Below are 57,671 nucleotides of genomic sequence, written 5' to 3'. Positions count from 1 at the left end.
TATTAACTGAATCGTATATTGCTCTTTCGAAATGAAATCGGAAATCAAGCTGACCCCCAAAAGCGTAATCAAAGCGTAGATAAGATCGGATAATACTGCCCCAAACCCGGTTATCAAGCCATGTAAATGCCCTCGATCGAGCGTACGTTGAACACACAACATATTCACGGGCCCCATCGGAGAGGATACCAATAACCCGATTATAAATCCTTTGGAAATTATTTCGAACATGAATCAAGTCTTGAGTGAACAAAAGCAGTTTGCGTGAAGACAAAGATAATACCTATCCCTTCAACCCGCAAAAACAATTTCTACCATTACCAATTTACATCCCTTTTCATTACCTTTGCGCTTCAAACGATAAATCGTTTTTTTGCTGTAACTCCTCACAATATAGATTATGATTGTTTTTTTCAGAACACAGTCGAAGAGCATTATTGGCGTTGAAACCAATGCTTTTTTCCCCGACGAAACGGTTCAAAAACTGATATGGCTTTTCGGCAACGCCGAAATGCTCGAAGCGACCGAAATTCCTTCGCCATTTATCGGCCCCCGACGCGAGATGATCACTCCGTGGAGCACTTGCGCGGTAGAAATCACGCAAAATATGGGAATCGAAGGAATTTCACGCATCGAGGAATTTTTTCCGGATGATCCAAATAAAGCCAATAGCGAAAACTTCGATCCGATGCTCCAACGAAAATATGAAAAATTAGATCAACAAATTTTTCATATCGACAAACAACCCGACGACATCATATATATTGAAGACATAGCGGCCTATAATAAGCAGGAAGGGCTGGCTTTGAGCGACGAAGAAATCGATTATTTAAAATCGGTCAGCGAAAAAATGGGACGAAACCTTACTGATAGCGAAGTTTTCGGTTTTTCGCAAGTCAACTCCGAACATTGTCGCCATAAAATATTCAACGGAAAATTCATCATCGATGGCGAAGAAAAAGAAAGTTCGCTTTTTCAACTTATTAAACTCACATCGAAAATTAATCCCAACAAACTCGTTTCGGCATACAAAGACAACGTAGCCTTCATAGAAGGGCCACGAGTCGAACAATTTGCCCCGATAAGCGGAGACAAACCCGATTTTTTCGAAACGAAAGAAATAGAGAGTGTGCTTTCTCTTAAAGCCGAAACACACAATTTCCCTACTACCGTCGAGCCGTTTAACGGTGCAGCTACCGGCACGGGCGGTGAAATTCGCGACAGACTTGCCGGTGGCAAGGGTTCGCTTCCGGTTGCCGGAACGGCAATCTACATGACTTCGTATCCCCGCACCGAAAAAGGTCGTGTTTGGGAAGAAAATATTGAACCCCGAAAGTGGCTGTACCAAACGCCCGAACAAATTCTGATTAAAGCTTCGAACGGCGCATCCGATTTTGGCAACAAATTCGGGCAACCGTTAATTTGTGGCTCGCTGCTCACATTCGAACATGTAGAAAACGGCAAAAAATTTGGATATGACAAAGTGATTATGCTCGCCGGAGGCGTGGGATATGCCAACAAACGCGATGCGCTGAAAGGCAAACCTGAAAGTGGCGAAAAAATCATCGTGCTCGGGGGCGACAATTACCGCATTGGTATGGGTGGAGGAGCCGTTTCATCCGTCAATACAGGCGAATATTCCTCCGGAATTGAGCTGAATGCAGTTCAGCGTGCCAATCCTGAGATGCAAAAACGTGTAGCGAATGTCATTCGTTCGCTTGCAGAATCGGACGAAAATCCGATTGTTTCTATCCACGATCATGGTGCCGGTGGTCACTTGAACTGCCTTTCGGAACTAGTGGAAGAAACAGGGGGAATCATCGAAATGGACAAATTGCCCATCGGCGATAAAACGCTTTCGGCCAAAGAAATTATCGGTAACGAGAGTCAAGAACGTATGGGACTGCTCTGTCAACAAAAAGATATCGAACGGATAGAACGCATCGCTTCGCGCGAACGATCGCCTATGTACGTGGTGGGTGAAACGACCGATGATTTGAAATTTACTTTCCGACAGGCAGACGGTCGTTGCCCCATAGATATGAATTTGGAAGATTTTTTCGGCAAACCACCGGTTACCATCATGAACGACCAAACGGTTGAAGAAATTTTTGCTTCTCCTGAATATTCCATCGAAAATCTGGGAACATACATCGAAAATGTACTCCAACTCGAAGCCGTGGCATGTAAGGACTGGCTTACCAATAAAGTCGATCGTTCCGTTACCGGGAAAGTTGCCCGACAACAATGTCAGGGCGAAATACAACTTCCGTTGAGCGATTTAGGTGCAATTGCACTTGATTATCGTGGATTCGAAGGCATGGCAACCTCTATAGGTCATGCGCCACAGGCAGCGATGATCGACCCGGCTGCCGGTTCAATTTTGGCCGTTGCCGAAGCGCTGACCAATATCGTTTTTGCGCCACTTGCCGAGGGGCTTAAAAGCGTTTCGCTAAGCGCCAATTGGATGTGGCCTTGCCGCAATCCGGGCGAAGATGCGCGTCTTTACAAGGCTGTGGAAGCATGTTCGGATTTCGTATGCGATTTGGGCATCAACATCCCAACCGGCAAGGATTCGCTTTCGATGACGCAGCAATATGGCAGCGACAAAGTACTTGCACCGGGCACCGTTATTATCTCGGCAGCAGCCGAAGTGAAGAATATTCGAAAAATCGTTTCTCCTAATCTGGCTTACATCAAGGGAACATATATTTATTATATCGATTTTTCATTCGACACATTCCGTCTTGGCGGTTCTGCTTTCGCTCAAACACTGAACAAAATCGGCGACGAAGCACCCACGGTTACTGATGCGGAATATTTCAAAAACGCTTTCGATGCCGTTCAGGAGCTTATCAACCGAGGGTTGGTACTTGCGGGACACGATATTTCGGCCGGAGGAATGATTACAACCATGCTCGAGATGTGCTTCTCCAATCCCGAGGGTGGATTGGAGGCCCGTTTGGACAAGATTCATCATTCCGATCTCATCAAAATACTTTTTTCCGAAAATCCCGGCATTCTCATTCAGGTGAAACATCATCATCTGGTGGAAAAAATTCTGGATGATTACGAAATCGGTTATGCTATCATTGCACGTCCGATACAGAATAGGAAACTGGTTATCGAAAAAGACAATTTCCGACAGGAATTCGATATAGATGCGCTACGCGATATTTGGTATCGACCCTCCTACCTGCTCGACCGCAAACAAAGCGGCGAAACATGCGCAGCAGCACGTCTCGAAAACTACAAAACTCAACCGTTACAATTCAGCTTTTTACCGCACTTCTCCGGTAAGTTCGAGTCACTTGGATTGGATCCGAAAAGAAAAGAAAAATCGGGGCTTACGGCTGCTATTATTCGCGAAAAAGGCACCAACGGCGAACGCGAAATGGCTTATGCACTTTATCTTGCAGGGTTTGACGTGAAAGATGTACACATGACCGATTTGATTTCGGGGCTCGAAACGCTTGAAGATGTACAGTTCGCGGTTTTTTGTGGCGGTTTTTCAAATTCGGATGTACTCGGATCGGCTAAAGGTTGGGCCGGTGGTTTTCTGTATAACGAGAAGGCAAACAAAGCGCTGAAAAATTTCTATGCGCGTCCCGATACATTGAGTTTGGGCATTTGCAACGGTTGTCAGCTGATGATGGAGCTCGGGCTGGTTTATCCCGAAATGGGGAACGAACATCCCAAAATGCGGCACAACACGTCGCACAAGTTTGAATCAACGTTCGTAAGCGTAGAAATTCCACAAAACAAATCGGTTATGTTCAAATCATTGAGTGGAACAAAACTCGGAATATGGGTTGCTCATGGCGAAGGTCGCTTCGAATTACCCAAGCCGGAATCGGAATATTGCATTACAGCAAAATATTGTTACGATGAATATCCCGGGAATCCAAACGGATCGGATTATGCCACTGCCGCCGTTTGTTCAAAAGATGGTCGACATCTGGCAATGATGCCACATTTGGAACGTACCATTTTCCCTTGGCAAAATGCTTATTATCCTTACGAATATCGTAAGCATGACGTTACACCCTGGATGGAAGCTTTCGCCAATGCACGAGAGTGGATTCTCGAAAAACGACAATAAAAATCGATCGAAATGAGCCAACATATTTTTGAATATGAAATGAAAGTACGTGACTATGAATGCGATACTCAGGGACATGTCAACAATGCCAACTATCAGCATTATTTCGAAGTTACTCGCCACGAACTACTTGAAAAAGTTGGCCTTAACTTCTGTCAATTGCACAAAAAAGGGATAGATGCAGTGGTTTCGCATGTCGAAATCAGATATAAAGTCCCGCTTATCGGAATGGATAGATTTATTTGTACGGTTTCAAAACTCGAACGAGAAAAATTAAAATATATTTTCCATCAACAAATCATCCGATTATCTGACAATGCCGTCTGTGCAAAAGGAAAAATAGAAGTAGTAACACTGATTAACGGCAAACTTTCGTATCCCGACATTTTCGACGAAGCTTTTAAGGATTACCTATAAAAAACATCACAATAGAAAACTATTTTTGGCAACAAACAACGGGTAAGGATATCATGTTGACAGAAAAATCGCTTTATCGCATCGCTCTCACACAAATCAAAGGAGTGGGCATTACGCTTGCCAAAAATCTGATGCAGGCTGTAGGCGACGAAAAAGCGATTTTTCGGGAAAGCGTTCGCAATCTCGAAAAAATTCCACGTATTTCGCGTCGTCTCATTGACGAAATTCGCAATCCTCAAGTTATTCGACGGGCTGAAGAAGAACTTGCATTTGTCGAAAAAAACAAACTTCGACTGCTCTTTTTTACCGACGAAGACTATCCGTCCCGACTCAATAATTGCATAGATGCTCCCATTCTGCTCTATGCAAAAGGAAATGCAGATTTTAATCGGCAAAAGATCGTGAGTATTGTCGGCACACGCAAGCTGACAGAATACGGGCAGGAATTTTGTAAAAAATTTGTCCATCAATTGTCCGAAAAAATTCCCGATTTGATGATTGTAAGCGGATTGGCTTATGGTGCCGATATTTGTGCTCATCGGGCATCGTTGAGTGCAAATTTATCCACAGTCGGTGTGCTGGCTCATGGTTTGGATCGAATTTATCCGGCAGTGCATCGGAAAACGGCGATCGAAATGCTCGAAAAAGGAGCATTGATAACCGAGTTTGCAAGTCAAACCAATCCCGACAAACACAATTTTGTGAAACGAAACCGAATTGTTGCCGGAATGTCTGACGCATTGGTGGTGATTGAATCGGCCGAAAAAGGAGGAGCACTCATAACCGCCGAGATCGCGAACTCATATTTCAGAGAAGTTTTTGCCGTCCCCGGTCGCAATACGGACGTCATGTCGGCAGGTTGCAACCGATTGATTGCCGATAATAAAGCCGTCTTGTTGCGCAACACTCAAACATTTCTCGAACAACTCGGATGGGAAACCTCAACAAAAGCTCAGCATCCAAGACAACGTGAAATATTTTTAAATCTCTCGGAAGACGAAGAGAAAGTGTGCAATGCTCTTAACGGAACCGATGGAATGCAGGTAAACCGCCTCGCCATCGAATTAAATATTCCTGTATCGGAGCTATTTATGACACTTCTCGAACTCGAAATGAAAAACGTTATTCAGGCCTCACCCGGCGGAATGTATAAATTACTTTAAAAAAATCATTAAGCGAGCCATTATAAGCTTGCAATTATTTTTTATATCTTTGGCAACCAAATTCGATAAAACATAAAAAGAAAAATGGCATTAAAAATTGGAGATAAAATACCTGAAATTTTAGGAACAGACCAAAACGGAAAAGAGTGGAAAGCAAGCGATTTTGCCGGCAAAAAACTGGCTTTGTATTTCTATCCGAAAGACAATACACCCGGATGTACTGCTGAAGCCTGTAGTCTTCGAGACGGCTATCAGGATTTGCTAAATGCCGGCTTTGCGATCGTTGGAGTAAGTGTTGATAGCGCCGCCTCACACCAGAAATTCATCGAAAAATTTTCTCTTCCTTTTCCGCTCATTGCAGATACCGACAAAAAACTCGTCGAGCAATTTGGGGTATGGCAAGAAAAAACGCTTGCAGGCAAAAAATACATGGGAACGGTTCGTACTACTTTCATTATCGATGAAAACGGCATTATCCGCCATATCATTGAAGGACGAAATGTTGACACAAAAAATCATGCCGATCAACTGTTGGAAATTACTTTATAGAAATTTTCGGACAATAGAATGGCTTCTTTATCAATTTATTCTTAAACAAACACATAACACACAAACAATATAAAACATGGCTGAAGAAAAAGAAAATGCTCCCAACAGTGAAAAGCTAAAAGCACTCCGTGCCGCAATGGACAAAATAGAAAAGACTTACGGTAAGGGTTCTATCATGAAAATGGGTGACGAAAAAGTGGAAGAAGTGGCAGTCATCCCATCCGGTTCCATTGGACTGAATGCCGCGTTAGGCGTAGGCGGATATCCTCGAGGAAGAATCATCGAAATATATGGACCCGAATCCTCCGGAAAAACTACACTTGCCATTCATGCGATCGCCGAAGCACAAAAAGCCGGAGGCGTTGCCGCCTTTATCGATGCCGAGCACGCTTTCGATCGATTCTATGCCGAAAAACTGGGCGTTAATATCGACGAACTGCTTATTTCGCAACCGGATAGCGGCGAACAAGCGCTCGAGATTGCGGAACAACTTATTCGATCTTCGGCTATCGATATTATTGTCATTGACTCGGTTGCCGCACTGGTGCCAAAAGCCGAACTCGAAGGGGAAATGGGCGATCAGAAAATGGGACTTCAAGCACGATTGATGTCGCAAGCGCTGCGAAAGCTCACTGCAACCATTAGCAAAACAAACACCACCTGCATATTTATCAATCAATTGCGTGAAAAGATTGGTGTAATGTTTGGCAATCCTGAGACCACTACCGGTGGAAATGCGCTCAAATTTTATGCATCCGTGCGACTCGATATTCGTCGAATCGGATCTCTCAAAGACGGTGACGAAGTTTCGGGCAACCAAGTCCGCGTTAAAGTGGTGAAAAACAAGGTTGCGCCTCCTTTCCGAAAAGCGGAATTCGATATCACCTACGGTGAGGGCATTTCGCGCGAAGGCGAAATTGTGGATTTGGGTGCCGAACTTGGTATTATCAAAAAAAGCGGTTCGTGGTACAGTTATGGCGACACCAAAATGGCTCAAGGCCGTGAAGGCGCAAAACAAGCCGTTAAAGATAATCCCGAACTCGCCGATGAGCTCGAAAAACTTATCTTTCAGGCTCTAAAAGAAAAAAAATAATTTTCTCAAACGAGAAGTGTCTCGCGACTTTCTCGTTTTTTTAATACCATCCTGCAATGAACGAATTACGGAAACTTACTCCGAAAGAAATTGAAACGTTGGAGACGCATCATTGCTCTCATCCCGATTGGTCGTTGGTTAAAGTAAAAGACGGATTCAAACCCGATTACATTTTCGATACGCAATTCTCCGGACAAATTACACTCGGGGTGCTGGAAAAAGAATTCGAATTGACGCCCGGTTTAAAAAAACACGCCTGTATCAATCGCGCCGTAATTCACAATTGCCGAATTGGCGATAATGTCGTCATCGAAAATATTCAAAATTACATTGCCAATTATGTTATCGGAGACGATTGCTTTATACAAAATGTTGATGTAATATTGGTAGAAGGGAAAACTACATTCGGCAATGGCGTGGAAGTGAATGTGCTCAACGAAACCGGAGGCCGTGAGGTGCACATCACCGATAAATTATCGGCTCATTTTGCCTATATTTACTCGCTGTATCGACATCGCCCTCAACTCATCGAACGCATGAAATCCATTATCGATTTTTATAGCGAAAAACATGCTTCGGACATGGGTGAAATCGGCTATGGAAGCATGATTGTGAATGTTGGGTACATCAAAAACGTAAGAATGGGGGCCTATACCAAAATAACCGGCGCCATGAAACTGAAAAATGGGAGTATCAACAGTAATGAAGCTGCGCCGGTTCATATTGGCCGCAACGTTATTGCGGAAGATTTCATCATTTCTTCCGGAACCAGAATAGACGGAGGCACCAATATTTCGAGATGTTTTGTGGGTCAAGCCTGTCATCTCGATCATGGATATTCGGCATCCGATTCATTGTTTTTCAGTAATTGCCAAGGCGAAAATGGTGAGGCATGCGCTTTATTTGCAGGGCCTTATACGGTTACTCACCACAAATCGACGCTGCTCATCGCGGGGATGTTTTCGTTTATGAATGCAGGCTCAGGATCAAACCAAAGCAACCACATGTATAAGTTGGGTCCCATACATCAAGGTATCGTCGAACGTGGAGCCAAAACAACGAGCGATTCCTATGTTCTTTGGCCGGCCAAAGTTGGCCCTTATTCGCTTATTTTGGGACGTCACTACAAACATTCCGACACTTCCAATTTGCCTTTTTCGTATCTAATTGAAAATGACAATACAACCTACATCGCTCCCGGAGTGAACTTGCGTAGCGTGGGAACTATTCGCGATGCAAAAAAATGGCCTGAACGCGACAAACGAAAAGATCCCAACCGGCTCGATTACATCAATTTCAATCTGCTTAGTCCCTATACCATTCAAAAAGTGTTTGCAGGTGTGGATTTACTCAATGAATTGCAGGATACGGCAGGGAAAAATTCCGAAATCTATACCTACCAAAGTTGCATCATCAAAAATTCGGCTCTCAAACGAGGATTGTCGCTTTACGAAATCGTGATTCATAAATTTTTGGGTAACTCCCTGATTAAACGACTGGAAAAAACAGAATTTAAAACCAACGAAGAGATTCGTACTCAATTGAAGCCCAATACCGACAAAGGACTCGGCGAATGGGTGGATGTTTCAGGACTAATCGCACCCAAAACGGAAATCGATGCGTTGCTTTGCAAAATCGAAAAAGGTGAACTGACAAAACTAAAAGAAATAAACGACGTTTTCCGTCAACTCCACGAACAATATTACACTTACGAATGGACATGGGCTTGGGATAAAATAAAATCATATTACCATGTCGATGAAACGACCATTTCTGCAAAAGATGTAATAAACATTGTCGAAAAATGGAAAGAGTGTGTCATCAAGCTTGATCAATTGATATATGAAGATGCAAAAAAAGAATTTTCTCTTTCCTTCAAAACCGGATTTGGAGCCGATGGCAATATCGAAGATCAAGCGATGGATTTTGAATACGTTCGCGGCGCATTCGACAAAAATCCGTTTGTGCTTACCACATTAAAGCACATCGAAGAAAAAAAAGCACTGGGTGACGAACTGATTCAACGAATAAAAAATGTAAAATAATCGGATTTTTATTTGTTATTTCGATTTTTCGCATACCTTTGTACTCCCTTTTTGACGGAAATGGAACAATTCTTCTTACATATCTGTTGTTATTGTTGTTGCTGATCACTCACATGAGAGACCGGTCAGGTTTTTCTTCACAATTTCGAACAATTAAACAGATATTTTCCATTTCATTCCACAGCACCCATTTATGAACAAAAACATTTTAGAACTTATCGATAAGTTTCAGCCTCAAGCCGTGCACACGCCTATCGACAAGTGTAAACTCGAACAAACATTGATAGATTTATTCGATTCCATGTTTCCTCTGTGCACACGTTTGGACGACAATTTAGTACGCGAAAAGCTAAAAGTATCTGCCAATACGCTCTTCGAGAATATCGCAAAACTAACCGACGAAACATTTGCGAATGAAGTAGTAGAAGATTTTTTTGGCAATTTTTCGAACCTTCGCAATCGATTATTCAAAGACGCACAATGCTACGTAAAAAACGATCCGGCAGCCAAATCGCTTGAAGAAGTTATCATCACCTACCCGGGTTTCTTCGCGCTTGTGGTGCACAGAATAGCGCACGAACTCCATTCGCTTGGCGTTCCTCTCATTCCGCGACTGTTTTCTGAAGTTGCACATGCCAAAGTCGGCATCGATATTCATCCGGCCGCCGAAATTGGAAAGAACTTTTTTATGGATCATGGCACAGGTATCGTCGTAGGCGAAACCACGAAAATCGGCAACAACGTGAAAATATACCAAGGTGTAACGCTCGGGGCATTGTATCTCGAAAAAAATCTTTCGGACGTCAAGCGTCATCCAACGGTCGAAGATAACGTCATTATTTATTCCAACGCCACAATTTTGGGTGGCGAAACCGTTATCGGGCACGATTCGGTGATTGGAGGTGGCGCATGGCTCACACACAGTGTGATTCCTTATTCGCTCGTGTATAACAAAGTCGATGTAAAAGTAAAAACAGTAAAAGGGTTCATCGAACCCGATAATTATGTCATATAAAAACCCAAAAAAGTATGAAATTCGATAACATTCTGGGGGTAATTGGAAATACCCCTCACGTGAGATTAAAAAACCTGTTTCCGAAACAGGAAGTTTGGATTAAACTGGAGAAACAGAATCCGGGTGGAAGCATTAAGGATCGTATCGCAATGGCGATGATAGATGATGCCGAAAAAAGAGGCATTCTGAAACCCGGAGGAACCATCATCGAACCCACCTCGGGAAACACCGGAGTAGGACTTGCAATGATTGCTGCCGTTAAAGGCTATAAAGTAATCATCGTCATGCCCGAATCCATGTCACTCGAAAGGCGCCGTCTTATTGCACTTTATGGTGCCGAACTTGTGCTTACTCCTCGTGAGAAAGGCATGAAAGGCGCCATTGAACGTGCCGAAGAGTTGCAAAAAGAAATTGCCGGTGCATGGATTCCTCAACAATTCCAGAATCCGGCCAATCCGGCCATCCACGCTTCCACTACGGCTCAGGAGATCATCAAAGATTTTCCCGATGGACTGGACTATCTAATCACCGGCATCGGTACCGGCGGACACATCACCGGCGTTGGACGCGAATTGAAAAAGAAATTTCCGTCCATTCAGGTCATCGGCGTTGAGCCTGTCGATTCACCCATCATCACCGAAGGACGATCGGGACCACATGCCATTCAGGGCATCGGTGCAGGATTTATTCCCGAGACGTTAGATGTGGAAGTACTCAACAGCGTGATCAAGATTACCAAAGACGAGGCTTTTGATTATGCACGACGATTGGCAAAATCGGAAGGTATTTTGGCCGGTATATCTACGGGCGCTTCACTTGCAGCGGTCGCCAAAAAAATATCGGAACTGGATGGCAACAAGCGCATTCTGACTTTCAATTACGATACGGGCGAACGGTACCTTTCGGTGGAAGGATTGTTCTGAAATGGGTGCTGTCCTCAAAACAAAAACGATTCCCCTGCCTTGGGAAATCGTTTTTGTTTGTATAAAATGAGGCAGCAATAGCTGTTTCTCAGAGTTTTATTTCAAATTGATAAATCGGAATGCCTTTGTAGTTGATGAAGGTCATTTTTAGAACATCTTTGCCTACGGAAACAACCGAAAATCCTTCCTCTCCCGAACAAAATTTCGTATCGGGTCCTTTGATCGGTTCCCGCCCTAAAGAACCTGACGCATTTACCACATAATTCACAGGGGAATCTTTTTTTGTTAAGTGCTGAAAGGTGTGCGAATGTCCTGCAATGTAGATATTTACCTTATATTTACGGAGAATGGGATCGAGCTTGCGGATCAGACTGGGTTCATCCGACCGTTTCTTTTCCGAAACGTAAATTGGGTGATGCCCAATTACGATCTTAAAATCCGCTTTCGATTTGGAAAGTTCTTCCCGAAGCCAGCTAAGCTGTTTGACGGTATCTTGCAGCTGCACATCAGGATATTCCGACGGTTCTTCGTGATACTCATCTACCAAAGGTGTTGTATCGATAAAGAACAATTGCACAGTGGCAAAATCATCACCGTTATTCTCCGATGCGATTGTTTTCGTATAATATCGTCCGGGCATCACCCAACGCCGCGAAATATCGGAATAATCGATTACGGCTTGCGTGTTGCCTTTATATTCATGATTTCCCAGAATGGGATACCAATCGATCATCAGATCAGGATGCGAATAGATCAGCTCATAATTGGTCATCCATAAAGGATCGGCAGTACTCCTGACACCCCCAAAATGATGAATATCTCCGGCTGCAACCACAAACTCTATATCGAGACTGTCGGCCATATTTCCCATGACTTCGGCAACGGTTTTCTGTTTGAAATATCCGTTTCTGCCCAAATCGTTACCGATATAGAAATTATACCCGTTTTCAAATACGATTTCAGTGTTCGCCGCATGGTTTTGTCCGTAAATACTACTGGTAAAGACGGCGAAAAGAAAAAGAATAAAAAAATTTTTCTTTGTCATATTGATTAAATCATTTCTTGATTAGAAAATAAATTTTGCACCTGCATCGAAGCGAAAATTGTAATACTCCATCTGCATGGTATAATCCTTGCTTCCTTGATAGTAACGTAACGGTTGATTGAGAATATTGTTCACATTGGCATAAATGTTTACATATCTTCCGACTTTTATGTTTACATTGAAATCGAGATAATTCACCGCATCGTAATAACGATCGTAAAATACGCTCTCTCCCAGTTCGTCGATGAAATTAGAAGCAAAATTATAGGAAAGGCGAGCGGAAAATCTCCGATCATCGTATCCTAAAGCAGCATTAAACGTATGCTCGGGTGTACCGGGCAAACGCATTTTTTCGTTTTCACGCCCTTCATAGTTGAAATTTTTTACATCGGAATAATTATAGGTGTAATTGGTATAAATGTTGAAATAACGCAAAAACGAGGGAAGAAAGGTCAAGGTTTGCTGTGCCGAAATTTCAAAACCAAACAAATTGGCATCTCCCGCATTTATGGGTCGAATATATCTGTCCCAAACCATTCCGTTCATTTCTTTATCTCTCAGCCTTTCGTCAACAATAAAATTTCGGATATCTTTGTAAAAAATTCCTGCCGACAGCAAGCCGCCATCCACGTAATATTCCGACATCAAATCGAAATTCATGGACTTTGTCGGTTTTAATGCAGGGTTGCCTACTTCAATTTCTCCATCTTCGAAATTCATCATTTGTCTTGGCGTCAAATCGATATATTTCGGACGAGCCAATGTATTGGTCCATGCTGCCTTGACCTTGAAATTATCGCTTGCGTCCCATTTGGCGATAACGGATGGAAGAAAATTGGTATAGGAATCGTTTTTGCCTTCAACGGGTTGTATGCTTTCATCACCTTCTTCGTCAATTACCCAAGTATTGGCATTATACTTCGAAGCTGTGTGTTCAACCCGCAAGCCTAATAATAAATCCACTTTATCATATAAACGCTGGTCATATCTGATGTATCCGGTAATGATATCTTCGGTCGCATCGAAATCGGCAAAGTCGTTTTCGATGATTTTCTCTTCTTCATAATCGGGAGAATTCGAAAGAAGAATATTTCCGAAAACTTCTTTATCGGGAAACATTCCCGTTTTATAGTCGCCGGCAAGGAAATTGTCGCGTGTCATATCTTTCAGATTGCCTCGGACAAGGGCATCAAAGGCATCTTCATCCACGGGAGAATATTCATAGAAATCTTCGTTGTTGCTTTTCTTTTTCGATTTGTAGCTTCCACCGAAACGGATGCTGTTCTTCCATTCGCCAGAGCCGTTGAAGGGCAACATAAAATCCATCTTGCCGGAAATATCGCGGTCTTCCGTATATTGATAGGATTCTGTAAATTCGTCAAAAATAAAATTTTCATAATCGTTTTCATCGATATTAAACATCGAGGCATAAGGCGTTCTCGGATTCGAAAGGTCCATTTTAAACGAATACAAACCCTCCTCATCTTTGTCTTTGATGCGGTAAGACAAATACCGTTCATTGGGACGCTCTTCCGATGCTTTGGAATAATTTAGTTTCCATTTCAGGTTTAATCGGTCGAAAAAGTGATCTCCGTTTAATGAAAATTTTTCAACACGCTGATCTTCCAGTCTGGCAGACTTGTTATTGTTGGTTCCGAACTTTAATTCACGGTTGATTTCATACGTGGTGAAATTGCTCCCTGCCGGTTCTATATCCGTAATTTTGAATCGATAGCGATTTTCCCAGTCGCGGCGTCTGTTATATATCCCTTGAAATTCGATTTTATGATCGGCATTAAACACATAATCCAATGATAACGAATAACTTTGACGATCTCTTTCGACAAAGTACTGCCGAATTTGATAATCGCTCACATAAACAGTGTTGTTGTCATCTTTTTCCCATTCAAATTCCGCATTGTCCGATCCTAACGGATTGTCCTGATAAGAAAGAGCAATCATCATTCCCAGTTTATCTTTCAGATATCTGTCACCATAGCTGAATCCGAGATTCCAGGTGGGTTTTTCGGAAATCATATTCCATCCACTTCCACCCAAGAAAGTAATGCGACGAGTTGCAGGTTGATTTTTCGTGATCAAATTTACGGATCCGCCAATCGCATCGGCATCCATATCGGGAGTAACTACTTTGTTTACTTCGATAGTTTGGATCATATCCGCGGGAATAAGGTCTAACTGCACGGATCGCATCTCTGCCTCAGTCGATGGGACGCGAATCCCATCGATGGTGACCGCGTTAAGGTCGGGCGATGTGCCGCGAATATGCGCAAAGCGAGCCTCACCCTGATCATATTGCACACTGATACCGGGAATACGCTTCAATGCATCACCTATGTTTGAATCGGGAAAACGAGCTACTTGATCTGCCGAGATTACGTTCGTAATGTTGATACTGTTTTTTTGTTGGGACATAGCCTTATGCTGGGCATTCATGCCGGTTACTACGATTTCCTGCATCAGAATCCCTTCTTTCAGCACCACATTATCCATGGAGACAGTTCGGTTGCCGGAAATGGTAATCGTTCTTTCAATAGGAGTATAACCGATGTAGGAAATTTGTATCCGATAGTCGCCGTCTTTAAGTCCGCTTAAACGAAAAAAACCGTTTATATCCGAAACAGTTCCTATATCGGTACCTTCGATAACGACCGTCGCGCCGGGTAATACATAACCTTTTTCATCTACAACCCGCCCTGTGAGCGATCCCAACCCTTCAATGGCGGGATTTTCTTTAGTGAAAGCAGGGAAACCCACTGCAATAAACAACAAAACTAAAGCGACTATTTTTTGCATAAGTTTATATTTTTATAAATTTTATGCAAAGGAATAGATTTAATATTGCAGAAAGGTTACAATAAAGTAAAGATAATGTTAAGCACGCGTAATCGGATTAGAGACTTACCTAATGCTCATTAACACATAGCATATTTTCAGTTTTGAACTTTGAGTTTTTTGCAACTCGGAGTCTTTGAGACTATTTTTTTCATAAATTCAAAAACGAATCGTCGCATATCAACTATCAGCTTTCAGCTTTTTCGAGATATGATAGCGGCAAACAAATTACGAATTGATTGCTTACCATCAACCGCACATATCATGTCATCTATGCACCACCATTGATGAATAACCGATCTCAAACCGGAGTACGAGTTACAGGTTATATATTTTTTAGCATTGTTCTATGATCATTCGTAAATCACCTGGACATGGATAAGTTTTTTTCATTCATTTCATCTATTTTTACCATTTTTTCGAAAACCGCAATAGCAGCTTCCACAGTCCGGATGTTCCGGATGATTACGGAACGTTTCTTGCCCGATTCTCGCAATTGGCAATCACGCGGATGATATTGAACATAGTTCAAAAGCCGTTCGAAAGCCGCCGATCTGTAATAAGGAGATTCGGGATCGGAAACCAGATTCAAAGTCATTTGATTATTCTTGAGAATAATTTTTTCAATGCCTAACGATTTCGCCAAACGACGAAGGCGGACAATTCGAATCAATTCTTTTCCCTGTGGAGGAATTTTTCCAAAGCGATCCTCGAGACGTGTCGTAAAGTCCAGTATCTGCGTTTCGGTTTCCATGTTGTCGAGTTCACGATAAATAGCCACGCGTTCGGCATCGTTCGGAATATAGGTTACGGGGAACATCAGTTCCAAATCGCTTTCTACGGTCACATCTTCCACGAAATCCTCCTCAAGCGCCTTTTCTTCCTGCTGTTCTCGATACAAATCCGAGAACTCTTCCTTTCGCAACTCCTGCATGGCTTCCGCCAATATTTTTTGATAAGTTTCATAACCCAAATCGGCTATAAAACCGCTTTGCTCCGCCCCCAACAAATTTCCGGCACCTCGAATATCGAGATCCTGCATGGCAATATGAATGCCGCTTCCAAGTTCGGCAAAATTTTCGATAGCCTGCAATCGTCGTCGTGCATCGGAGCTTAACGTGTAAAGCGGAGGCGCAAGCAAATAGCAGAATGCCTTGCGATTGCTTCGCCCTACACGACCGCGCAACTGATGCAGATCGCTCAATCCGAAATTTTGAGCATCAATCACGATAATGGTATTTACGTTTGGCATATCGATTCCCGATTCGATGATGGTCGTTGCTATCAAAACGTCATATTCCTGATCGACAAAATCGGAAATTACCTGCTCAAGTTTTTTGGGATCCATCTGTCCATGCCCCACGGCAATGCGAACATCCGGAATTTCGCGCTGAATAAGAGCCTGTAGTTCGTAGATATTTTGAATGCGGTTGTTTACGATAAAAACCTGACCATTACGACTTATCTCGAAGTTAATGGCATCTTTGATAATTTCGATATCGAAGGTATGCACCTCTGTCTGTATCGGATAGCGGTTAGGCGGAGGTGTGTTGATTATCGATAGATCGCGAGAACCCATGAGCGAAAACTGTAAGGTTCGAGGAATAGGCGTGGCCGTCATGGTCAGGGTATCCACATTCACTCGAAGTTGTTTTAATTTTTCTTTGGTCGATACGCCGAATTTCTGCTCCTCATCGATAATCAGAAGTCCGAGATCTTTAAATTTCACGTCTTTTCCCACCAAACGATGCGTGCCGATGATAATGTCTATCTTGCCTTCGGCAAGATCGTTGAGAATTTGTTTCTGCTCCTTAACCGAACGCGCTCTGCTCAAATAATCGACTTTCACAGGGAAATCGGCCAATCGATCTCGAAACGTGTGATAATGCTGCGTTGCTAGAACGGTTGTAGGTACTAAAATTGCTGTCTGTTTACCATCGACAGCCGCCTTGAAAGCCGCTCTGACGGCAATTTCGGTTTTTCCGAATCCTACATCTCCACAAATCAGTCGATCCATTGGCCGATCGCTCTGCATGTCGGCTTTAACGTCGCGGGTAGCTTTTATCTGATCGGGTGTATCTTCGTACATGAACGAAGCTTCGAGTTCGGTTTGCAAATAGCTGTCTTTCGAAAAAGCAAATCCTTTTTCATTTTGACGTTGCGCATAAAGCTTGATCAAATCGCGAGCGATGTCTTTTATCTTGCTTTTGGTGCGCTCTTTTACCCTCTCCCACGCACCCGAGCCGAGTTTGTTGAGTTGGGGCATTTCGCCTTCGCGTCCCTTGTATTTCGAAATCTTGTGCAGCGAATGAATCGAAACAAAAACCGCATCATTATTCTGATAAGTCAGTTTGATGACTTCCTGCACTTTATCTCCGATTCGCATACGCACCAATCCTGCAAACTTTCCAATGCCGTGATCGATATGTACTACATAATCCCCGGGTTGTAACTGATTGAGTTCCTTTATCGATAATGCAATTTTGCCCGAACGGGCTTGATCCGATTTCAGACTGTATTTGTGAAAACGATCAAAAATCTGATGATCGGTAAAACAGCAAATTCTGAGCGTTTCGTCGCTAAAGCCCTCGTGCAGTGTCCTATTCACGGCAACGAAGGGAATGGGATCATTTCTGTCTTCGAAAATGTGTTGAAGACGCTTGTGCTGTTTTTCGCTGTCGCTCAGGATGTAAATGGTATAACCTTGGTCGATGAACCGGTGAAGTGAATCGCTCAGCAAATCAAAATTTTTGTGATAAAGGGGTTGCGGCAGCGTTTTAAATTCAATAACAGCTTCCGGGGAATCAAGCGAAGAACTGTCAAACCGAAGTTGGGGAAATTTTGAAATATCAACCTCGAATTCATCTTTCGAAATCAAAATGGGCTTCACAAATTCTGCATCTTTCGGATCGATATGCAGTTCGTCGTTGTTGAGCGATTCCACGCGGCTTGTGATCCATCGGATATCTTCCAGTCCGATGAAGGTGTCAGCCGGGAGCAAATCGAAAAGAGAAGATGTTCGTGATTCAGCGTTACCAAAATCCGGAACTATATGGATTTCATTCAGTTTTTCTTTTGAAAGCTGCGATTCAACATCAAAACTTCGAATGCTTTCCACTTCGTCGCCAAAAAAATCGATGCGGAAAGGATATTCATTCGAATATGAAAAAACATCGAGAATACTGCCTCGAGTGGCATACTGTCCGGGTTCGTAAACGTAATCGACGAAATTGAATCCGAACGAATCGAGAACTTCACTCACAAACGAACTGTCCACTTGTTCACCCACCGAGAGTTTCAGGGTATTTTTGGCGAGAGTATCTCTCGAAACGACTTTTTCGGCCAACGCGTCCGGATAACTGATCAGGAGGACAGGTTCATGCAAATTTTGCAACCTGCTCATCGTTTCCGTCCGAAGAATCTCGTTTGCCGAATCTATCTGACCATATTTCGATGCTCTTTTGTATGCCGAGGGGAAAAAAAGCACATCTTCAGAACCAATTACCTGTGTGATATCATGATAAAAATAAGCGGCAGTTTCTTGATCATTAAATACGAAAAGTGCTGTTCGGGGATTTTTATGAAATGCACCGATAGCAAACAAAGCACGCGACGATCCGTGCAAACCGCGCACTGAAACGACTTTCAATTTTTTCAGTAATTCGGCTGCAGCAGCAATGTTAGGATGTTTTTCAACGAGCTGTTGAAGTTGAAATATTTCCAAAGAATTCATATTTGTTCCGAATGCAAAGTTAGCTCTTTTTTTACAATTCAAGACCGATTATTCAAATCAATAAATCGATGTCGGATTGCTAATTGATTATAGAAAATTGAACGAACACACTGATTATTCGTTATTATTTTGTATGTTTGTACCGCAAAACGAAATTGTTTGTAGTTATATGCAAATAGATGTAAAGCACACTCCTGACTACATCTTTGAATCGAGCTGGGAAGTGTGTAATAAAGTGGGCGGAATCTATACCGTTCTTTCAACCAAAGCTAAAACGCTTCAAAATTTATATAAAGACCACATAATTTTTATCGGTCCCGATATTTGGAAGAAACAAAAAAGTCCGTGGTTTATTGCCGATTCACAGCTTTTTTCGGAGTGGTCGATTTTTGCCGGGCGGAATCAAAATCTCGATATTAAAATCGGCCGTTGGGATGTCCCCGGCAAACCGATTGTTTTTTTGGTCAATTTCGATAAGTTTTTCGAAAAAAGAGATGACATCTATGCCCAAATGTGGATGGATTTTGGCGTCGATTCGATATTCGGATATGGCGACTATCATGATTCGAGCATGTTTGCCTATTCCGTTGGTGTTGTGATAGAAAGTTTTTATCATTTTCATAAGCTCGAGTCATCAAACGTGATTGCCCATTTCAACGAATGGCAAATGGGTATGGGAGCTCTTTATCTGAAAAAAAACGTTCCCAAAATTGCCACTATATTCACTACACATGCCACAACGGTTGGCAGATCGATTGCAGGCAATAATTTACCGCTCTACAATCATCTGAAAGGGTATAATGGCGACCAAATGGCTCGGCAGCTAAACGTCGTTGCAAAACATTCGGTTGAAAAAAAAACCGCACTAAACGTGGATTGCTTTACCACAGTAAGCGACATCACAGCACAGGAATGCACGCAGCTTTTGCAAAGACACCCCGATATCGTTACACCTAACGGATTCGAAAAAGATTTTATTCCGAAAGGCAATGCTCACAAACAAGCACGAAAAAAAGCCCGTCAAAGACTTATTGAAGTTGCCGAAGCATTGCTGGGGCACACCATTCACAAAGATGCCTTATTGATTGCCACCAGCGGACGATATGAATACAAAAACAAAGGGATTGATGTTTTTATCGATGCCATCAACAACCTTCGGAAAATGCCCCAATTGTCAAAAGACGTCATTGCTTTTATCATGGTTCCGGCCTGGATTAAAGGTCCAAAGTCCGACTTGATAGAAAAAATGAAAAACGAGGGTAAAGTGCATTCAAAATCAGCCGTAAAAAGTTGTCCTTATGTCACACATGAACTTATGGAGCCCGAACACGACAGCATCATGAACCAACTCCGGCGATTGGGGTTTTGCAATTCGGAAAACGAACGCGTGAAAACCATCTTCGTTCCGTCTTATCTTAATGGGGACGACGGTATCTTCAATATGACTTACTACGACTTGCTTATCGGCATGGATCTTACCGTTTTCCCTTCGTATTACGAACCGTGGGGCTATACTCCACACGAAAGTCTGGCTTTTTCTGTCCCCACCATCACTTCAACACTGGCAGGCTTTGGGACATGGATAAAAAAAATGGGTGAAGTTCCGGGATTGTCGGACGGCGTGGACGTGGTTTTCCGAGACGATTTCAATCACGTCGATGCGGCACAGGAGATTGCAGAAATCATTTTCGATTTTTCGCTAAAAAGCGTCGAACAGATCAAAATGTTGTGCGATTCCGCCAACTCACTTTCCGACAAGGCCGATTGGGCTCATTTTATTGGTCATTATCAGGAAGCATATTGCAAAGCATTGCATAATTCTTTTCTAAGATTATCCAAACCATATAAACTAAGAAACGAATAATATTGCTATTTTTGTGACAGTTGTAATTTTATACGAAAAATTTTTACGATGCATGATTTTTGACATTATTCATCCATAAATTTCCACACAAAATTCGAAAAAGATGATTATTAAATCAAGTTATTCTAACACTCCTGTATGGAGAGACATCCATGTCAGTGCCGTTTTGCCTGACGAACTGAAGTTTTTGGACGAAATTTCTCATAACCTCTGGTGGGTTTGGAATGAACAAGCTAAGGATTTATTTGAAAATTTAAATACTGAAGAATGGGACAAGAGCCTCCGTAACCCTGTGGTAATGCTCCAAAACCTCAATTCTGACGAATTCGAATCCATTCTTCACAATCCGCAATTGATGGAATGGGCACACCAGACCTATGCCGCTTTCAAGGAATATATGAGTAAACCCTACGACACGACGCGTCCGAGTATCGCATATTTCAGCATGGAATATGGATTGTCGCACATTCTCAAAATATATTCGGGCGGACTTGGCATTCTTGCGGGCGATTATTTGAAAGAGGCAAGCGACAGTTGCATTGACATGACTGCCGTTGGATTGCTTTATCGATATGGATATTTCACCCAAACTCTCACAGTCGATGGACAGCAAATTGCTAAATATGAGGCTCAGAATTTCAGCAATCTGCCTATCGAACAGGTGATGGACAATCAAAACAATCCACTCATTCTCGAGATTCCTTTTCACGATCGGATCGTATATTCCAATATCTGGAAAGTTGCCATCGGAAGAATCAATCTTTATCTGATGGATACCGATATGGAGGCAAACAGCGAGTTTGATCGCAGCATCACACACCAGCTTTATGGCGGTGATTGGGAGAATCGAATGAAACAGGAATATCTGTTGGGGATCGGCGGAATTCTCTTGCTCAAAAAGTTGGGAATAAAAAAAGACGTGTATCACCTGAATGAGGGTCATGCAGCTCTTATCAACGCCCAACGATTGTTCGACTACATGAACGATGAAAAACTCTCATTCAACGAAGCACTTGAAGTAGTACGCTCATCTTCTCTGTACACCGTACACACTCCTGTCCCTGCAGGACATGACTATTTCGACGAAGCGCTCATCGGTAAATATATGAGGCCTTTTGTCGATAAAATGGGAATTCCGTGGCAGCAATTTATGGACATGGGTCGCGCTAATCCCGGAAGTCAGGAAAAGTTTTCAATGAGCGTTTTTGCTCTAAATACTGCACAGGAAGCGAATGGTGTGAGTAAATTGCATGGCAAAGTTTCACAGGAGATGTTCCAACCTGTGTGGAAAGGATATTTTCCCGAAGAGCTCCACGTTGGCTATGTTACCAATGGTGTGCATCTGCCAAGCTGGGCCACATCGTCCGTAAAAGCCCTGTATGAGAAACACTTCGGCCTTTCTTTTTATCAAGATCAGTCAAATACCGAGATTTGGAAAAAAATCTACGACGTTCCCGACGACGAGCTCTGGGATCTTCGCATGCATCTGAAAAATAAGCTGGTGGACTATATCCGAGAAGAATTTCAGATAGGTTGGTTGAAAAATCAAGCCGACCCATCTCGTATCGTAACTATTTTGGAACAAATCAATCCGGATGCTCTTCTCATCGGTTTTTCGCGCCGATTTGCAACCTATAAACGGGCTCATCTTCTTTTTACCGATCTCGATCGCCTTGCCAAAATCGTGAATGATCCCAAAAGACCGGTACAATTTATATTTGCGGGTAAAGCCCATCCTGCCGATGCCGGCGGACAAAATCTGATCAAACATATTGTGCAAATAGCCGCCCGACCCGAATTTTTAGGCAAAATTATTTTTCTCGAAAATTACGACATGCGTCTTGCCAAACGACTGATTTCCGGTGCAGATATTTGGCTTAATACCCCCACCCGACTGCAGGAAGCATCGGGGACTTCAGGCGAAAAGGCCGAAATGAACGGTGTACTCAACCTCTCAGTGCTCGACGGATGGTGGTACGAAGGCTACAAACCGGGTGCCGGATGGGCTATCACTGCCGAACGTACATACGACAACCAGGTGTTTCAGGACGAGCTCGATGCTTTAACGATTTATTCGCTGCTCGAAAATGAAATCATCCCGCTTTATTATGCGCGCAACAGCAACGGGTATTCTACCGAATGGATACAGTTTATTAAAAAATCGATGGCAGAAATTGCGCCTCATTTTACTACAAAACGTATGATGGACGACTATTTTAATCGTTTTTACAACAAACTCGCCGATCGCTCAAAGAAACTCCATGCCAACAATTATGCAAAGACCAAAGAAATTGTTTCTTGGAAAGAAAACATAGCTGCAAATTGGGATAAGTTCGAAGTGTTGGAATTGCATTTCAACCCTACCCAACAAGTCGGTATCAAAGAAAACGAAGAATCAATCATATACGGTAGTGTGGTGATCGATAAAAAAGATATGATCGGCGATTTAGGAGTAGAATGTGTGATGGTGGATTACGACTCGACCGAAAACAAGGCAGAATTTATCGAAAAATATGAGTTCGAGTTAGTGAAAAAAGAAGGATCGGTTCTCTATTTCGAAATGAAGAAGGCGCTCAACGATCCGGGAACTCATCAATACGCTCTTCGGGTATTCCCTAAAAATCCCGATCTCCCCCACCGAATGGATTTTGCTTATGTCCGCTGGATCAGTTGACAAATAACAAATATGAACTTTCATTGAAACGCCCCAATTTTTGCGGGCGTTTTTTTGTATGTTAACTTCATCTGCAAACAAAATTGCCCACCGTACAATTTTTTCGTTAATTTTGGGTTTCCTATGAATGTAAAGAACATGCTATGAACATAAAAATTCTGTTTCTGACCGTTTTCTGCTTTACGTCATTTGGCTTGGCTACTGCTCAACATTCGATCCACACTCAACCTTTATCGGACGAAATAAAGTCGATTCAAATCCTGGTCAACGATGATCCTTTTTTGCCTCCGATCATTAAACTGCAAGGAGACGATAGAATAATACTGAAATTCGACAAACTCTCAATCGAAGAACCTCGCTTGCGCTATCGTATTTTTCATTGTACCGCTAATTGGCAAAAGAGTGATTTGACGGATATCGATTTTTTGAATGGTTTTAATAATCAGCTGATTGAAGATTATCGATTTTCTGAAAATACAACCGTAAGCTATATTCATTACGACTTGAATTTCCCAAACCGTCAAGTCAGTCCAAAAGTTTCGGGCAATTATGCAATCGAAGTATATTACGAAACCGCGCCCGACGATCCTTTGCTCCAGGCTTGTTTTTCGGTAACCGAAAATCAGGTTCGCATTCAGGGAAGCGTGTCGGGCAATACCGATTTCGACTTCAATAAAGCTCATCAACAGATAAGTTTCGAAATTTCACATCCCCGGCTTTCCTTTCACGATGCCAAGCGTGAAATCATGGTTACTGTTCTGCAAAACAATTGCCTCAATTTTGCTCGAAAAAACGTGCAACCGACTTATATTTACCCCAACCGGCTGGTTTTCGAGCACAATCCGGATCTTATTTTTGAAGCCGGAAACGAGTACCGCCGATTCGAGATTCAGAGTCGTAGGTATGGCGGCATGGGTGTCGAATGGATTCGCTACACACATCCACATTACGTGGCCATGTTAAATACAGACGAGGTAAGAGCCAACAAAACTCGGCAATACGATCAAGATCAAAATGGAAGATTTTTTTTGCGTACAACCGATGGTGACGATTCGGACGTGGAAGCCGACTATTTCGAAGTGCTGTTTAATTTGAATTCCCAAGAAAGCATTTATCCTTTGCATGTGATAGGCGATTTCACTTATAACAATCCCAAAAACTTTGTTCTTCACTTCGATGAAGCTACACAAAAATATCAACTCTCAACTTTATTAAAACAGGGTTTTTATAACTATCTGTACGTTTCGGCTCAGGATGACGAACATTATTCCATGTCTCAAATCGAAGGAAATTATTACGATACTTCCAACGAATATCTGATCATGGTGTATCATCGTCCTCCCGCGAGTCGCTTCGACAAACTGATCGGTTGGCAATTATTAAAAACGGAATAATAACCTCAACCACCTCTCATTCTCATAAAAAAATTAAAAATACGCTTCGGGGAGAAAAAAAATATTCGACGAAGTATATCTTTTTCAGACAATTCACAACACAATTCGCATTTAATCGTATCTTTGCAATCATAATCCACGAACGATGGGATCACTTGTTACCGTAAGAACCTACGCCGATTCTGCCGAAGCGGACATCATTCGGAAAAAACTCGAAGCAGAAAATATCGAATGTTTTCTTTTCGAGAATATTGACTCTACCGATAACTCGAGAAAAACAATTTTACAGGTCGGGTCCGATCAACCGGAGCATTCACTCAACATCCTCGACGAGAGTCAAGACGCTTCTGAAAGAATTGCGATTATAAACTATTCGGATATCGGGGACAAAAAAAGATGTCCTTTCTGCGGATCGTCCAATATCGGCAAAATGACAAGCGGCAATTGGTTGACATATATTCCTTTTCTGATTCTAAGTCTTATATTCCCCACATACAGGCGATCTTACATTTGTTTCGATTGCCACCGCAGGTGGATGATACGAAAACACGCGGTGATTGAATCTATCAGAAGACATCGCCCCAAAAACATATAGTTTTCCGTGAAAAAAACATTTTCAATAGTATAAAAATGGACAGACGAAATTTTATCCGCACAGGCAGTCTGGCTCTTGCAGGATCTGTTGTTGCCCCGACTTTTGCATCGCCTTTTGGCGGAACAAACGAAAAAACAGCTGTTTCGGAAGCGATGAAACATTTTGGAGTCACGGAAAGCGACCTGCAAAAAGTTATTGCTGCCGCTTTGGAAAAGGGGGGTGACTACGCAGACCTTTTTTTCGAACATACGTTCAGCAATTATGTCGGACTGCGCGATCGCGAAGTGAATCGATGCAATTCCAATATCGATTTCGGTATGGGAGTTCGTGTCATTTCGGGAGATCAAACCGGCTATGCTTATGTTGAAGAGATTACACTCAACGAAATGCTGAGAGCCGCACGCACTGCTGCACGAATTGCTTCCGGCACCCGCAAGGCCAATCCTGTGGCATTGACCGAGAAGTCTATTAAAACAAACTTCTACACAGTTTCAACGCCATGGGATAACTTGTTACTCAAAGATAAGATGCCTTATTTGCAACGGCTGAACGATCGAATCTTCGACGCAGATAAACGCGTACAAAAAGTTTCCGCTTCGCTCACCGACGACACTTCTCATATCCTTTTTTGCAATTCCGAAGGAGTTACTTTCTACGATTATCGACCAATGGCTACACTGTCCGCCGTGTGTATCATGGAGGAAAACGGAAAAATCGAAAACAACTATGCCTCGCGTGCCTATCGTAAAGGTGCTGATTTTCTCACCAACGACCTGGTGGACATAGTAGCCCGCGAAGCCGTAGAAAATACAGCCAAATTGTTTCAGGCCGTGAAACCCAAAGGTGGAGAAATGCCCGTCGTTATGGGTGCCGGAGGATCCGGAATTTTACTTCATGAAGCTATCGGACACGCCTTCGAAGCCGATTTCAACCGAAAAAATATTTCGATTTTTTCAGATCAATTGCATAAAAAAATTTGCAACGAAAACATCAGCGTAGTGGACGACGGTACCGTCCCCTTCAACCGCGGATCTGTTAACATCGACGATGAAGGAAATTATGGCCAAAAAACCTATATCGTCAAAAATGGGATTCTCAACAGCTACCTACACGACCGCATAAGTGCAAAACACTATGGGGTGACGCCTACCGGCAACGGACGTCGCGAGTCGTTCCGAAATGTGCCCATTCCACGTATGCGAGTAACCTACATGGAATCGGGCAACATGAACGAGGCCGACATCATTGCTTCGGTGAAGAAAGGAATTTATGTCAATCAGTTCACGAATGGTCAGGTGCAGATCGGCGCAGGCGATTTTACTTTTTTCGTCAAATCGGGTTATCTTATCGAAGATGGCAAACTCACGCAACCCATCAAAGATATCAATATTATAGGCAACGGACCAAAAGCATTGGCCGATATCACGATGGTTGGCAATAACCTCGAACTTGACAACGGAACTTGGACTTGCGGAAAAGACGGTCAGGGTTGCCCGGTTTCGCAAGGAATGCCTTCTGCTTTGGTAAGTAAACTCACTGTTGGAGGCGAAAGTTGATCCGATGGTCGTTTCAAATTTTTCATCATCCGATTTCTTTTGTTTAAGGTGAAATCCGATGAAATTCGAACCTAATAAATTCCATTCAACCAACGAAATTATGATCTCAAACGAAAATAAAAATCTCGCCCGCTGGGCGATGGATTTCGCACTCAAAAACGGGTGTCAAGCAGTAAAAGTGAATCTGTACGCCGGATCAAACAGTTCTTTTGAGATGCGCGACGCCAAGATGGATCGGTTGCAGCAAGCTTCTGAAAACGGTATGACGATTGCTCTTTATGTCGATGGGCGATACGGTACCTATTCTACAAACCGATTAGACAAAACCGAACTGCAATCGTTCATCAAAAATGGCATCGCTTCTACGCGATACCTGGCTAAAGACGAAGCTCAGACATTGCCCGATCCGTCGCGATACTACAAGGGAGGCAAGCCCGATCTGAAACTGCTCGACCCTAACTTTTCTAAAATAAATCCTGACCATAAGGTGCAAATGGCAAAAAATGCCGGCGAAGAGGCTATGGGTAAAGATGCACGCATTATCTCAGTAGAATCTTCCTACAGCGATGGTGAAAATTTCGGATATAAACTTTTTAGTAATGGATTCGAAGGTGAAACCGGAAATTCATGGTTTTCCATCTCCGCAAGCGTGTCGATGAAAGGTGAAGGTGATGCCCGCCCCTCGTCGTATTGGTATGAATCGGCTCTCATGCTTGACGATCTCGTCAAGGAGGGCATCGGACAGAAAGCACTCGAGCGTACCATCAAAAAACTGGGACAAAAGAAAATCAAATCAGGCAAATACACGATGGTGGTCGATCCGCTCAACTCCTCGCGTCTGGTTTCCCCTATGATCAGCGCACTTTATGGATCGCAATTGCAGCAAAAAAACTCCTTCCTTCTCGACAAAATCGGGCAACAAATCGGAAACGAAAAATTTACGCTTCGCGACGAGCCTCATCTCATTGGAGCAATGGGTGCACGTTATTTCGACAACGAAGGTGTAGCCACCCAACCTCGCACCATCTTCGATAAAGGTGTTCTGAAAACTTATTTCATCGATACCTACATTGCCAACAAAATGGGTATAGAACCGACGATTGCCGATCCATCAATACTCATTCTCCAGCCGGGAAACAAAGATTTGCAAGGACTCATTGCCGACGTCAACAACGGAATATTGGTTACGGGCTTCAACGGCGGAAACAGCAATAGCTCTACAGGCGATTTTTCTTTCGGCATCGAAGGGTTTCTCATCGAAAACGGACAAACTACCCAGCCAATCAACGAAATGAACGTAACCGGCAATTTTCTTAGTCTGTGGTCGTCACTGGCCGAAGTTGGCAACGATCCACGCTTAAATTCGTCCTGGCGAATTCCTTCTCTCGTATTCGATGGTGTAGATTTCAGCGGAATATAAAATATGGGTTGTTTTTGGGAGAAGGTAAAAAACCTTCTCCCAAATTTTTTCTGTATTATAATATTCAAAAACATCCACGCAAGTGAAGTACGAAGAATACGCCAAATTCGTTATTTTGCAATCAGCTTAGTACTTCGGTCGTATTTGGGTCGTACTTGCGTCGTATTTGGGTCGAATGAAACGAAGCCCACTGTTGCATTCCGGCTCAGACATTTCTTCAGGAAAATCAATCAAACTAAACTACTTATATACAATGTATTTTCTCTTTTTAATTAAGCAATCGATATAGCTCGCTACAGAAAAAGCATTCAATTCATTCTCAACCAATCTTCAGGGCATTTTACATGCGGCAAATGTTATAAATCGTCATTATTTCGGCCGATGATATGTTAATTGAAAATTATCATGTAAATTTGTACCGGAATCTATTGGCTCCAACGATTTCCTTTATTGAATGTTATGGCTAAAAAAAACGAACCACGCAATAAAAAATCTCGCACAGCGACAAACGAGAAAAATCGAAAAATCATCCGCTGGATGTGGAGAATTTTCGGTATTTTCATTTTGTTGAATATATTGATCTTCGGACTTTTATCTGCAGGTGTTATTGGCTATATTCCCAATCTCGACGATCTGGAAAACCCGATCGACAAATATGCCTCACAAGTTATTTCGTCCGACGATAAACTTCTCTTCACTTATTCGCAAAGCGACGACAACCGTATTTTCACCGATTATTCGCAACTATCACCTTATTTGATTCAAGCTCTTGTTGCAACTGAAGATGTCCGTTTCTATCAGCATTCGGGCATCGACATCATCGGACTGGGACGTGCCGTAGTGAAAACCTTGCTCCTGCAACACGAATCAAGTGGAGGCGGAAGCACCATCACTCAGCAGCTTGCCAAACAACTGTACTCACCGAGGGCTAAAAACAAAATCCAACGTCTCTTTCAAAAACCCGTTGAGTGGGTTATTGCCGTAAAACTCGAACGTTATTATACAAAAGACGAAATCATCAATCTTTATCTAAATAAGTACGATTTCAACTACAATGCTATTGGCATTGAGTTGGCATCGCATACCTACTTCAACAAAAAACCTATCGACCTAACAATAGAAGAAGCTGCTACTCTCGTGGGCATGCTAAAAAACTCGGCTCTCTACAACCCTGTCCGACGTCCCGATTTGACTCAGCAGCGACGCAACGTTGTGCTCACGCAAATGGTGAAGGCCGGCTATCTCTCCGAAGAGGAGAAAAACGAGTTGATCAGCAAGCCTATCAAGCTCGATTTCAACAGAGCCAACCATACCGATATTCCTGCCCCTTACTATCGTCAACACTTGGCTATGGTGTTAATGGCCGATAAACCCGATCGTCGAGATTATCCTGCGAGCTGGCAAAAACAGCAATTCATCGAAGATTCCATTGCTTGGGTTGAAAATCCGCTTTATGGATGGTGCAAAAAAAACAAAAAGGCCGACGGTTCTAATTACAATTTATACACTGACGGATTGAAAATTTACTCTACCATCGATTCGCGTATGCAGAAGTATGCCGAAGAGGCGGTGAGAGAACAAATGGCCTACTTGCAACCGATTTTCGACAAAGAGAAGGCGGGAAAGCCCTATGCTCCGTTTTCGAGTAGTGTCGCCAATGAAGTCGATCGCTTGCTCGCCAACGCCATGCGACAAACCGACCGCTATCGGGGAATGAAAAAAGCAGGATTTAGTGAGGATGAAATCCTCAAGGAATTTAAAAATCATAAAACCGAAATGAAAGTGTTCTCATGGAAAGGTGGTGAGATAGACACCGTGATGACTCCGTGGGACTCGATTCGCTATCATAAATCGTTTTTAAGGGCAGGATTCATGGCTATGGACCCATTCACCGGACATGTGAAAGCTTATGTGGGCGGACCCGATTTCAAATTCTTCAAGTACGACATGGTGAGCACCGGAAAACGCCAAATCGGCTCGACCATCAAGCCGTTTCTTTACACGCTTGCCATGGAAGAAGGCATGACGCCTTGCGATCAGATGCTTCACGTGCCGCAAACCCTGATTACCGAAACAGGTCAGGAATGGAGTCCGAAAAATGCCGGAGCAGGTAATGTGGGAGAAATGGTTACTATCAAATGGGGATTGCAAAATTCCAGCAACTGGGTAACGGCTTATCTCATGAAACAGTTCTCGCCTTATGCCTTTGCACGATTACTCAAATCGTTCGGACTGAAAAGTCCGATCGATCCGGTCGTATCGCTTGCCCTGGGTATTTGCGACGCTTCGGTTTCGGAAATGGTGAGCGGATATTCTGCTTTCGCCAATCGAGGTATTCGCGTCGATCCGTTGATGGTAACACGTATCGAAGATTCTTATGGCAATGTGGTCGGTACGTTTATTCCTAGTATGCACGAAATTTTCAGCGAAAGTACTTCTTATAAAATGCTCGATATGCTCCGGGCAGTCATCGACGGCGGCACAGGCAGCCGCTTGCGAAGGATATACAACCTGAAAGGACAAATGGGAGGCAAAACGGGTACGACACAAAATAATTCCGATGGATGGTTCATGTCGTTCACGCCCGGCATTGTGGCCGGTAGCTGGGTAGGCGGGGAAGATCGTTCCATTCATTTCGACAGAATGGCTTACGGACAAGGTGCCAGCATGGCACTGCCCATTCACGGGCTATTTTATCAGAAAATATACGCCGATCCATCTCTTCATATCAGTGACGATGGGATTTTCGAAATTCCGGAACAATTCAGAAATCCATGCTTCGAACCCGATAAATACTCACCCGAGTATTATCAGAATAATCAACCCGTAGAAGGCCAAGGCATCGACGACATTTTCGATTAACATTCCTATTCGGCATAACGAAAAATCAAAGGGGCAAGATGGAAATAAAGCCCCTTTGATTCTAAAATACTGATTCCCATTCCAATAGAATCTGTTTTTTATGTCTTTTCGATCCTCTCTATTCGCCACCTTGTTTTTTTCCGTAACCTACAACCACTATGTCGCTTTGGATATTGCTAACTTGTGGGCTAACTTGTGGAGATTCATCGTTCTGAAGGCGGAAATATGCTGAAAATTCGACGTTGGGATTTGCTTTGCCTCCTGTTTTTGCCAAGGCAATATCGGGAGGAAGCGCTTTTATTACCCGCATAACTTCAGCTTCTAAAGAAGGATCTACGCCCTGGATAATTTTTACATTTGAGATTTCACCTTTTTCGTTAACACTGTACTTGGCTTTCACCAATCCTGTTATTCCCTTTTCTTGTGCAATGACTGGATATCTAATATTTTCGGCAATAAATTTCAAATAACCAAGATCGGGATCACTCATTTTTTCTTCAGTAACCGTTATGGTATTTTGTGCGGGTTTCTTCTCATTTTGCAATCTGAAAACGATGGGCAAAGTATACCTCACGTCTACGACTTTTCCTCGTTGCATGCCCGGCTGCCATTTAGGCATCGAATTAATTACCCGAATAGCTTCTTCATCCAATAACGGATCAACTCCTCGAACTATGTCAGCATCAGTAATGCTTCCATCTTTTCTGACAATAAAATTACAGATTACTCTCCCCTGTACACCCTTCTTCTTCGCCTCTTCCGGATATTGAATATTGTCGGACAAAAACTTCATCATAGCTTCCGTTCCGCCCGGAAATTCGGGTTGCTTCTCAACTACTACAAAGGTTTCATCGTTTTGCCTGATGTTCTTTGTCGTGTCCTGAGGCGAGGTCGTAGTTTTTGCGGGTTCATTCTTTTGTGCATACGCACTGTTTGCTGTCACCAATAATACGAACAGAGGCAAAACGGCTATATATTTCGCCAGTTTTCGCGAGGGTGATTTGGTTTTGTTCATCATCATAATTCGTTGTTTTAATTGTGATACATTAAAGTTATTTACTATCTGAACTGCAGTTTCATGATAAGTCAATCGTAAAAGGTGGTACTGGTAGTCGCGACTATTTATGCCTTTGCGTAAGATTTCGCTATCGACCAAATATTCCAGATTGATGGTGATTTCTTTTTTCATCAACCATACAAAGGGATTCCACCAGAAAAAAATACACAATAATTCCCCCAGCATAACATCCAGCGAATGCCACTGTCGTACGTGAATTTGCTCATGCAAGAGTATTTGTCTCATCTCTTCTTCAGAATGGGCTTCTGTGTTGACAAAAATCCAGTTGAAGAAAGAAAAAGGCAATATTTCATCGGATAAATGGTAAACGTTATACGCTCCTATTCTTTGCAGAACGCTTTTACGTTTAATACGGAAGATGGTAACCAATTGCCAGATAAACCGAACCAGGAAAAATGCCGTTCCGACAGCCATTACCAAAAAGAAGATATTTTCCCAATGAGTAAGCCAAAAATTATTTTCCGTAGTAGACTCTGCAGCCAAAAAAGACATGGCCGGTTGCCCGATAATAACTTCTGCAGCATATCCTCTTCTAAGGAAAGAGAAGATATTTCCCCATGCTTCGATGGTAAAAAGCGGATAAACAAGCGAAAAAACAATCGCTGCAAGAAAGTAACACCGTTTCAACCGAATAAAAGTATCTTCTTTCAACAACAGTAGGTACACGAGGTAAAAAATTGCCAGTGCAATGTTTACTTTGACCAAGTAAATGAAAAGCGTTTCCATTTTTTAGAAAATTAAAAGTGAACGGTTTAAGCAACCTAAAAATCAAGTCTTGCTTTCTCCCTGATTTTTTTCGATAAGACGGATGATTTCTTCCAACTCGTCTTTTGTGATTTTTTGTTCTTTCGCAAAAAAAGAAACCAATTCCTTGTAGGAGTTATCGAAATAGCTTTTTACCACACCCGAAAGGAAATGTTGTTTATATACGGCTTCGGTAACTTTGGGACGAAAAACTTTTACATTTCCGTATCGTTTTTTGGTGAGATAATTCTTGCGTTCGAGATTTTTGAAAATAGACGCAACCGTAGTATAAGGCGGTTTCGGCTCTTCCATTCTGTCAACGACATCTTTTATAGCACATTCGCCTAACTGCCACACATGCAGCATTACAGCTTCTTCTTGAGGGGTCAATCGTTCCATAATTTCAGTTCTCACTATTATTTTGTTATATCGACACAAATTTACGAGAATTTCGTAATTGAACAAACATTTTCGTAATTGTTTTGCGTTAAATAAAACTAAATCCCGAAAACTGATGTTAGTTCTCGGGATGTAAAAATATTAGATAATTTAAAATAAGCGAGTTATCTATTTTGGATTAACTCTAAACCGATCGTCACCGTTTTTAAAGAAAGCAACTATTTGACGAGCTGCAGCAAGACCGGCATTTACGTTAGCTTCATAAGTCTGAGCTCCCGATTTTTTGGGAGTTGAAAAATATCGCATGCCAAATTTAGATGCAAACTCATCGTGTTTGTCGGGCTTAATGTCGGTGATATATTTGAAATCGGGACGCTCTTCCATAATACGTATCATATCTTCCTCATTGACTACCTCTTTACGGGCCGAATTTACAACGATCCCGTTATCGCCCATCCTCGAAAGCAAATTATAATTCACACATCTGTATGTATCCTCGAGCAAAGGCATGTGCAACGACACAATATCACTATTATCAAACAACTCTTCGGCACTATATACCGAAATCACTCCATATTGGCCTTCCTTTCGCAAATCGTCGTGTGTGAGAATGGGGGAAAAAGCATAAACAGGCATTCCGAAACCTCGCGCAATTTTTGCCACCATTTTTGCCACATTCCCAAACGCATATAACCCAAGTCGATTGTTTTTCAATTCATGGCCGGTGCTTCCGTCGAAATGATTTCGCTGCACATAAAGCAACATGGCGAATACAAGCTCGGCTACTGCATTTGCGTTTTGACCGGGAGTATTCATTACGCACACATCCCTATTGGTTGCAGCCTCCAAATCAACATTGTCATATCCGGCACCTGCACGCACGATAACCTTCAAATTGGGAGCCGCATCAATTACTTCCTGATCAATGATATCGCTACGAATGATAATAGCATCGACATCAGCAATAGCTGCCAATAGTTGGGATTTATCGGTATATTTTTCGATTTTCTCGAACACATGTCCGGCCTCTTCTATAATCTTCTGAATCTCTTTTACTGCCTGCGCGGCAAAAGGTTTTTCGGTAACCAAAAGTACTTTCATAATTGTCGATACCCTTTCGTCATCCGTTGTTTTTTTCAAATTCTTTCATGCAGTCCACCAATGCTTCCACACTTTCCATCGGGCAGGCATTGTAAATAGATGCCCGAAATCCTCCTACCGAACGATGGCCTTTGATTCCGACCATTCCTCTCGCTTTGGCAAAGTCAAGAAATTCGCCTTCCTTGTCCTTATACTCCTCGTTCATCACGAAACAAACATTCATCAGCGAACGATCTTCTACAGCAGCAGTTCCTACAAACATTTTGTTACGATCGATCTCGGCATAAAGCATTTCGGCCTTTTCTTTGTTCCGTTTATACATTGCATCCACACCACCCTGAGCTTTTACCCACTTCAGCGTTTCATGCATCACATAGATGGCAAAAACGGGAGGAGTATTGAACATAGACCGATCTTTTTCTTCTTTGCCAATATGTGTGCGATAATCAACCATCGTTGGCAATGGACGGTTTACTTTTCCGAGAATATCTTCGCGCACAATGACGAAAGCAACCCCGGCGGGTCCCACATTTTTTTGTGCACCACCGTAGATCAATCCGTATTTCGACACATCCAGCGGACGACTCATGATATCGGACGACATGTCGGCCACAAGCGTAACGGGGCTGTCAATATCTTCATGAATTTCGGTTCCGTAAATAGTGTTGTTGGTGGTAATATGAAAATAATCGGCATCCGTAGGGATAGTATATCCTTTCGGTATATATGAATAGTTTTTGTCTTCGGATGATGCAACAACCTCCACTTCGCCATACAACTTAGCCTCTTTAATAGCTTTTTTAGCCCACACTCCTGTTTGCAGATAAGCTGCTTTCTTTTCGAGAAGATTGGCCGGAACTTCGAAAAACTGTGTGCTGGCTCCCCCTCCTAAAAATAGCACTTGATAGTTGTCGGGGATGTTTAACAACTCTTTCCATAAGTCGGCAGTTTCTTTCATGATTCTCTCCCAACCGGGCGTACGGTGAGAAATTTCGAGAAGACCGATACCGGTGTTATCGAAATCACGAATTGCTTCAATAGTAGCCTCGATTGCCGGCTTAGGCAATACACACGGACCTGCGTTAAAATTGTACTTCTTCATAAGAAAATTATTTAAAAAACTGTTTTAAGGTTGGAGTGTGGTTTTTTAGAAAATACACTGCATTTTCCGACTGCAAAGGTACGAATTTATTCGACAAAAAAGGTAAAAATTCGACCCGAAATTTCGTATAAAAAACGGAATCAAAACTTCGAAAAAAGATTTTTGTCCAATCCAACGAATCGTACTATCTTTGTCTATCAAAGCGTAATTTAAATGATTTCCAAGTTTCCATCCGTACTTCTGGAAAATGCGGTCAACGAATTTTCAAAATTGCCCGGAATTGGCAGAAAGACCGCCTTGAGACTGGCGCTCCACCTACTTCGACAAGACAAAGAGAGCGTGGAAAATTTTGCAACTGCCATAACTACTCTTAAGAACGATGTTCGCTATTGCTCCTGCTGTCACAACATATCCGACACCGAGATTTGTCCGATTTGTGCTGATCAGTCTCGTGATGCTTCTACCATTTGTGTAGTGGAAAACGTGAAGGAAGTTATGGCAATCGAGAATACAATGCAATTCAAAGGATTGTATCACGTCCTGGGTGGAATTATCTCGCCGATAGATGGCATTGGCCCTTCCGATATCGAAATCAACAGTCTTGTCGAAAGGGTGAAACAGGGCAGCATTCGGGAGGTGATTTTGGCGCTGAGTGCGACAATGGAGGGAGATACGACCAATTTTTACATTTATCGGAAGCTTCAGCCGTTCGATGTCAAGGTGAGCATTATTGCTCGAGGCGTTTCTGTAGGCGATGAAATCGAATACGCCGATGAAGTTACTTTGGGCAGATCTATCATTAATCGAACCCCTTTCGACGAATCCTATAAAAACGTTTCAACCCAATGATGCAATCCATCGAGGAAAAAACCGTTCGTTCTCTTCGTGTTCACTATTACGGAAGCTATGTTTTGTTGGGATCTCTGTTTCTGTTCGTCTTTTTCCGGAGCAGAAGATTTTCGGAAACTCCTCAACCGCTGAATATGGCGCTGCAGCAATACGGCATTTTAATTACTTTAGCTGCTATTCCTTTGGCTTTGAAAACGTTCGCCAATATGATTAAGCGAAAAAGAGATAAAGAACGGACAACTCAAGAAACTATCATCGCATATAAAAAAGCTTTTTTTCTGCGCCTCTATCTTCTGGATTGTGTAATTTTGGGCAACATCATACTGTATGCCATTTCTTACAATCAAAACTATGCATGGCTCACGGTTATTCTTTTTCTTACATTGCTTTTCTGCAAACCATCCTATCGAGAACTTGAAGAATTAATTCCACGGGAAAAAGAAGATGAACAAATTGCTTGAAAACGATCTGATATTGCTACGTGCCGTAGAGCCCGAAGATTTGGATACCCTCTATGCATGGGAAAACGATACCGATTTGTGGAAATACGGCTCCACGACAGCCCCCATCTCACGATTTGCATTGATGGAATATATCATGCATGAGCAACAAAATATATACGAAAACGGGCAACTTCGAATGATGATCGTCCGCAAATACGACTTACAACCCATTGGCGCAGTGGATTTATATGATTTTGATGCATTTCATCAAAAGGCGGGAGTGGGTATTCTGATCGATCGTGCCTACCAGCAAGGCGGTTTCGCAACATCAGCCCTCGCATTGCTGGAAAAATATGCTTTCGATTTTCTGAAACTTCACCAGTTATACGCCTTTGTACCCAAGACCAATACGTCGAGTTTGAAACTCTTCGAGAAGGCAGGATTTATCCACGCAGCCATCTTGAAAGATTGGATTTCGTGGCAACATTCCTTCGAAGACGCCATAGTGATGCAGAAAATTAATTCCAAGACATAAAAATAAAAATAACATCCATGCAGGAGGACATAAAAAAAGCATGCGAAGTAATGAATAAAGGCGGTGTAATACTTTATCCCACCGACACAATTTGGGGTATTGGTTGCGATGCGACCAACGAAGAAGCCGTAAAACGCGTCTATGAGATAAAGCAAAGAAGCGACAGCAAATCGATGCTCATATTATTGGACAATCCGGCAAAACTGCAAGTTTATGTAAAAGATGTGCCGGATATTGCATGGGATTTAATCGAACTAACCGATAAGCCACTCACTATCATATACGATGGGGCAAAAAATCTGGCTACAAATCTGTTAGCCGAAGATGGCAGTATCGGCATCCGCATTACGAACGAAGGATTTTCGAAAGAACTGTGCCGTCAGTTTCGCAAACCTATTGTATCCACCTCGGCCAATATCAGTGGTAACCCATCACCTGCCTCATTCCGGGAAATCGATCCTGCCATCATACAGGCAGTCGATTATGTAGTAGAATTCCGACAAAACGATCCGGCAAAATCCAAACCATCCGGCATCATCAAACTCACAAAAAACGGAACGATCCAAATCATTCGCAAATAACACGCTCTGACGATGAAATTTTCACTCTCGCAGATACACGATAAATTCTTGCTTTGGCGTGCAGAACATGTCAAGGAACGCACATTCCTGCTTTTTGTTTGTTTTCTGGTGGGAATTGCTGCTTCGCTTGCCGCCTTTCTGCTGAAAAGAGCTGTTTTTTGGATTCAAACTTTTCTCACTTACAATTTCACAGTCTCGGGCGCCAATTATCTCTATCTGCTCTATCCTGCGATAGGGTTGCTTCTGGCCGGGATGTACGTAAGATATGTTGTAAAAGACGATATCAGCCACGGCGTAACAAAGATTCTTTATGCCATCTCCCAACGCAAGAGTCGAATCAAACCACACAACATGTATTCGTCACTCATTGCCAGCTCGCTCACCATCGGATTTGGCGGATCAGTCGGAGCGGAAGCCCCGATTGTGCTTACCGGATCAGCCATAGGATCCAATTTGGGGAGATTTTTTCACCTCGAGCAGCGCAATTTGATGTTGCTGGTGGGCTGTGGAGCTGCGGGTGCCATTGCAGGAATATTCAAAGCACCCATCGCGGGAATATTGTTTGTCATCGAAGTATTGCTGCTGGATCTCACCATGTCTTCGATTCTCCCGTTATTGGTTACATCTCTCACCGCGACCACAGTTTCATATATGCTTTCGGGCACCGATGCCATGTTTGCATTTTCGCAAATGGAACCGTTCATCTTAAATCGCATTCCATTTGTGATTCTGCTGGGTATAGTCTGTGGATTGGTTTCGCTTTATGTCACGCGAGGCATCATTTGGAACGAGGATAAGTATCAGAAATTAAATTCGTGGTCGAGGTTTATCGTGGGAAGTTTGACCCTAAGCATTCTCATATTCTTTTTCCCCCCGCTTTTCGGCGAAGGATATAATTCGATCGAAATACTGCTGGCAGGGGGTGATCATTATAAGGAATTATTGAATGGGAGTTTCTTTTATTCACTTCAGAGCCGGTGGGGAATCGTGATCTTCCTGTCACTGGTTGTCATTTTCAAGATCTTCGCAACCAGTGCCACCAATGGTGGGGGAGGCACCGGCGGAGTTTTCGCTCCCACTCTTTTCCTTGGATGTATCGTAGGATTCATCTTTTCGTATTCCATCAATCAATTGGGTTATTCCTCGCGCCTTCCTCAAGAAAACTTTGCACTAATGGGAATGGCAGGAGTTATGGCGGGCGTCATGCATGCGCCTCTCACCGGCACATTCCTGATAGCCGAGCTCACGGGTGGATACGAACTTTTTCTTCCGTTAATGATTGTTTCTAGTGTAGCATATGCCACAATTATCATTTTCGAAAAGCACAACATTTATGCCATCCGGTTGGCTAAAAAAGGCGAACTTATTACCCACCACAAAGATAAAGCCGTACTCACATTTCTAAAAGTGGAAGATATACTGGAAACGGATATCCCGGTAGTAACGCCACAATTGTCATTAGGAGAAATGGTAAAAGTAATATCGACCAGCAATCGCAATATTTTTCCTGTAGTCAACGATCAGGGTATTCTTTTGGGACTGGTTTATCTGAACGATATTCGCAACATCATATTCCGTCCCGAATTGTATGACCGATTTAAGGTTGAAAAGTTTATGGTAGGACCTCCTGCAAAAATTAATATACACATGACGATGGAAAAAGTGATGGATCTTTTCGAAGATACCAAGGCATGGAACCTTCCGGTAGTAGATGACAACGGCGTGTATCTTGGACTAATCTCACAATCGACAGTATTCAACGCATATAGAGATATTCTGTTGGAAAATTATTCGGAAACGGATGAATAAAAACCGGGAAAAAGATGTTATACTTCAGGCTATATTAATCAACCAAAGCAAATGAGAAAAGAAGACTTACGCATCGTGTTTATGGGCACACCCACCTTTGCGGTGGAGTCGCTTAAAGCGCTTGTAGAGAACGGATACAACGTAGTGGGAGTAATAACTACGCCCGACAAACCTGCAGGACGCGGTTACCGGATGCAGGCATCGGAGGTGAAAAAATATGCACTCGAGCACGATCTCTTATTGCTCCAACCGGAAAAACTGAAAAACGAAGTTTTTTTGAATGAACTACAACAATTGAAAGCTGATTTGCAGATAGTTGTTGCTTTCAGAATGCTGCCCGAAGTGATTTGGAACATGCCTCGATTAGGTACCTTTAACCTTCACGCATCACTCCTGCCACAGTATCGTGGGGCAGCGCCCATCAATTGGGCTATTATTAACGGAGAAAAGGAAACGGGTGTAACGACATTCTTCCTGTCGCACGAAATCGACACCGGAAAAATTATCTTCCGGGAAAAGATGCCTATCAATGATGATGATAATGCGGGCACCCTTCATGATAAATTAATGAAGCTGGGCGCCGAATTAGTATTGAAAACAGTGGATGCAGTCCTTGAAAATTCCATCGATACGATTCCCCAAAGCGAGTTGATATCCGATGAAACCATACTGAAACCGGCTCCCAAAATATTTAAGGAAACATGCCGAATAAATTGGGAGGATACAGCCGAAAACATATACAACCTCATCCGAGGGCTTTCGCCCACCCCGACGGCATGGACCGAATTAATCTTACCCGATCAATCTGCATTCACTCTCAAAATATACAACTCGGAAATTGTTCGTTCAGAAAACCACAAAACTCCGGGCACAATTATTTCCGATAGCAAAAATTATATGGATATTGCCACCCGCGAAGGATATCTTCGCATTCTCGATTTGCAGATCGCCGGGAAAAAAAGAATGAATATCAAGAATTTTTTAAACGGTTTTCAGCTCTCAGAAGGAACAAAAGTAAGATGAGCGAGGCGCCAGCCCTACCATTTATAGTTCAATCCAAAACTAACCAGCTCGTTGATTTGCAAGTAGCCATACTTAGAATCTTTCGGAACTCCATCGTCATAACGCATATACAGATAAAGTGTCGTCGAGAGATACTGGCTTAACATAATATTGAGGGAATTTTCGAATTCCACAAGCACATTGTTGTAACCGGTAAAATATTTAAAGCGCGAGTCCCAAGTAATATAGCGTGTCAGATCATACTTTAAGCTCGAATTAATAGACGAACCTATATCGAATTTTGATTTTTTCCCTTCAAGCAGCCCATAGCGTATTTCATCCGCTTCATCGTTCAGAACATAAATATAATTAAGAGAAACGGGCGATAAATCGAGCGTAAGTCTTACCCTTCGATTTCTCACTTGTTCGGATTTTTTGTCGAGTTGATAACGCATACCAATACCGCCATTCACATACAACGGCGAGAGAAACGAGGATCGCAAAGTGTTGCTATTGACCGGATAATTATTGAACAATTGCGACTTGATTTCCAAGTTTGTGGAATAAGACCATTTCTTGAGAAATGCATCCAAACCAAAACTTCCATAGTATCGCAGCAAATCATCACCGATATTATAGCTTCGCAGCGTATCGTCGGGCGAAGTATATAATGATAAGCGCCATTCGAATGTATTGTCGAATTTCACTTTGTCTTTTTGATAGGTTGCTCTAATTACATGATAGTTGTTGAAGGCAAGATTGTTATTTCCCCCTTTGTGCCAATTATCCGAAAAATACGTTTGCGAAAACTGCAGGCGATGGTCACCGGATGTGACCCAATATTTACGGCCGATCTGTACAGTCTCAACAGGCGGAGCCTCGAGGGGGGCTGCTCTTTCGACTTTTATCAACTCTCTAAAGGGATTAAAATTTTCGAGCATATCTCTTTCGTTAATCGGCGGAACAAGAGTATCTAAATTAAATACCGACAGCTTAACCCGCTGAGGATATTGGATAAAGTATTGTCGGCGCACATTATTTATAAATTCAAATTTTTCGAGAAGTGGAATAAACGTATTTTCGGGAGCTATCAGCGCACCCTTGTAACGATAATCGGTTTTGGGTGGGTAAAAAGATAAATCGTCCGGCAACATCTTTCCGTTGAATACAATAGGGAGATATAGAGGATTGACGATAATCGTATCTCTAAAAGTGAGTTGAGGAGAAAACGGAATTGTCAGTCGTGGGGGAACAATAAGAGTTCCTCTCGGACTTCTCTCGTAAAGAGAATCCAAATAATTGGTGCGATATCGTAAAGGTGAAAGCAGCGTAGATCTGTTAACGCTTTTCCTGACGGCAGTATCGGGAGGTAGCACGATCGTGGAAACAGCATTCCTTTCAAAATCCTCAGAGGAAGATTTCAACCGCTTTCCCACATCGGTTATTTCGTTGAATATAAGAATAGTATCGTTCGTCTGCTGTTTCTGTAGATTCTGATTCCGGTTGTCCTGTCCTGCCGAGTGCAGTGCAAATACACTGATGCCAAGTACAATGAAAGTCGCTAAATATCTCATCATGAAGTATTTTTAAGACACTTTTATGATTAAGCTCTTTGTAATATGCAAAGATAAGAAAAGTTTTATCATTTTCGTTTTTTATTCCGATATCGGTTACCGTACATCACAGCATCGGGTTGTTAGGGATGCCGGCAAACACTGATATCGGGTGATGTGTGTTTACTTGGACTTGGTACGGACTTGGTACGGCGAAAGTACGAACAGAGTTCGAACTTGGTTATTGTTTGTGAGCACACGATTTTGAAAATATGCCTGAGCCCGAATTGTTCGCTGACAACTCTCTGTTTGCTATCACCTAACTTGTTTATAGCTCCGACATAGCTCCGAGGCAACTCCAATGTTGCTCCAATGTTGCTCCCATGTTGCTCTCACATTGTTATCACTTTGTTCGGACTGCGAATCGATAAAAACACAAATAGGAATTCGGCTTCCCGGCAAAAATTCATATCTTTGCAAAAACTTAACAGCGACTAAAATGAAAAATTTCAGCTATTTATTAATTGTTGTCATCCTTGGAGTTTTTAGTTTATCGAGTTGCCAGGGTTATAACAACATGGTGGAAAAGCAAGAAGCCGTAACAGCCCAATGGGGAAATGTGGAAAATGCTTATCAGCGTCGTGCCGATCTTATTCCCAATCTCGTTGCAACCGTCAAGGGATATGCCGAACACGAACAGGAGACATTCAGACAAGTTACCGAAGCACGTGCTAAAGCCACTCAAATCACTGTAAATCCCGAACAACTTACCGAAGAAAGCCTCCAACAATATCAGCAGGCACAGGATCAGCTGAGTCAGGCATTGGGACGCTTGTTGCTCATACAGGAAAACTATCCCGAACTGAAAGCAAATCAAAATTTTCTTGCATTGCAGGATGAACTTGCCGGCACCGAAAACCGAATTTCGGTAGAAAGGAACAAATTCAATCAGGTGGTTCAGGATTACAATGCCTACATCCGCAAATTTCCGCAGGTGATTTATGCCGGCTGGTTCAAATTTACGCCGAAAGGGTACTTTAAATCGGCTCCGGGTGCAGAAACAGCACCTAAAGTGGAATTCTGAAGCGCTTAATCCCCTTTTGATAAAATTAATCCGAATCATGTTGAACAATCGAGAACTCGAAAAGATCGCCTCGGCAATTCGCGAAGCTGAACGCTTTACTTCCGGCGAAATACGGGTTTATGTCGCTCGTCGTTGCAAAGGGAATCCCCTCGTTGAAGCCGCAAAAAAATTCGAGTCATTAAAGATGAATGACACCGAATTGCATAACGGCGTATTAATTTACATAGCTCCACATGATCGGAAAGCGGCAATTTATGGCGATTCCGGCATTGCCAAGATGGCCGATGAAGGATTTTGGAACCAGGCATTGGATGACCTACTAACAAGCTGTCGGGACGGACAGGTCGTCGATGGGATTTGCAAAGCGATAGCTAAAGTGGGAGAACTGATTAAAAACAAATATCCCATACTCGAAAATGACAAAAACGAATTAGGAGATGAAGTGGTTCAGGAATAAATATTTTATTGCGATGTTTTGGCTATTGTGCCATTTTTCGGGTGTTTTAGGCCAGAATATCCCTCAGCCAATGAATCCTCCGCGTTTGGTGAACGATTTTGCCGGCATTTTTTCGGATTCACAAAATGCCGCACTCGAACAAAAATTACGCGCTTACAACGATTCCACTTCTACGCAAATTTACGTCGTAACGGTGAATGATTTGGGCGGGTATCCCGCTTCCGATTTTGCTTTCAAACTCGGGGAAGAATGGGGTATCGGGCAAAAAAGCAAAAACAATGGTGCTGTCATTCTCATTAAGCCCAAGACGGCTGAAAGTCGTGGCGATGCTTTTATTGCTACGGGTTATGGACTGGAAGCCAAAATTAACGATGCCTTCGCCGGTCGCATTGTTCGTGACGACATGATTCCTCATTTTCGCGAAAACGACTATTTCAGTGGAGTGAATGCGGCCATCGATAAGATGATTTCCCGCCTTTCGGGTGAGTTTGATGCCGATCAGCCGGAAGAGGACGGAGGTTTTTCATTTGGAATCCTTATTCTGATTATCGTGGTTGCCGTTTTCTTTATTCTGATTTTTCTCAATGGAGGTGGCGATCAACACATTGATAACGATGGTCATCATAGAGGAAGAGGCCCCATAATTTTTATGCCGCCTTTCGGTGGAAGTGGTAACCGTGACAGCTGGGGCGGCGGTTTCGGCGGCGGAGGCTTTGGAGGCGGCGGTTTTGGCGGAGGAGGAGGCGGCAGTTTTGGCGGCGGTGGAGCCGGCGGAAGCTGGTAAATGATTGTGGAAATGACGGCGACAAATTCTACTAACCTCGACAACTACCCATTATTGACTATACTTGGGCCAACGGCAAGCGGAAAAACTACATTGGCTGCGCATCTTGCTTATGAACTCGACGGAGAGATCATCAGTGCCGATTCGCGACAGGTGTATCGAGGAATGGATATTGGCACAGGCAAAGATCTTTCGGATTATGAGATTAACGACCGTCACATTCCCTATCATTTGATCGATATACGCGATGCGGGCGAAAAATATACCCTTTTTCATTATCAACAAGATTTTCATCGAGTTTTTCGGGACATTGCCGGTCGCAAAAAAATTCCCATCCTGTGTGGGGGAAGCGGATTGTACATCGAATCGGTTTTAAAGGGTTATCGATTGATTGATGTGCCCGAAAATCCGACACTTCGAGAATCCCTATCGGAAAAAACCCTCGAAGAATTGACCGAAATATTGGCTTCCTACAAGAAATTGCATAACACAACCGATACCGACACCAAAAAACGGGCTATCCGGGCTATAGAAATCGCCGACTATCAGGCAAAACAGCAAGCCGAGCAGCTTACGTTTGACCCGATTGACAGCCTGATCATCGGCATCGATATCGATCGCGAACTTCGACGTCAGCACATTTCGTCGAGGCTAAAAAAACGACTCGAAGAAGGATTGATCGACGAAGTGAGACAGTTGCTGCAATCGGGTGTCCGGGTAGATGATTTGCTCTATTATGGTTTGGAATACAAGTTTGTAACGCTTTATGTCATTGGCTCGTTATCGTATGACGAAATGTTCGCACAACTCGAAACAGCTATTCACCAATTTGCCAAACGACAGATGACGTGGTTCAGAGGAATGGAACGACGCGGATTTGCCATCCATTGGATTGATGCCACTTTGCCATTGGACGATAAGGTCGGGAAGTGTCTCGAATTGTGGTCGGTTTACACAAAAGGCAAAAAAATTGGTTAGCAAGTATCGAAAAAAGATTGTACTTTTGTGTCTTAAAATCGTAAGAACGATATTAACGATATTTTCGCTTGCGACCTGAACTTATTTTTCAATCCTAATTTCCACACAAAATGATTAAAGGCAAATTTCCGATAGATAAATTCGAGGCTATCGAAACTCCCTTTTATTACTACGACATCGATTTGCTTCGCGAAACACTTCGCGCCATCAGGCAGCAAACCGAAAATAAGAATTATCTTGTGCATTATGCATTGAAGGCAAATGCCAACCCTCGCATTTTGAAAGAAATCTCGAGCTTTGGCTTTGGTGCCGACTGCGTAAGCGGAAACGAAATTTTGAGAGCAATCGAATGTGGTTTCCCTGCATCCAAAATTGCATTTGCAGGAGTGGGAAAAACGGATAAAGAAATCGAGATCGGGATTGACCACGATATTTTTTGCTTCAATGTAGAGTCGCTTCCCGAGCTTGATGCCATCGACCATATTGCATCAGCAAAAAACAAAAAAGTTAGGGTTGCCTTGCGTATCAATCCGAATGTGGACCCTCATACCCACGAATATATCACTACGGGGCTCAACGAAAATAAGTTTGGCCTTAACGAAAAAGATTTGTCTGAGGCCGTCGAGAAAATTTCCCGTTCTTTACACCTTGAATTAATCGGAATACATTTCCATATCGGATCGCAAATCACTGACTTGTCGGCTTTCGAAAATCTTTGCGTCAAAGCACTTGAAATGCAAAGCTGGTTCAACAGTCGAGGCATCGGGCTGCAAATAATCAATCTGGGAGGAGGTCTGGGCATCAATTATCAGCATCCCAATCACTGTCCGATAGCCGACTTCGAATCTTATTTTCATTTATTTGCAAAATATCTGAAACTCAAAGAAGGTCAATCACTCCACTTCGAACTGGGACGATCGGTAGTTGCTCCGTGTGGTTCGCTTATCACCCGTACAACTTACGTTAAAGAAGGAATCAGTAAAAAATTTCTGATTGTCGATGCCGGAATGACCGATTTGATTCGGCCGGCATTATATCATGCCTTTCATCATATCGAAAATATCAGCTCGGAACTGCCTTACACCCGCTATGACGTAGTGGGGCCGATTTGCGAATCGAGTGATACTTTTGGCAAAAATGTGGAGCTAAACGAATCTTCGAGAGGCGATTTCATCGCCATTCGCTCTGCCGGCGCGTATGGGGAAGCTATGGCATCGCAATACAATTGCAGAACCCTGCCGGCTTCCTGTTTTTCGGATCAAATATAAAACTACTATGGATTTATCGTCGTTATTCGAGTTTTCGTTGCTCGAGTGGATCGTTTTGGGCGCACTGATTTTGTTTTTCATTGTTCAACTGCTATTTTATATTTTGCTCTTCAGAAAGCCCTACACTTATGCAGCCCAATACCAATCCACGAATATTCCCGATGAAGCGCTGCCCGGCATTTCGGTAGTAATAGCTTCGAAAAACGAATCGGAAAACCTTGCCAAAAATTTACCGTCCATTCTCGAACAGGATTATCCGAATTATGAAGTTATCGTCGTCAATAGCGGATCGACAGACGAAACCGATATCCTGTTGAAGGGACTTGAGCAAAAATACAAGCAACTTTATCATACCTACATACCACAAGAAGCCGAAACGAACAACGAAAAAAAACTTGCACTTTCGGTAGGTATTAAGGCAGCAAAAAATGAAATCTTGTTGTTTACCGAAGCCTATTGCCGACCTTCGAGCAACCAATGGATCAGAGAATTCGCACGCGAATTTGTGGGAGGCAAAGAAGTAGTTCTCGGCTACTGCAAGCTCCACATTGCGAAGAAAATCCCTTTGCGCAAGTTCATCCTTTACGATAATCTCATCCATTCGCTTAAATATCTGTCGATGGCCATCATCCACAGACCTTTTATGGGAATTGGAAGAAACATGGCTTATAAAAAACATCTTTATCTCGAGCAAAAAGGTTTTGCTCCAATCTTGAACATCGAAGGAGGCGAAGACGACTTAATGATTAACCGGATTGCGACAGGCAAAAACACCGGCGTCATACTTAGCCCCGAAAGTATGACAGAAAGCGATGTAGTGGATAATTTTCATACCTGGCGTCAGCTAAAATCGAAATATCTTTATACTAAGAAATTTTACAAAACATCTCGTGCATCAATATTCGGATGGGAAACGTTCTCCAAATACATGTTTTATCTCCTGGTAATCACTTCGATAGTCATGGGGCTTTCATCTCAGAACTATTTCCTGCTCATTTCCGGAATTATCTTGTGGATTGTGAGAGCCATCGTGCAGAATATCATCATCCACAAAAATGCAAAACTCACCGAGAGCGGAAAATTTTACCTGTCCACAAGCTTGTTCGACATTCTCCAACCCTTAAACAATTTCAGATTCAAACGCTACGCGGACAGACGAAACAATTATCGGCACAGATGACATTTTTCGGCATCAACTTTTTTTGGAATGACAACGTGTCATACTTAAAAACGTCCTAAAATAGAGGCATTTGGGTTAATACGGGTTAATCCGATTTTGATTTAGTTAAAAGTGTTAAAACCGAAGAAAAAGATGATCAAAGAGTATATTTTTTGTTACTATATTTGGAAAATTAAAATGTTAAAACCGTAACTTTTATAACAAACTCAAATATGAACACACGCACAAAAAATGTATTGGGCATCCTTTTGGTTGCCATACTTAGTTCCGCAATGACATTATTCGGATATAATGTCATCGTGAAAAAAAATTTCGAAAAGTCCATCGCAACCGCCAACGGAGGTAATACAACGTCTGACAACATGTTGCAATTTGCCAACACATTCGGACAAGACAAGGGATTGACCCTTACCAATTTGACAACAGAAGATGGTTATCCCGACTTCACCGTGGCAGCCGAAAAATCTGTTCACGCGGTTGTCCACGTAAAAACAAAATCGATTCGCCAAGAGCAGTTTATAAGCCCATTCGATTTCTTTTTCGGGTTCGGTGATCCTCAATATTCGAGACCAAGAGAACAAGTAGGATTCGGGTCGGGTGTCATCATATCAAAGGATGGTTACATCATCACCAACAATCACGTAATCGAAGATGCCAACGAAGTGTCCGTTACACTCAACGACAATCGTGAATTTACAGCCAAAGTAGTGGGCACAGATCCACAGACCGACATAGCTCTGCTTAAAATTGATGGGGACGATTTCCCTTACATTACTTTTGGTAATTCAGATGCGCTGAAAGTTGGCGAATGGGTACTTGCCGTCGGTAATCCGTTTAATCTCACTTCGACGGTTACAGCCGGAATCGTTAGTGCCAAAAATCGTGGCAACATCGTAGGGCAGGATCAAGGTATCCAATCTTTCATTCAAATAGATGCTGCCGTAAATCCCGGCAATAGTGGCGGTGCATTGGTGAATACGAAAGGTGAACTGGTAGGAATTAATACCGCCATATATTCTCAAACGGGTAACTTCACAGGATATGCCTTTGCCATCCCTATCTCAACGGCCGGAAAAGTTGCAGCCGATTTGAAAGAATACGGCAGCGTACAACGTGCAATGCTGGGAATTCAAGTTCCAAATATCGAAAACATCCGCCGTCAAGATCCTAAAAGGGCAAGCGAATTAGCCAAAATACAAGGCGTTCTCGTGGAGGACTTTTCGGACAGAAGTCCCGCCAAGGCAGCAGGAATCGAAAAAGGCGATGTGATTAAATCCATTAACAATGTGGAAATACATAATTTTGCCGAATTGCAAAATCAGCTCAATCGCTATCGACCGGGAGACAAAGTGAATGTTACGGTTGATCGTAATGGAACGAAGAAAACATATAGTGTAGTATTGATAAATACGCAAGGTAATACGGAAATTACGCGAAGCACCGATTCTATGCAAAAGCTTGGGGCTACCTTCAAAGAAATTCCCGATAGCAAAAAAAGTGAACTTGGCATAAGTAGCGGGGTTGAAGTAGCCAGCGTAACCAATGACGGACTATTTCGTAAAAATGGTATTAATAAGGGATTTATCATCATGCGTATCAATAACATGCCGGTGAACAGTCAAAACGATATTGCCAAAATAGTGGCTACGGTAAATGCAACCAGCCAGGACAAAGTCATATTAGTTGCCGGATTTTATCCTCCTAACGGAAGAACGCAATATATTGCAATTGATCTTTCAACAAAAAAATAACACATTAATTAGTGTTAATTTAAACTTTTGAGATAACAAAAAAGCAAATAGCTTGTTTTTAACAACAAAGGGTCAAGAAATTCAACTTTATCCTTTGTTGTTGGTTTATAGAAATCCCATAATGGATTGATGGAAATTCTGAGAAATAAATAGTAATTTTGCATCCCCTTATAAAACGAGGAGAAAAAAATAAATTAGAATAGAGATAATAGAGAATGAGACAGCTAAAAATTACAAAATCGATCACAAATCGCGAAAGCGCCTCTCTGGACAAATATCTACAGGAAATAGGTCGCGAAGACTTAATTACCGTAGAAGAAGAAGTGGAATTGGCGCAAGCAATTAAAAGAGGCGACAGACAAGCATTGGAAAAACTTACCCGTGCCAATCTTCGTTTCGTCGTATCGGTTGCGAAACAATACCAAAACCAGGGCCTCAGTCTGCCGGATTTGATCAACGAAGGAAATTTGGGATTGATTAAGGCAGCAGAAAAATTTGACGAAACCAGAGGTTTCAAATTCATCAGCTATGCCGTTTGGTGGATACGTCAATCAATCCTTCAGGCATTGGCTGAACAATCACGAATCGTTCGGCTTCCGCTCAATCAGGTTGGATCGTTGAACAAAATAAGTAAAGCATTCCAAAAATTTGAACAAGAAAATGAACGACGACCTTCGGCAGAAGAATTAGCTGACGAATTGGACATATCGGTAGATAAAGTTTCTGATTCGCTGAAAGTATCCGGAAGGCATATTTCGGTAGATGCACCCTTTGTCGAAGGAGAAGATAACAGTTTGTTGGATGTCCTGGTTAACGAGGATGCACCTGTGGCCGACCGTACCTTGATAAACGAGTCGTTGCAAAAAGAAATAGACAGAGCATTATCCACGCTCACCGAACGAGAAAGCGATATTATAAAAATGTTTTTTGGAATTGGTTGCCAAGAAATGACACTTGAAGAAATAGGCGATAAATTTCAGTTGACACGGGAAAGAGTTCGTCAAATCAAAGAAAAAGCAATTCGCAGACTTCGTCAGGACTCGCGAAGTAAACTTTTGAAAAGTTACTTAGGATAACGATTTCTTGTATAAAAACATGTATAAATAAAAGAATCAGGAAGAATTTGACTATAAGAAGCAATTTTTTATCGATTTTTTTATTAAAATCTTTCTTTATATAAAATTAAGCGTTATATTTGTAGTTCATTTTTTATTGGAATAGAGTTTCCCGTAAAAATGAACAGAAAATGTTGGACGCGAGGTAGAAATTAAATTTTATTTTTTCGATATTATCGCACGAACATTTTAACGCGAGAAATGTTTATTCTTTAAAAGTTAGTGTAAAAAACGTACTAAAAATATAGTGCATGCATATAATGAGAGAAATAAATTATCGAGTTATTGTAAATAGAATGTTTAATTAGAATTTAAATTTATGAAAAAGTTTAGTTTACTTTTAATGTCAGCTCTTGTAGCAATCGGGATGAGTGCTCAAGACGTGCAAAATGTATCGAACGGTACCGTGTACCTGAAGGACAAAGCAAGTGACCATTGGTATATCGGGCTTAGTGGAGGTACTAACCTGTATATAACGAAGGGTGAAAACGATGCTGACGCAGATTTTGGAGATCGCCTCGGATGGATGGGACAAATTGAAGTCGGAAAATGGGTTTCTCCAATATGGGGTGTTCGTGGTGTTATTGATGGTGGGTTGATCAAACATGTGGCAGATGTACCTAATGTCGGTCCTAACGGAAAGGATCACAATTGGATCGGAGCTCATCTTGATGTGATGTACAACATCAACAATGCATGGTTTGGCTATAATCCGGATCGCGTATGGAATCTTATTCCTTATTTGGGAATGGGTTATATGTATGGAATGGTCGACTGGAAAAAACCGAATGAAGATGGAGACACCTTCAAGGGTCAGAACCAATCGCTTACTTGGAATGCAGGTTTAATCAACAATTTCCAGGTAGCAAAAAACTTCAGCATTTTCATCGATTTGGGTTACCGCGTGATGCAAGAAACATTTGATTTTGCTCGCGGAGGAGATTACGAATGGGACAGTATGGTGTCCGGCGTATTGGGAGTAAAGTTTGGTCTTGGAAAACAAGAATTCACTCCTGCCGAACTTATGGACTACAACCTGATCAACGATCTGAACAGCCAAATCAACAGACTTCGTGGTGAAAACGAAGAACTCAGCAAACGACCGGCTTCTTGCCCTGAATGTCCTGAGATTCAACCTCCTGTAGTACAGGAAGAAACTGTTTATGTTCCGAATGTTGTATTCTTCCGTCTGAATTCAGCAAAAATCGACAAAGGTCAACAAGTAAGCATCTACAACACGGCTCAATATCTGAAAGAAAATCCGAATGCTAAAGTTAAGATTACAGCCTATGCCGACCGCTTGACCGGTACACCGGAATACAACATGGCACTTTCTGAAAAACGTGCAAAAGCTGTTGCTGATGCGTTAATCAACGAATACGGAATTGACAGCAGTCGCGTAAGCGTTGACTGGAAGGGTGACACTGAGCAACCTTATGAAGTGAATGAATGGAACCGCGTTGCTATTTTCTTCACTGAATAAGCTTCGGGAATAGAGAAATTTACATACAAAAAAAGCGTCTCATTTGGGACGCTTTTTTTATTGTACGATGCAAAACAAGCTTACATCCTTGATTGAAAAAAGAAGAGTGGATGAATTAGACGGAAAAGAATACCCATCTTTATGATACACTCGGAATGCAGAGGAATTGAATGAGAAAAATGAAAAATGCTACTCGGTAATATACACCCGCTTTACTCGAGGCGAAACTGAGGTTAAAACTTCATAGGGAATAGTGCCGATAGATTCTGCCAGATCGATTACCGAAAGATCGTTTCCAAATAAAATCACCTCATCACCCTCTTTGGCATCGATATCCGTAACATCCACCATACAAAGATCCATGCAAACATTTCCGACAATAGGCGCGATTTGGCCGTTTATGAGAACTTTCCCTACCCTATTGCCAAACTTACGGTCTAATCCATCAGCATAGCCGATCCTAATCGTCGCAATGCGGGCATCACGATCTAAAGATTCTTTACGACCGTAACCAACAGTTTCGCGACCGGGTATATCCTTAATTTGCAAAATCGTGGTTTTGAGAGTGCTCACGTTTTTCAATCCTTTCAATCCGCTTGCACTGACTCCGTACAAACCAATCCCCAAACGAACCATATCCCATTGAGCTTCCGGAAATCGCTCAATTCCGGCCGAATTTAAAATGTGTTTGTATATAGAATAGCCAATTCCCTTTTCGATTTGAGATGCGCTACTCCGTAAGGTTTCGATCTGTTTTTCGGTGAACTCGTCAAACGCCCAACTCTCGCTAGCTGCCAAATGAGAAAATACGGATATTGCTTTCAACCCTTTTTGCGAACGCAAACGTTCGATCAATGAAGGAATCTGATCGGGTAAAAAACCCAGTCGATGCATTCCCGTATCAATTTTCAGATGAACAGGATAATCGGTAATCCCCCGTCGATCTGCTTCTTTAATGAAAGCATCCAAAATTCTGAAATTATATACCTCCGGTTCCAATCGGTTTGAAAACAATTCTTCAAATCCGTTGACTTCGGGATTGAGAATAATAATTGGCAAAGAAATACCCTCCGAACGAAGCGCAATACCCTCTTCGGTAACGGCAACCGCCAGATAATCGCAACGATGATATTGCAGCGTTTTGGCAATCTCTACTGCACCCGCGCCATAAGCATTAGCTTTCACCATGCAAATCATTTTTACACCGGGCTGCAATTTCGATTTATAAAAATTGTAATTATGTACGACGGCGTCCAAATCTACTTCGAGAACAGTTTCGTGAATGCGTTCTTGTATAAGCGCTATAATTTGCTCAAAATGATATTTTCGGGCACCTTTCAACAAAATAATTTCGCTATCGAATTTTCGCCATATTCCGGACTGAATGAATGACTCGGTAGAAGGGAAAAAATATTTCTCGATAGCAAACACATCACTGTTTTGCGAAATATCGTGTCCGATGCCGATAATTTTTTCGATTCCGTTTTCTATCATCATGTCGGATACACGATGATAAAGAGTTTTGGGTAATATTCCGCTTTGCAGGATATCCGATAGAATAATTGTCTTTCTCAATGATTTTTCGGCACTACGTTGATTCATGAAATCGAGTGCAATTTTCACCGAGTTGATATCAGAATTATAGGCATCATTGATAAGAATGCAATTGTTTTTGCCTTGCAAAACCTCAAGACGCATAGCCACAGGTTCGAGTTTCTTCATTCTCTCCGAAATAACCGATGGCGCAACATTCAGAAAAAGCATAGTAGCAAGGCAATGAATGGCATTCTCAATAGAAGCCTCATCGGTAAAAGGAATTTCTATCGAATAATCCAAACTAAGAAAAGAATAATAAATGAAAGTTGAACACGGCCCTTTTTCAATCTTCGAAATATAAAGCGGAGCATCCGTTTGTTTGCGTGACCAAGTGAAAGCTTTTTGTGAAATAAGCATCTGATCGGCAGCTTCGCGAATGATTGGATTATCTTCGTCGTAAATTACCACATTGCAATTAAGAAACAGCCTCATTTTTTCGAGACATTTCTGCTGGAGCGAAGTAAAATTTTCCTGATGAGCCTCTCCTATTTTTGTAAGAATTCCGATCGTCGGGTGGATTATTGGTTCGAGATGATCCATTTCATCGGGCATTGAAATGCCGGCTTCAAAAATTCCAAGCGTAGCGTTGTCGTCCAATTGCCAAACCGATAATGGCACACCAATCTGCGAATTGTAACTTCGAGGAGATCGGACGATATTGAAATCCTCCTGTAAAAGCTGATAGAGCCATTCTTTCACAATTGTTTTGCCATTACTGCCGGTAATCCCGATAACCGGAATATCGAAACGACGACGGTGATAAGCCGCTATTTTTTGCAAGGCCCTCAGGGGACTTTTTACGAACAGGAAATTACATCCCGAAAAGTTTTTCCACTCGGGCATCATTTTGGACACCACAAAATTGCGAACACCGGCTGCATACAAATCCGCTATGTAACGATGGCCGTCATTATTTTTGGTTTCGAATGCAAAAAAAAGTGTTTCGGAGGGATTGGAGAGTTGCCGACTGTCGGTAAGGAGAATCGATATTTCGGCTTCAATCCAATCGTAATTTTTCAGACCCAAAATAGAAACTATTTTCGAAATAAGATATTTCATATCAACATGATTCAGAATTTTGCAATTGTTTAATTTCTTCAAAAAGCGAAATAAAAGGATATTTATTTTGAAATTGAAGAATCTTAGAAAGGGTATTCTTCAAAAAAGATTGGTAAATGACGGAATCTGCATCAACAGGACGATGCTTTAATGCCAACAACAGTGGGTGCCACTCCGAAAGAATTTTTTCGGTTTCATCCGAAAAATAAGTCTCACGAAATCGTTCCCAAATATATTCAATAGCGATTTCTGAGGGATGCATCATATCTGAAGCATAAAATCGATAATCGCGCAGATCGTCCATCATCAACTCATAAGCAGGAAAATATCGAACCGAATCAGAATGTATTTTCATAAGTTCGTCAATCGACAAATGAAGGATCGACTTGCTTACTTGATTTTGATGTGCACCATCTTTCCAATGGCGAATGGGACTCACCGTGAAAACAAACTTCGAATCGGGTTGAAGTTGCAGAATTTCTCCAATCAATTTCGACCACTCTGCAACGATCAACTCTACCGATAGCATATTTCTGCTGAAGAAATCGGATGGGAACTTATGACAATTGCCAACAACATTGCCCGTTGTTTTCGAACGAAAAACATACGCAGTGCCAAACGTCACAAAAAACACATCCGTCTGTGCAACTCTTGCAGATGCAGTCTCAAAGCGATCGTTGATTCGACGTAAACAAACCTGGGGATCGGCTGACGAAAACGCTCCGTGGTGCAGAAAGCTGTGATATATTCCTTCGCGTATTGTCAAATCGGATTCATTAAAAGCTTCACCGCTCAAAAGGCGATCAAATGCGATGGAAATAGACAAAGGATTGTAGAGTATCCCAAAGGGATTGAGATCGACATCGAATTTGTTGGCAAGCAACAGATTCCCAATATTCTCGGAAAAGCACGATCCGAAAATCATCAGTCGCGAGTGATGATCGACCTGAAAATCCGACCGGGATATCGGAACTTTTGTTCGAAATTCCATTGTCATGTTATTCTCCCAATATTTAACACAAAAATAGCACAAAACAAGCCAATAAGGAACACATAAAGATTTATATTTTGTGAAAGCATTGAAAAGCGCAAGTAAATCACGGAAATTTTTGGAGAAGAAAGTCTTATGGCCATAAAAAAGGAAAGGTTGTCTCACGACAACCAATCTTCATTGTTAACCTTAAATCTAATACCATGAAAAACACGTTGCAAATATACGCCTTTTCATGTTATAAAACATAACTTTGGAGCACAAAAGTCAATAATTTTGCTTTTTTTAGTATTTTACGCCAAGATTAGGAGCTATATTAACAAAAGGAATGGGGTATTTATTCCACATACAAAACCAATCCTTTCAGATATTCTCCTTCGGGGTGATAAATATTGATGGGATGATCAGCCGGTTGCGTCAACTGATGAAGAATACTCACCTTTCGTCGCGAAAGAGCCGCCGCACTAAAAACTGCAAGCCGAAATTGTTCTCTGCTAATTGCCTGCGAACACGAAAAAGTGAAAAGAATACCTCCGGAGGCAATTTTTTCGATTGCAGAAGCATTTAGTTTCTTATATCCCTGCAAAGCATTGTTGATTGCACCGCGATGTTTGGCAAAAGCGGGAGGATCGAGCACAATTAAATCATAGACTCCATCGGGCATTTCTTTCAAAAATTTGAAGGCATCCTCGGTAAAAGATTCATGGCGCGGGTCCTCGCCAAAATTGAGACGTACGTTTTCGTCGGTGAGCATCATCGCTTTCGACGAGCTATCTACCGACACAACCTTTGATGCACCTCCACGCAAAGCATACACTGAAAATCCACCGGTATAACAAAACATATTGAGCACATTTCTACCAAACGAATAACTTTCGAGTAAACGACGATTCTCACGTTGATCGACGAAAAAACCCGTTTTTTGACCGCGAAGCCAATCGATATGAAAATTCAATCCATTTTCAACCGACACATAATCCACATCCGTTCCTCCGTACAAATATTCGTTCTCGGGGTCCACATCTCCATTAAAAGGAAGAGTTGTTTCGGATTTATAAAAAATATTACGAAGATTGTCTTCAGGAATAACTCGTCGAAGCGCATCTACAATCATTTCGCGATCGCGATGCATTCCTACCGAATGAGCTTGAACGACAGCCGTACCGGCATACATGTCGATAATCAGCCCCGGCAGATTGTCACCTTCGCCATGAATCAATCGGAATGAGTTATTGTCGGGACGAATTAAACCGAGATGAATACGCATAGTATAGGCGGCGGAAATTCGTCGTCGGTAAAATTCGGCATCGATCGCTTCATCGCGAAAAGAAAGCATACGCACAGCGATGCTACCAAGCTGATAATGTCCCACGCCAAGCACATCACCCTTCGCAGAAACCACTCGAATGACCTCTCCTTCAGTTAG

42 protein-coding genes (2 of these 42 running past the window's edge) are annotated in these 57,671 nt (G+C 42.3%); 30 read left to right on the top strand and 12 right to left on the bottom strand.

Translation table 11 applies throughout. The features are described 5' to 3' along the window. Window positions 1-231, bottom strand: partial view of a LysE family translocator gene (locus EJN84_RS07200; protein ID WP_129594783.1) — the 5' end (the start) only. 390 nt of this gene lie to the left of the window's left edge; only the first 231 of its 621 coding nucleotides appear in the window; the start codon lies at window positions 229-231; its stop codon lies off the left edge, out of view. A 169-nt stretch (window positions 232-400) separates the two neighbouring features. Between EJN84_RS07200 and purL the strand changes: the two genes are divergently transcribed. The 8 genes from purL (at window position 401) to cysK (ending at window position 11,307) form a co-directional block, all read left to right on the top strand. Next, window positions 401-4,102 carry a phosphoribosylformylglycinamidine synthase gene (purL, locus tag EJN84_RS07195; RefSeq protein ID WP_129594782.1) on the top strand — a complete coding sequence of 1,234 codons (3,702 nt, stop codon included), beginning with the start codon at window positions 401-403 and terminating at the stop codon, window positions 4,100-4,102. 12 nt (window positions 4,103-4,114) lie between these two features. Next, on the top strand, window positions 4,115-4,519 hold the full coding sequence (locus tag EJN84_RS07190) for an acyl-CoA thioesterase (RefSeq protein WP_129594781.1): 405 nt from the start codon (window positions 4,115-4,117) through the stop codon (window positions 4,517-4,519). Window positions 4,520-4,572: 53 nt separating this feature from the next. Further along, the gene (gene dprA, locus EJN84_RS07185) at window positions 4,573-5,682 is read left to right on the top strand and encodes a DNA-processing protein DprA (RefSeq protein WP_129594780.1); all 1,110 of its coding nucleotides are present in this window, start codon (window positions 4,573-4,575) and stop codon (window positions 5,680-5,682) included. A gap of 84 nt (window positions 5,683-5,766) precedes the next feature. Beyond that, entirely contained in the window at window positions 5,767-6,231 is a 465-nt protein-coding gene (gene bcp / locus EJN84_RS07180; protein ID WP_129594779.1) for a thioredoxin-dependent thiol peroxidase, read from the top strand. Between the two features lie 76 nt (window positions 6,232-6,307). Continuing rightward, the gene (gene recA, locus EJN84_RS07175) at window positions 6,308-7,324 is read left to right on the top strand and encodes a recombinase RecA (RefSeq protein WP_129594778.1); all 1,017 of its coding nucleotides are present in this window, start codon (window positions 6,308-6,310) and stop codon (window positions 7,322-7,324) included. Between the two features lie 56 nt (window positions 7,325-7,380). Further along, complete coding sequence (locus tag EJN84_RS07170) at window positions 7,381-9,369, top strand: DUF4954 family protein (protein WP_129594777.1); 1,989 nt, start codon at window positions 7,381-7,383, stop codon at window positions 9,367-9,369. Window positions 9,370-9,562: 193 nt separating this feature from the next. Continuing rightward, entirely contained in the window at window positions 9,563-10,384 is an 822-nt protein-coding gene (gene epsC / locus EJN84_RS07165) for a serine O-acetyltransferase EpsC (RefSeq protein ID WP_129594776.1), read from the top strand. Between the two features lie 14 nt (window positions 10,385-10,398). After that, entirely contained in the window at window positions 10,399-11,307 is a 909-nt protein-coding gene (gene cysK / locus EJN84_RS07160; RefSeq protein ID WP_129594775.1) for a cysteine synthase A, read from the top strand. 88 nt (window positions 11,308-11,395) lie between these two features. Here the strand turns inward: cysK and EJN84_RS07155 are convergent, their stop codons facing one another. The 3 genes from EJN84_RS07155 to mfd form a co-directional block, all read right to left on the bottom strand. Next, entirely contained in the window at window positions 11,396-12,352 is a 957-nt protein-coding gene (locus EJN84_RS07155) for a metallophosphoesterase (RefSeq protein ID WP_129594774.1), read from the bottom strand. Window positions 12,353-12,373: 21 nt separating this feature from the next. Then, window positions 12,374-15,166, bottom strand: a complete 2,793-nt coding sequence (locus tag EJN84_RS07150) for a TonB-dependent receptor (RefSeq protein WP_129594773.1) — start codon at window positions 15,164-15,166, stop codon at window positions 12,374-12,376. A 403-nt stretch (window positions 15,167-15,569) separates the two neighbouring features. Next, a complete protein-coding gene (mfd, locus tag EJN84_RS07145) occupies window positions 15,570-18,938 on the bottom strand; it encodes a transcription-repair coupling factor (RefSeq protein ID WP_238943959.1) in 3,369 nt (1,122 codons plus the stop codon). Between the two features lie 169 nt (window positions 18,939-19,107). Between mfd and EJN84_RS07140 the strand changes: the two genes are divergently transcribed. The 7 genes from EJN84_RS07140 to EJN84_RS07110 all read left to right on the top strand — a co-directional run bounded on the left by EJN84_RS07140 (window position 19,108) and on the right by EJN84_RS07110 (window position 31,303). Next, on the top strand, window positions 19,108-20,802 hold the full coding sequence (locus tag EJN84_RS07140; RefSeq protein ID WP_129594772.1) for a glycogen/starch synthase: 1,695 nt from the start codon (window positions 19,108-19,110) through the stop codon (window positions 20,800-20,802). 103 nt (window positions 20,803-20,905) lie between these two features. Further along, window positions 20,906-23,476 carry an alpha-glucan family phosphorylase gene (glgP, locus tag EJN84_RS07135; protein ID WP_129594771.1) on the top strand — a complete coding sequence of 857 codons (2,571 nt, stop codon included), beginning with the start codon at window positions 20,906-20,908 and terminating at the stop codon, window positions 23,474-23,476. A 143-nt stretch (window positions 23,477-23,619) separates the two neighbouring features. Further along, window positions 23,620-24,870, top strand: coding sequence for a type IX secretion system plug protein (locus EJN84_RS07130; protein ID WP_129594770.1), 1,251 nt, complete (start codon window positions 23,620-23,622; stop codon window positions 24,868-24,870). A 145-nt stretch (window positions 24,871-25,015) separates the two neighbouring features. Beyond that, window positions 25,016-25,465, top strand: a complete 450-nt coding sequence (locus EJN84_RS07125; RefSeq protein WP_129594769.1) for a hypothetical protein — start codon at window positions 25,016-25,018, stop codon at window positions 25,463-25,465. A 35-nt stretch (window positions 25,466-25,500) separates the two neighbouring features. Beyond that, window positions 25,501-27,021, top strand: coding sequence for a TldD/PmbA family protein (locus EJN84_RS07120; protein ID WP_129594768.1), 1,521 nt, complete (start codon window positions 25,501-25,503; stop codon window positions 27,019-27,021). A gap of 100 nt (window positions 27,022-27,121) precedes the next feature. Beyond that, window positions 27,122-28,441 (top strand): TldD/PmbA family protein, encoded by a 1,320-nt coding sequence (locus EJN84_RS07115; protein WP_129594767.1) that lies wholly within the window; start codon window positions 27,122-27,124, stop codon window positions 28,439-28,441. Between the two features lie 537 nt (window positions 28,442-28,978). Next, window positions 28,979-31,303 carry a transglycosylase domain-containing protein gene (locus EJN84_RS07110; RefSeq protein ID WP_238943958.1) on the top strand — a complete coding sequence of 775 codons (2,325 nt, stop codon included), beginning with the start codon at window positions 28,979-28,981 and terminating at the stop codon, window positions 31,301-31,303. A gap of 118 nt (window positions 31,304-31,421) precedes the next feature. Here EJN84_RS07110 and EJN84_RS07105 read toward each other — a convergent pair whose 3' ends face one another. From EJN84_RS07105 to serC, 4 genes are all read right to left on the bottom strand, one after another. After that, window positions 31,422-33,107, bottom strand: a complete 1,686-nt coding sequence (locus EJN84_RS07105; RefSeq protein WP_129594765.1) for a TonB family protein — start codon at window positions 33,105-33,107, stop codon at window positions 31,422-31,424. 42 nt (window positions 33,108-33,149) lie between these two features. Further along, on the bottom strand, window positions 33,150-33,524 hold the full coding sequence (locus tag EJN84_RS07100; RefSeq protein WP_129594764.1) for a BlaI/MecI/CopY family transcriptional regulator: 375 nt from the start codon (window positions 33,522-33,524) through the stop codon (window positions 33,150-33,152). Window positions 33,525-33,692: 168 nt separating this feature from the next. Further along, window positions 33,693-34,625 (bottom strand): NAD(P)-dependent oxidoreductase, encoded by a 933-nt coding sequence (locus EJN84_RS07095; RefSeq protein ID WP_129594763.1) that lies wholly within the window; start codon window positions 34,623-34,625, stop codon window positions 33,693-33,695. 19 nt (window positions 34,626-34,644) lie between these two features. Beyond that, complete coding sequence (gene serC / locus EJN84_RS07090) at window positions 34,645-35,727, bottom strand: 3-phosphoserine/phosphohydroxythreonine transaminase (protein WP_129594762.1); 1,083 nt, start codon at window positions 35,725-35,727, stop codon at window positions 34,645-34,647. A 213-nt stretch (window positions 35,728-35,940) separates the two neighbouring features. Between serC and recR the strand changes: the two genes are divergently transcribed. Genes recR through fmt form a run of 6 tightly spaced genes read left to right on the top strand, consistent with a single transcriptional unit; the run spans window position 35,941 to window position 40,967 of the window. Then, entirely contained in the window at window positions 35,941-36,576 is a 636-nt protein-coding gene (gene recR / locus EJN84_RS07085; protein WP_129594761.1) for a recombination mediator RecR, read from the top strand. Continuing rightward, on the top strand, window positions 36,573-37,037 hold the full coding sequence (locus EJN84_RS07080; protein ID WP_129594760.1) for a hypothetical protein: 465 nt from the start codon (window positions 36,573-36,575) through the stop codon (window positions 37,035-37,037). Before recR ends, EJN84_RS07080 begins: the two co-directional genes overlap by 4 nt. Beyond that, window positions 37,021-37,554 carry a GNAT family N-acetyltransferase gene (locus EJN84_RS07075; RefSeq protein WP_129594759.1) on the top strand — a complete coding sequence of 178 codons (534 nt, stop codon included), beginning with the start codon at window positions 37,021-37,023 and terminating at the stop codon, window positions 37,552-37,554. The genes EJN84_RS07080 and EJN84_RS07075 overlap by 17 nt, the downstream gene beginning before the upstream one ends. A 17-nt stretch (window positions 37,555-37,571) precedes the next feature. Then, window positions 37,572-38,135: an L-threonylcarbamoyladenylate synthase gene (locus EJN84_RS07070; RefSeq protein ID WP_129594758.1), complete on the top strand. Its 564-nt coding sequence runs from the start codon at window positions 37,572-37,574 to the stop codon at window positions 38,133-38,135. 12 nt (window positions 38,136-38,147) lie between these two features. Next, the gene (locus tag EJN84_RS07065) at window positions 38,148-39,944 is read left to right on the top strand and encodes a chloride channel protein (protein ID WP_129594757.1); all 1,797 of its coding nucleotides are present in this window, start codon (window positions 38,148-38,150) and stop codon (window positions 39,942-39,944) included. Between the two features lie 51 nt (window positions 39,945-39,995). Further along, a complete protein-coding gene (fmt, locus tag EJN84_RS07060; protein WP_129594756.1) occupies window positions 39,996-40,967 on the top strand; it encodes a methionyl-tRNA formyltransferase in 972 nt (323 codons plus the stop codon). A 14-nt stretch (window positions 40,968-40,981) separates the two neighbouring features. Here the strand turns inward: fmt and EJN84_RS07055 are convergent, their stop codons facing one another. After that, window positions 40,982-42,523: a DUF3078 domain-containing protein gene (locus EJN84_RS07055; protein ID WP_129594755.1), complete on the bottom strand. Its 1,542-nt coding sequence runs from the start codon at window positions 42,521-42,523 to the stop codon at window positions 40,982-40,984. Window positions 42,524-42,998: 475 nt separating this feature from the next. Between EJN84_RS07055 and EJN84_RS07050 the strand changes: the two genes are divergently transcribed. The 9 genes from EJN84_RS07050 (at window position 42,999) to EJN84_RS07010 (ending at window position 52,599) form a co-directional block, all read left to right on the top strand. Continuing rightward, window positions 42,999-43,583, top strand: coding sequence for a LemA family protein (locus EJN84_RS07050; protein WP_129594754.1), 585 nt, complete (start codon window positions 42,999-43,001; stop codon window positions 43,581-43,583). 37 nt (window positions 43,584-43,620) lie between these two features. Next, window positions 43,621-44,040 (top strand): TPM domain-containing protein, encoded by a 420-nt coding sequence (locus EJN84_RS07045; RefSeq protein ID WP_165004142.1) that lies wholly within the window; start codon window positions 43,621-43,623, stop codon window positions 44,038-44,040. Beyond that, a complete protein-coding gene (locus tag EJN84_RS07040) occupies window positions 44,021-44,824 on the top strand; it encodes a TPM domain-containing protein (protein ID WP_238943957.1) in 804 nt (267 codons plus the stop codon). Before EJN84_RS07045 ends, EJN84_RS07040 begins: the two co-directional genes overlap by 20 nt. 12 nt (window positions 44,825-44,836) lie before the next feature. Beyond that, a complete protein-coding gene (gene miaA / locus EJN84_RS07035; RefSeq protein ID WP_129594752.1) occupies window positions 44,837-45,802 on the top strand; it encodes a tRNA (adenosine(37)-N6)-dimethylallyltransferase MiaA in 966 nt (321 codons plus the stop codon). Between the two features lie 110 nt (window positions 45,803-45,912). Continuing rightward, window positions 45,913-47,070: a diaminopimelate decarboxylase gene (lysA, locus tag EJN84_RS07030; RefSeq protein WP_129594751.1), complete on the top strand. Its 1,158-nt coding sequence runs from the start codon at window positions 45,913-45,915 to the stop codon at window positions 47,068-47,070. A 7-nt stretch (window positions 47,071-47,077) separates the two neighbouring features. Then, window positions 47,078-48,250, top strand: a complete 1,173-nt coding sequence (locus EJN84_RS07025) for a glycosyltransferase (RefSeq protein ID WP_165004138.1) — start codon at window positions 47,078-47,080, stop codon at window positions 48,248-48,250. A gap of 212 nt (window positions 48,251-48,462) precedes the next feature. Beyond that, on the top strand, window positions 48,463-50,001 hold the full coding sequence (locus EJN84_RS07020; RefSeq protein ID WP_129594749.1) for a Do family serine endopeptidase: 1,539 nt from the start codon (window positions 48,463-48,465) through the stop codon (window positions 49,999-50,001). 215 nt (window positions 50,002-50,216) lie between these two features. Next, window positions 50,217-51,077 carry a sigma-70 family RNA polymerase sigma factor gene (locus tag EJN84_RS07015; protein ID WP_101486662.1) on the top strand — a complete coding sequence of 287 codons (861 nt, stop codon included), beginning with the start codon at window positions 50,217-50,219 and terminating at the stop codon, window positions 51,075-51,077. 358 nt (window positions 51,078-51,435) lie between these two features. Then, a complete protein-coding gene (locus EJN84_RS07010; RefSeq protein WP_129594748.1) occupies window positions 51,436-52,599 on the top strand; it encodes an OmpA family protein in 1,164 nt (387 codons plus the stop codon). A 189-nt stretch (window positions 52,600-52,788) separates the two neighbouring features. Here EJN84_RS07010 and EJN84_RS07005 read toward each other — a convergent pair whose 3' ends face one another. The 3 genes from EJN84_RS07005 to EJN84_RS06995 form a co-directional block, all read right to left on the bottom strand. Then, window positions 52,789-55,254 (bottom strand): bifunctional UDP-N-acetylmuramoyl-tripeptide:D-alanyl-D-alanine ligase/alanine racemase, encoded by a 2,466-nt coding sequence (locus tag EJN84_RS07005; RefSeq protein WP_101486660.1) that lies wholly within the window; start codon window positions 55,252-55,254, stop codon window positions 52,789-52,791. 1 nt (window position 55,255) lies between these two features. Next, on the bottom strand, window positions 55,256-56,245 hold the full coding sequence (locus EJN84_RS07000) for a GSCFA domain-containing protein (protein WP_129594747.1): 990 nt from the start codon (window positions 56,243-56,245) through the stop codon (window positions 55,256-55,258). A gap of 337 nt (window positions 56,246-56,582) precedes the next feature. Continuing rightward, window positions 56,583-57,671, bottom strand: the 3' portion of a protein-coding gene (locus EJN84_RS06995; RefSeq protein ID WP_129594746.1) for a class I SAM-dependent rRNA methyltransferase. 96 nt of this gene lie beyond the right edge of the window; 1,089 of the gene's 1,185 nt are visible here — the last part of the coding sequence; the start codon falls outside the window, past its right edge; its stop codon occupies window positions 56,583-56,585.

It is taken from the genome of Seramator thermalis (genome assembly GCF_004138125.1).
Classification (GTDB): Bacteria; Bacteroidota; Bacteroidia; order Bacteroidales; family Dysgonomonadaceae; genus Seramator; species Seramator thermalis.
Note: the sequence above shows the minus strand (reverse complement) of the source record. Positions and strands in the feature narration are given on the sequence as shown.

Bases quoted from the DNA above. Each gene is read 5' to 3' on its own strand.
- purL (WP_129594782.1), top strand. From the start codon at position 401: ATGATTGTTTTTTTCAGAACACAGTCGAAGAGCATTATTGGCGTTGAA.
- EJN84_RS07190 (WP_129594781.1), top strand. From the start codon at position 4,115: ATGAGCCAACATATTTTTGAATATGAAATGAAAGTACGTGACTATGAA.
- dprA (WP_129594780.1), top strand. From the start codon at position 4,573: ATGTTGACAGAAAAATCGCTTTATCGCATCGCTCTCACACAAATCAAA.
- bcp (WP_129594779.1), top strand. From the start codon at position 5,767: ATGGCATTAAAAATTGGAGATAAAATACCTGAAATTTTAGGAACAGAC.
- recA (WP_129594778.1), top strand. From the start codon at position 6,308: ATGGCTGAAGAAAAAGAAAATGCTCCCAACAGTGAAAAGCTAAAAGCA.
- EJN84_RS07170 (WP_129594777.1), top strand. From the start codon at position 7,381: ATGAACGAATTACGGAAACTTACTCCGAAAGAAATTGAAACGTTGGAG.
- epsC (WP_129594776.1), top strand. From the start codon at position 9,563: ATGAACAAAAACATTTTAGAACTTATCGATAAGTTTCAGCCTCAAGCC.
- cysK (WP_129594775.1), top strand. From the start codon at position 10,399: ATGAAATTCGATAACATTCTGGGGGTAATTGGAAATACCCCTCACGTG.
- EJN84_RS07155 (WP_129594774.1), bottom strand. From the start codon at position 12,352: ATGACAAAGAAAAATTTTTTTATTCTTTTTCTTTTCGCCGTCTTTACC.
- EJN84_RS07150 (WP_129594773.1), bottom strand. From the start codon at position 15,166: ATGCAAAAAATAGTCGCTTTAGTTTTGTTGTTTATTGCAGTGGGTTTC.
- mfd (WP_238943959.1), bottom strand. From the start codon at position 18,938: ATGAATTCTTTGGAAATATTTCAACTTCAACAGCTCGTTGAAAAACAT.
- EJN84_RS07140 (WP_129594772.1), top strand. From the start codon at position 19,108: ATGCAAATAGATGTAAAGCACACTCCTGACTACATCTTTGAATCGAGC.
- glgP (WP_129594771.1), top strand. From the start codon at position 20,906: ATGATTATTAAATCAAGTTATTCTAACACTCCTGTATGGAGAGACATC.
- EJN84_RS07130 (WP_129594770.1), top strand. From the start codon at position 23,620: ATGAACATAAAAATTCTGTTTCTGACCGTTTTCTGCTTTACGTCATTT.
- EJN84_RS07125 (WP_129594769.1), top strand. From the start codon at position 25,016: ATGGGATCACTTGTTACCGTAAGAACCTACGCCGATTCTGCCGAAGCG.
- EJN84_RS07120 (WP_129594768.1), top strand. From the start codon at position 25,501: ATGGACAGACGAAATTTTATCCGCACAGGCAGTCTGGCTCTTGCAGGA.
- EJN84_RS07115 (WP_129594767.1), top strand. From the start codon at position 27,122: ATGATCTCAAACGAAAATAAAAATCTCGCCCGCTGGGCGATGGATTTC.
- EJN84_RS07110 (WP_238943958.1), top strand. From the start codon at position 28,979: ATGTGGAGAATTTTCGGTATTTTCATTTTGTTGAATATATTGATCTTC.
- EJN84_RS07105 (WP_129594765.1), bottom strand. From the start codon at position 33,107: ATGGAAACGCTTTTCATTTACTTGGTCAAAGTAAACATTGCACTGGCA.
- EJN84_RS07100 (WP_129594764.1), bottom strand. From the start codon at position 33,524: ATGGAACGATTGACCCCTCAAGAAGAAGCTGTAATGCTGCATGTGTGG.
- EJN84_RS07095 (WP_129594763.1), bottom strand. From the start codon at position 34,625: ATGAAAGTACTTTTGGTTACCGAAAAACCTTTTGCCGCGCAGGCAGTA.
- serC (WP_129594762.1), bottom strand. From the start codon at position 35,727: ATGAAGAAGTACAATTTTAACGCAGGTCCGTGTGTATTGCCTAAGCCG.
- recR (WP_129594761.1), top strand. From the start codon at position 35,941: ATGATTTCCAAGTTTCCATCCGTACTTCTGGAAAATGCGGTCAACGAA.
- EJN84_RS07080 (WP_129594760.1), top strand. From the start codon at position 36,573: ATGATGCAATCCATCGAGGAAAAAACCGTTCGTTCTCTTCGTGTTCAC.
- EJN84_RS07075 (WP_129594759.1), top strand. From the start codon at position 37,021: ATGAACAAATTGCTTGAAAACGATCTGATATTGCTACGTGCCGTAGAG.
- EJN84_RS07070 (WP_129594758.1), top strand. From the start codon at position 37,572: ATGCAGGAGGACATAAAAAAAGCATGCGAAGTAATGAATAAAGGCGGT.
- EJN84_RS07065 (WP_129594757.1), top strand. From the start codon at position 38,148: ATGAAATTTTCACTCTCGCAGATACACGATAAATTCTTGCTTTGGCGT.
- fmt (WP_129594756.1), top strand. From the start codon at position 39,996: ATGAGAAAAGAAGACTTACGCATCGTGTTTATGGGCACACCCACCTTT.
- EJN84_RS07055 (WP_129594755.1), bottom strand. From the start codon at position 42,523: ATGATGAGATATTTAGCGACTTTCATTGTACTTGGCATCAGTGTATTT.
- EJN84_RS07050 (WP_129594754.1), top strand. From the start codon at position 42,999: ATGAAAAATTTCAGCTATTTATTAATTGTTGTCATCCTTGGAGTTTTT.
- EJN84_RS07045 (WP_165004142.1), top strand. From the start codon at position 43,621: ATGTTGAACAATCGAGAACTCGAAAAGATCGCCTCGGCAATTCGCGAA.
- EJN84_RS07040 (WP_238943957.1), top strand. From the start codon at position 44,021: ATGAAGTGGTTCAGGAATAAATATTTTATTGCGATGTTTTGGCTATTG.
- miaA (WP_129594752.1), top strand. From the start codon at position 44,837: ATGACGGCGACAAATTCTACTAACCTCGACAACTACCCATTATTGACT.
- lysA (WP_129594751.1), top strand. From the start codon at position 45,913: ATGATTAAAGGCAAATTTCCGATAGATAAATTCGAGGCTATCGAAACT.
- EJN84_RS07025 (WP_165004138.1), top strand. From the start codon at position 47,078: ATGGATTTATCGTCGTTATTCGAGTTTTCGTTGCTCGAGTGGATCGTT.
- EJN84_RS07020 (WP_129594749.1), top strand. From the start codon at position 48,463: ATGAACACACGCACAAAAAATGTATTGGGCATCCTTTTGGTTGCCATA.
- EJN84_RS07015 (WP_101486662.1), top strand. From the start codon at position 50,217: ATGAGACAGCTAAAAATTACAAAATCGATCACAAATCGCGAAAGCGCC.
- EJN84_RS07010 (WP_129594748.1), top strand. From the start codon at position 51,436: ATGAAAAAGTTTAGTTTACTTTTAATGTCAGCTCTTGTAGCAATCGGG.
- EJN84_RS07005 (WP_101486660.1), bottom strand. From the start codon at position 55,254: ATGAAATATCTTATTTCGAAAATAGTTTCTATTTTGGGTCTGAAAAAT.
- EJN84_RS07000 (WP_129594747.1), bottom strand. From the start codon at position 56,245: ATGGAATTTCGAACAAAAGTTCCGATATCCCGGTCGGATTTTCAGGTC.